At 75.0% G+C, this 57,671-nt stretch carries 46 protein-coding genes, 1 tRNA gene and 1 pseudogene (1 of these 48 cut by a window edge); 24 read left to right on the forward strand and 24 right to left on the reverse strand.

Annotation, left to right across the window (positions count from 1 at the left end):
• The first annotated feature begins 98 nt into the window (after positions 1–98).
• The 4 genes from cofG (at position 99) to yhjD (ending at position 5,156) form a co-directional block, all read left to right on the forward strand.
• A complete protein-coding gene (gene cofG, locus C8D89_RS30395; RefSeq protein ID WP_243418227.1) occupies positions 99–1,424 on the forward strand; it encodes a 7,8-didemethyl-8-hydroxy-5-deazariboflavin synthase CofG in 1,326 nt (441 codons plus the stop codon).
• 8 nt (positions 1,425–1,432) lie between these two features.
• Positions 1,433–2,554: an FO synthase gene (locus C8D89_RS30400; RefSeq protein WP_243418228.1), complete on the forward strand. Its 1,122-nt coding sequence runs from the start codon at positions 1,433–1,435 to the stop codon at positions 2,552–2,554.
• Positions 2,551–4,011 carry a flavin-containing monooxygenase gene (locus C8D89_RS18675; protein ID WP_116709629.1) on the forward strand — a complete coding sequence of 487 codons (1,461 nt, stop codon included), beginning with the start codon at positions 2,551–2,553 and terminating at the stop codon, positions 4,009–4,011. The genes C8D89_RS30400 and C8D89_RS18675 overlap by 4 nt, the downstream gene beginning before the upstream one ends.
• A gap of 83 nt (positions 4,012–4,094) precedes the next feature.
• Positions 4,095–5,156, forward strand: a complete 1,062-nt coding sequence (yhjD, locus tag C8D89_RS18680; RefSeq protein WP_116709630.1) for an inner membrane protein YhjD — start codon at positions 4,095–4,097, stop codon at positions 5,154–5,156.
• A gap of 2 nt (positions 5,157–5,158) precedes the next feature.
• Here yhjD and C8D89_RS18685 read toward each other — a convergent pair whose 3' ends face one another.
• The gene (locus tag C8D89_RS18685; RefSeq protein WP_116709631.1) at positions 5,159–6,448 is read right to left on the reverse strand and encodes a PucR family transcriptional regulator; all 1,290 of its coding nucleotides are present in this window, start codon (positions 6,446–6,448) and stop codon (positions 5,159–5,161) included.
• A gap of 207 nt (positions 6,449–6,655) precedes the next feature.
• On the opposite strand from C8D89_RS18685, the gene C8D89_RS18690 reads away from it, so the two are divergent.
• Together C8D89_RS18690 and C8D89_RS18695 are read left to right on the forward strand one after the other, a co-directional pair.
• The gene (locus tag C8D89_RS18690; protein WP_116709632.1) at positions 6,656–7,603 is read left to right on the forward strand and encodes an alpha/beta hydrolase; all 948 of its coding nucleotides are present in this window, start codon (positions 6,656–6,658) and stop codon (positions 7,601–7,603) included.
• Between the two features lie 16 nt (positions 7,604–7,619).
• Positions 7,620–9,131 (forward strand): flavin-containing monooxygenase, encoded by a 1,512-nt coding sequence (locus C8D89_RS18695; RefSeq protein WP_116709633.1) that lies wholly within the window; start codon positions 7,620–7,622, stop codon positions 9,129–9,131.
• A gap of 31 nt (positions 9,132–9,162) precedes the next feature.
• On the opposite strand, the gene C8D89_RS18700 is transcribed toward C8D89_RS18695, so the two are convergent.
• The 6 genes from C8D89_RS18700 to C8D89_RS18725 form a co-directional block, all read right to left on the reverse strand.
• The gene (locus C8D89_RS18700) at positions 9,163–10,605 is read right to left on the reverse strand and encodes an AMP-binding protein (protein WP_116709697.1); all 1,443 of its coding nucleotides are present in this window, start codon (positions 10,603–10,605) and stop codon (positions 9,163–9,165) included.
• Positions 10,606–10,631: 26 nt separating this feature from the next.
• The gene (shbA, locus tag C8D89_RS18705; RefSeq protein ID WP_116709634.1) at positions 10,632–11,324 is read right to left on the reverse strand and encodes an RNA polymerase sigma factor ShbA; all 693 of its coding nucleotides are present in this window, start codon (positions 11,322–11,324) and stop codon (positions 10,632–10,634) included.
• Positions 11,314–11,850 carry a sigma factor-like helix-turn-helix DNA-binding protein gene (locus C8D89_RS18710; protein WP_116709635.1) on the reverse strand — a complete coding sequence of 179 codons (537 nt, stop codon included), beginning with the start codon at positions 11,848–11,850 and terminating at the stop codon, positions 11,314–11,316. Before C8D89_RS18710 ends, shbA begins: the two co-directional genes overlap by 11 nt.
• 178 nt (positions 11,851–12,028) lie before the next feature.
• On the reverse strand, positions 12,029–13,249 hold the full coding sequence (locus C8D89_RS18715) for a D-alanyl-D-alanine carboxypeptidase family protein (RefSeq protein ID WP_243418229.1): 1,221 nt from the start codon (positions 13,247–13,249) through the stop codon (positions 12,029–12,031).
• A 150-nt stretch (positions 13,250–13,399) separates the two neighbouring features.
• The gene (locus C8D89_RS18720) at positions 13,400–14,452 is read right to left on the reverse strand and encodes a PA containing protein (RefSeq protein ID WP_116709636.1); all 1,053 of its coding nucleotides are present in this window, start codon (positions 14,450–14,452) and stop codon (positions 13,400–13,402) included.
• Between the two features lie 147 nt (positions 14,453–14,599).
• Entirely contained in the window at positions 14,600–15,976 is a 1,377-nt protein-coding gene (locus C8D89_RS18725) for a primosomal protein (RefSeq protein WP_116709637.1), read from the reverse strand.
• A gap of 95 nt (positions 15,977–16,071) precedes the next feature.
• Here C8D89_RS18725 and C8D89_RS18730 point away from each other — a divergent pair, with 95 nt between their 5' ends.
• From C8D89_RS18730 to C8D89_RS18765, 8 genes are all read left to right on the forward strand, one after another.
• The gene (locus C8D89_RS18730) at positions 16,072–17,016 is read left to right on the forward strand and encodes a haloalkane dehalogenase (protein ID WP_423717189.1); all 945 of its coding nucleotides are present in this window, start codon (positions 16,072–16,074) and stop codon (positions 17,014–17,016) included.
• Positions 17,017–17,050: 34 nt separating this feature from the next.
• Positions 17,051–17,680 (forward strand): uracil phosphoribosyltransferase, encoded by a 630-nt coding sequence (gene upp / locus C8D89_RS18735; protein ID WP_116709638.1) that lies wholly within the window; start codon positions 17,051–17,053, stop codon positions 17,678–17,680.
• Positions 17,681–17,803: 123 nt separating this feature from the next.
• The gene (metG, locus tag C8D89_RS18740) at positions 17,804–19,603 is read left to right on the forward strand and encodes a methionine--tRNA ligase (RefSeq protein WP_116709639.1); all 1,800 of its coding nucleotides are present in this window, start codon (positions 17,804–17,806) and stop codon (positions 19,601–19,603) included.
• Entirely contained in the window at positions 19,596–20,519 is a 924-nt protein-coding gene (locus tag C8D89_RS18745) for a TatD family hydrolase (protein WP_116709640.1), read from the forward strand. The genes metG and C8D89_RS18745 overlap by 8 nt, the downstream gene beginning before the upstream one ends.
• Before the next feature lie 297 nt (positions 20,520–20,816).
• Positions 20,817–22,346: a resuscitation-promoting factor gene (locus C8D89_RS18750; RefSeq protein ID WP_116709641.1), complete on the forward strand. Its 1,530-nt coding sequence runs from the start codon at positions 20,817–20,819 to the stop codon at positions 22,344–22,346.
• 85 nt (positions 22,347–22,431) lie between these two features.
• Entirely contained in the window at positions 22,432–23,298 is an 867-nt protein-coding gene (gene rsmA, locus C8D89_RS18755; protein ID WP_207787300.1) for a 16S rRNA (adenine(1518)-N(6)/adenine(1519)-N(6))-dimethyltransferase RsmA, read from the forward strand.
• Positions 23,299–23,347: 49 nt separating this feature from the next.
• Positions 23,348–24,346, forward strand: a complete 999-nt coding sequence (locus C8D89_RS18760) for a 4-(cytidine 5'-diphospho)-2-C-methyl-D-erythritol kinase (protein ID WP_116709643.1) — start codon at positions 23,348–23,350, stop codon at positions 24,344–24,346.
• Positions 24,347–24,431: 85 nt separating this feature from the next.
• Positions 24,432–26,243 (forward strand): ABC-F family ATP-binding cassette domain-containing protein, encoded by a 1,812-nt coding sequence (locus C8D89_RS18765; RefSeq protein ID WP_116709644.1) that lies wholly within the window; start codon positions 24,432–24,434, stop codon positions 26,241–26,243.
• 72 nt (positions 26,244–26,315) lie between these two features.
• On the opposite strand, the gene pth is transcribed toward C8D89_RS18765, so the two are convergent.
• From pth to C8D89_RS30800, 6 genes are all read right to left on the reverse strand, one after another.
• Complete coding sequence (pth, locus tag C8D89_RS18770; RefSeq protein WP_243418230.1) at positions 26,316–26,906, reverse strand: aminoacyl-tRNA hydrolase; 591 nt, start codon at positions 26,904–26,906, stop codon at positions 26,316–26,318.
• A 9-nt stretch (positions 26,907–26,915) separates the two neighbouring features.
• Positions 26,916–27,623, reverse strand: a complete 708-nt coding sequence (locus tag C8D89_RS18775; protein ID WP_116709645.1) for a 50S ribosomal protein L25/general stress protein Ctc — start codon at positions 27,621–27,623, stop codon at positions 26,916–26,918.
• A 347-nt stretch (positions 27,624–27,970) separates the two neighbouring features.
• Complete coding sequence (locus C8D89_RS18780) at positions 27,971–28,582, reverse strand: class I SAM-dependent methyltransferase (protein ID WP_116709646.1); 612 nt, start codon at positions 28,580–28,582, stop codon at positions 27,971–27,973.
• A gap of 17 nt (positions 28,583–28,599) precedes the next feature.
• A complete protein-coding gene (locus tag C8D89_RS18785) occupies positions 28,600–29,571 on the reverse strand; it encodes a ribose-phosphate diphosphokinase (protein ID WP_207787308.1) in 972 nt (323 codons plus the stop codon).
• A gap of 8 nt (positions 29,572–29,579) precedes the next feature.
• Positions 29,580–31,079 carry a bifunctional UDP-N-acetylglucosamine diphosphorylase/glucosamine-1-phosphate N-acetyltransferase GlmU gene (gene glmU, locus C8D89_RS18790; RefSeq protein ID WP_116709648.1) on the reverse strand — a complete coding sequence of 500 codons (1,500 nt, stop codon included), beginning with the start codon at positions 31,077–31,079 and terminating at the stop codon, positions 29,580–29,582.
• A gap of 62 nt (positions 31,080–31,141) precedes the next feature.
• Entirely contained in the window at positions 31,142–32,875 is a 1,734-nt protein-coding gene (locus C8D89_RS30800; RefSeq protein WP_165825793.1) for a GGDEF domain-containing protein, read from the reverse strand.
• Between the two features lie 165 nt (positions 32,876–33,040).
• On the opposite strand from C8D89_RS30800, the gene C8D89_RS18800 reads away from it, so the two are divergent.
• Positions 33,041–33,880, forward strand: coding sequence for a phosphatase PAP2 family protein (locus C8D89_RS18800; protein WP_116709650.1), 840 nt, complete (start codon positions 33,041–33,043; stop codon positions 33,878–33,880).
• On the opposite strand, the gene C8D89_RS18805 is transcribed toward C8D89_RS18800, so the two are convergent.
• The 4 genes from C8D89_RS18805 to C8D89_RS18820 all read right to left on the reverse strand — a co-directional run bounded on the left by C8D89_RS18805 (position 33,805) and on the right by C8D89_RS18820 (position 37,667).
• The gene (locus C8D89_RS18805) at positions 33,805–35,229 is read right to left on the reverse strand and encodes an MFS transporter (protein ID WP_116709651.1); all 1,425 of its coding nucleotides are present in this window, start codon (positions 35,227–35,229) and stop codon (positions 33,805–33,807) included. The genes C8D89_RS18800 and C8D89_RS18805 overlap by 76 nt on opposite strands.
• 53 nt (positions 35,230–35,282) lie before the next feature.
• Entirely contained in the window at positions 35,283–36,527 is a 1,245-nt protein-coding gene (locus C8D89_RS18810; RefSeq protein WP_116709652.1) for a carboxylate--amine ligase, read from the reverse strand.
• A gap of 79 nt (positions 36,528–36,606) precedes the next feature.
• The gene (locus tag C8D89_RS18815) at positions 36,607–37,533 is read right to left on the reverse strand and encodes a polysaccharide lyase family 20 protein (RefSeq protein WP_165825794.1); all 927 of its coding nucleotides are present in this window, start codon (positions 37,531–37,533) and stop codon (positions 36,607–36,609) included.
• Between the two features lie 63 nt (positions 37,534–37,596).
• Positions 37,597–37,667, reverse strand: a tRNA-Gln gene (locus C8D89_RS18820).
• A 436-nt stretch (positions 37,668–38,103) separates the two neighbouring features.
• Here C8D89_RS18820 and C8D89_RS18825 point away from each other — a divergent pair.
• The 5 genes from C8D89_RS18825 to C8D89_RS18845 are packed head-to-tail and all read left to right on the forward strand — an operon-like array spanning position 38,104 to position 43,575.
• Positions 38,104–39,744 (forward strand): sugar transferase, encoded by a 1,641-nt coding sequence (locus C8D89_RS18825; protein WP_243418231.1) that lies wholly within the window; start codon positions 38,104–38,106, stop codon positions 39,742–39,744.
• A 10-nt stretch (positions 39,745–39,754) separates the two neighbouring features.
• A complete protein-coding gene (locus C8D89_RS18830) occupies positions 39,755–41,014 on the forward strand; it encodes a class I SAM-dependent methyltransferase (RefSeq protein ID WP_243418232.1) in 1,260 nt (419 codons plus the stop codon).
• The gene (locus C8D89_RS18835; RefSeq protein WP_116709654.1) at positions 41,011–41,838 is read left to right on the forward strand and encodes a sugar phosphate nucleotidyltransferase; all 828 of its coding nucleotides are present in this window, start codon (positions 41,011–41,013) and stop codon (positions 41,836–41,838) included. The genes C8D89_RS18830 and C8D89_RS18835 overlap by 4 nt, the downstream gene beginning before the upstream one ends.
• A complete protein-coding gene (locus tag C8D89_RS18840) occupies positions 41,838–42,512 on the forward strand; it encodes a PIG-L deacetylase family protein (RefSeq protein ID WP_116709655.1) in 675 nt (224 codons plus the stop codon). Before C8D89_RS18835 ends, C8D89_RS18840 begins: the two co-directional genes overlap by 1 nt.
• Before the next feature lie 28 nt (positions 42,513–42,540).
• On the forward strand, positions 42,541–43,575 hold the full coding sequence (locus tag C8D89_RS18845; RefSeq protein WP_116709656.1) for an NAD-dependent epimerase/dehydratase family protein: 1,035 nt from the start codon (positions 42,541–42,543) through the stop codon (positions 43,573–43,575).
• 47 nt (positions 43,576–43,622) lie between these two features.
• Here the strand turns inward: C8D89_RS18845 and C8D89_RS30990 are convergent.
• Both C8D89_RS30990 and C8D89_RS18855 read right to left on the reverse strand, forming a co-directional pair.
• Positions 43,623–44,846, reverse strand: a pseudogene (locus C8D89_RS30990) (glycosyltransferase family 4 protein); the annotation flags it as partial.
• A gap of 103 nt (positions 44,847–44,949) precedes the next feature.
• Positions 44,950–45,492, reverse strand: coding sequence for a dTDP-4-dehydrorhamnose 3,5-epimerase family protein (locus C8D89_RS18855; RefSeq protein ID WP_116709658.1), 543 nt, complete (start codon positions 45,490–45,492; stop codon positions 44,950–44,952).
• A 50-nt stretch (positions 45,493–45,542) separates the two neighbouring features.
• Here C8D89_RS18855 and C8D89_RS18860 point away from each other — a divergent pair, with 50 nt between their 5' ends.
• The 3 genes from C8D89_RS18860 (at position 45,543) to C8D89_RS18870 (ending at position 49,046) form a co-directional block, all read left to right on the forward strand.
• Entirely contained in the window at positions 45,543–46,739 is a 1,197-nt protein-coding gene (locus tag C8D89_RS18860) for a class I SAM-dependent methyltransferase (RefSeq protein WP_243418233.1), read from the forward strand.
• Between the two features lie 72 nt (positions 46,740–46,811).
• On the forward strand, positions 46,812–47,843 hold the full coding sequence (locus tag C8D89_RS18865; protein ID WP_133251967.1) for a hypothetical protein: 1,032 nt from the start codon (positions 46,812–46,814) through the stop codon (positions 47,841–47,843).
• A 93-nt stretch (positions 47,844–47,936) separates the two neighbouring features.
• Positions 47,937–49,046 carry a hypothetical protein gene (locus C8D89_RS18870; protein WP_116709661.1) on the forward strand — a complete coding sequence of 370 codons (1,110 nt, stop codon included), beginning with the start codon at positions 47,937–47,939 and terminating at the stop codon, positions 49,044–49,046.
• Here the strand turns inward: C8D89_RS18870 and C8D89_RS18875 are convergent.
• Complete coding sequence (locus C8D89_RS18875) at positions 49,028–50,083, reverse strand: glycosyltransferase family 2 protein (RefSeq protein ID WP_133251968.1); 1,056 nt, start codon at positions 50,081–50,083, stop codon at positions 49,028–49,030. The genes C8D89_RS18870 and C8D89_RS18875 overlap by 19 nt on opposite strands.
• A 152-nt stretch (positions 50,084–50,235) precedes the next feature.
• Positions 50,236–52,452, reverse strand: a complete 2,217-nt coding sequence (locus tag C8D89_RS18880) for a lipopolysaccharide biosynthesis protein (protein WP_116709663.1) — start codon at positions 52,450–52,452, stop codon at positions 50,236–50,238.
• 249 nt (positions 52,453–52,701) lie between these two features.
• On the opposite strand from C8D89_RS18880, the gene C8D89_RS18885 reads away from it, so the two are divergent.
• Positions 52,702–53,523 (forward strand): polysaccharide lyase family 20 protein, encoded by an 822-nt coding sequence (locus tag C8D89_RS18885; protein ID WP_165825795.1) that lies wholly within the window; start codon positions 52,702–52,704, stop codon positions 53,521–53,523.
• A gap of 72 nt (positions 53,524–53,595) precedes the next feature.
• On the opposite strand, the gene C8D89_RS18890 is transcribed toward C8D89_RS18885, so the two are convergent.
• The 3 genes in view from C8D89_RS18890 to C8D89_RS18900 are tightly spaced (each overlapping or abutting the next) and all read right to left on the reverse strand, a layout consistent with a single transcriptional unit that may run on beyond the window.
• Positions 53,596–54,624: a glycosyltransferase family 2 protein gene (locus tag C8D89_RS18890; protein WP_165825796.1), complete on the reverse strand. Its 1,029-nt coding sequence runs from the start codon at positions 54,622–54,624 to the stop codon at positions 53,596–53,598.
• Positions 54,578–56,764: a heparinase II/III family protein gene (locus C8D89_RS18895; RefSeq protein WP_116709666.1), complete on the reverse strand. Its 2,187-nt coding sequence runs from the start codon at positions 56,762–56,764 to the stop codon at positions 54,578–54,580. The genes C8D89_RS18890 and C8D89_RS18895 overlap by 47 nt, the downstream gene beginning before the upstream one ends.
• On the reverse strand, positions 56,761–57,671 hold the 3' portion of the coding sequence (locus C8D89_RS18900; protein ID WP_116709667.1) for a glycosyltransferase. 262 nt of this gene lie beyond the right edge of the window; the window shows 911 of its 1,173 coding nt (coding positions 263–1,173); its start codon lies off the right edge, out of view; it ends in the stop codon at positions 56,761–56,763. The genes C8D89_RS18895 and C8D89_RS18900 overlap by 4 nt, the downstream gene beginning before the upstream one ends.

Genomic DNA, 57,671 nt, shown 5'->3' on the forward strand with positions numbered 1-57,671 from the left:
AAAGCCGCATTGCTCGCACACCCCGTGTACCGACCGACAGTCACGGGTGGGGGTCGGGACGTGGGCGGTCGGGGGCGTCGCGGCGTACGTTCGGGGCCGTGGCCGATCTCCCCGACATCGCGCGACCGCCGCGCGCGCTGGTCGAGCTGCCCGAGCCCCCGGAGCCGTCGCACACCGCGGTCCGGGAGGCACTGGAGCGTGCCGCCGGCGGTGCACTCGCGGGCGACCCCGAGCACCGGGCCGTCCTCGCCGACGCGACGGCGCTGCTCGCGGCGCGGGGCCACGAGCTCGACGCGCTGCTCGGCCTGGCCGCCGCCCGGCGCGACGCGCACCTCGCCGGTGAGGGGCGCCCGGGCGTCGTCACCTACAGCCCCAAGGTGTTCGTCCCGCTGACCCGCCTGTGCCGGGACCGCTGCCACTACTGCACCTTCGCCACCGTGCCCGGGCGGCTGCCCGCGGCCTACCTCGAGCGCGACGAGGTCCTCGCGATCGCCCGCGAGGGCGCCGCGCAGGGCTGCACCGAGGTGCTGTTCACCCTCGGTGACCGGCCCGAGGACCGCTGGGCGGCGGCCCGCGACTGGCTCGGCGCCCGCGGCCTGGGCTCGACGCTCGACCACGTGCACGACTCCGCCGCGGCGGTCCTCCACGAGACCGGCCTGTTGCCCCACCTCAACCCCGGCGTCATGGACCTCGTCGAGCTCCAGCGGCTCCGGGCGGTCGCTCCGTCGATGGGGATGATGCTCGAGACCACCGCGACGCGGCTGTGGTCGCAGCCGGGCGGGGCGCACTTCGGCTCGCCGGACAAGGAGCCGGCGCTGCGCCGCCGCGTCGTCGACGACGCGGGCCGGGCGCGTGTGCCGTTCACCACGGGCATCCTCGTCGGCATCGGCGAGCACCGCGCCGAGCGTGCGCAGTCGCTGCTCGAGCTCGCGGCGTCGGCGCGGCGCGGCGAGCACGTGCAGGAGGTCATCGTCCAGAACTTCCGCGCCAAGCCCGACACCGCCATGCGCGGTGAGCCCGACGCCGAGTTCGACGCCTTCGTCGCGGCGGTGGCCGTCGCGCGGCTGATCATGCCACTCGGTGTCAGCGTCCAGGCGCCGCCGAACCTGGCCGGCGAGCTGGACGACACCCAGAGCGCCGCCGCCGAGCAGGCCCTGCTCCTGCGCGCCGGCATCGACGACTGGGGCGGGGTCTCGCCCGTGACACCCGACCACGTCAACCCCGAGCGGCCCTGGCCCGGGCTCGACGCGCTGCGGGCCGTCACCGCGGCGGCGGGCTTCACCCTCACCCCGAGGTTGACGATCTACCCGCGCTACGTCCACGACCCGAACCGCTGGCTGCACCCCGACCTCGTCGACCCCGTGATCGCGCTGGCCGACGCGCGGGGGCTGGCGCGCGTGCGTCAGCCGGCGGGCGTGGGGTGACGGCACCGGTGCGCACCCACCTCGCCCGCGCCGAGTCCGACCCCGCGGGCCTGCCCGACGACGCCTACGCCGAGCTCCTCACCGCCGACGGGGACGACCTCGAGGCGCTGTGTGCCCTGGCCGACCACCTGCGGCGCGAGGCGGTGGGCGACCAGCTGACCTTCGTCGCCAACCGCAACCTCGACACCCCCGTCGCGGCCGACCCCGGGCGCGCCGACCCCCTCGTCGACGAGGCGTGGGCGCTGGGCGCCACCGAGGTCTGCGTGCAGGGGCCGCTGCCCGCCGACGCTCCCACGACGGCCGCGCTCGACCTCGTCGCCCGCATCACCGGCCGTGCACCGCTGCACCTGCACGCCTTCCGGCCCGCCGAGGTCGCCGACGCGGCGGCGCGCCTGGCGCTGAGCCCGCGCGAGTTCCTGACCGCCGCCCGTGACGCCGGCCTCGGGTCGGTGCCCGGCACGGCGGCGCGCATCCTCGACGACGGCATCCGCGCCTGGCTCACCGGCGGCACCGACATCCCCGCCGCGCGCTGGACCGAGCTGGTGACCACGGCGCACGAGGTGGGCCTGCGCTCGACGGCGACGATGGTCTACGGCCACGTCGAGACGCCCGCCGAGCAGGTCGCCCACCTGCGCGCGCTCGCCACGATCCAGGACCGCACGGGCGGGTTCACCGAGTTCATCCCCATGCCGATCCTGCCCGAGGCCCTGCCGACCGCACGGCGTGTCGCCGACCGAGGATGTGGCGATCCTGGCGTCGAACGCCAGCAAAGCCGCATTGCTCGCACGCGCAGCGTGCGCTCGAGCACCCGGGAGACGCGCGCGCTGTACGCGGTGGCGCGGTTGCTGCTGCACGGGCGGATCGATCACGTCCAGGCCGCGTGGCCCAAACTCGGTGCCGAGCTCACGGTCGCCGTCCTGCGCGGGGGTGCCGACGACGCGGGCGGGCTGCTGCTCGACGGCGCCCTCGACCCCGCGGCCGGGGCCGAGGCCGGGCGCCGGCTCACCCTCGGTGACGTGGAGCGCCTCGCCGCCGCGCTGGGCCGCACGCCCCGCCAGCGCACGACCGTCTACGGCGACGCGTCGCCCGAGCGGCAGGCGGTGCTGCGCGAGCTCGCGGCCCCACGATGAGCGAGCCCACCGAGGTCGACGTCGCCGTCGTCGGCGCGGGGTTCGCGGGGATCGGGCTCGGGGTCCGCCTCGCGCGGCGGCGTCGCGAGTCGTTCGTGCTGCTCGAACGCGCGCACGGGGTCGGCGGCACGTGGCGCGACAACCGCTACCCCGGCGTCGCCTGCGACGTCCCGTCGCACCTCTACTCGTTCTCGTTCCGTCCCAAGCCGGACTGGTCGCGGGTGTTCGCACCGGGCGCGGAGATCCACTCCTACCTGCGCGACTGCGCCCGCGACGAGGGCCTCGACCCCCACCTGCGCCTGGGCACCGAGATGCAGCACGCCCGGTGGGACGGGGCGCGGTGGCGGGTCGCGACGTCGGCCGGCACCTACCGGGCCCGCGTGCTCGTCGTGGCCGCCGGACGGCTCTCCGAGCCGCGGATCCCGGAGATCCCGGGCCTGTCGGGGTTCGACGGTCCGGTGTTCCACTCCGCGCGCTGGGACTCCTCCGCCGACCTCGCCGGGCGCCGGGTCGGCGTCGTCGGCACCGGGGCGTCGGCGGCCCAGATCGTGCCCGCGCTGGCCGGGACGGCCGCCGAGCTCGTCGTCTTCCAGCGCACGCCCCCGTGGGTGGTGCCGCGCGGCGACCGCGCCTACTCCGCCGAGGAGCGCCGCGGCTTCGCTCTGGACCCCGGCGCCGAGCGGGCGCTGCGCGAGGAGCTGTTCGACGACGCCGAGCGCGCCATCGACGCCCGCCGCCGCGTGCGCCCCGACATCGACCGTCTGCGCCGCCGCGCCCTGGACCACCTCGCCGCGCAGGTGCCCGACCCGCGGCTGCGGGCCCTGCTCCGGCCCGACTACGAGATCGGTTGCAAGCGCATCGTCATCTCCGACGACCTCTACCCCGCGCTGTCCCGCGACGACGTCACCCTCGAGCCCAGCGCACTCGCCCGCGTCGAGAAGTCGGCGGCGGTCGCGGCGTCGGGCGCCCACCACCCGCTCGACGCCCTCGTGCTCGCCACCGGCTTCTGGACCACCCGCCTGCCGTTCGCCCAGCGCATCGAGGGCCGCCACGGGCTGCTGGCCGAGCGGTGGGCCGGCGGCATGACCGCGCACGCCTCCACCGCGGTGCACGGCTTCCCCAACATGTTCGTGCTCAACGGGCCCAACGCGAGCCTCGGGCACAACTCCGCGGTCTACATGATCGAGACGCAGATCGACCACGTCCTCGGCGCGCTCGACCACCTCGCCGCGCGGCCCGGCGTGCCGCTGGAGGTCACCGCCGAGGCCGAGGCGGCGTACACCCGCGAGATCGACGCGATGGCCGCCGACACGGTGTGGCTCCAGGGCGGGTGCCGCAGCTGGTACGTCGACGAGGACAGCGGGCGGCTGACGCTGCTGTGGCCGGGGACGGCGCGGTCGTTCCGGGCCCGCAACGGGACGTTCGACCCCCGGCCCTACGGCGCGGCCGGCGCGTGACCCTCGGCCACGCGGGGTAGCTACGGGCCGCGCGGGCGGTCCGGTCCGCGCCCGTCGGGGACCGCGAGAGGACGCCGCCCGCCATGACCAGCGCCAGCACGACCGACACGGACCACGGAGCGGGGTCGAGCGAGCCGACCCGGATGGAGAAGCTGCGCGCCCGTTATCCGTGGCTCGACCACCTGATCCGCGCGGCGACCCGCTACACCGAGAAGCACGGCGACCACTACGCCGCGGCCATCACCTTCTTCTCCATCCTCGCCCTCGTCCCGCTGCTGATGGTCGCGTTCGCCGCCGCCGGGTTCGTGCTGGCCAACAACCAGGAGCTGCTCACCCAGCTGCAGCAGGGCATCACCGCCGCGGTGCCGCCCGGGCTCGGCGATCTGATCAACGGGGTCATCGAGCAGGCGATCGCGCAGCGCAACGCGGTCGGCGTCATCGGCCTCCTGGGCGCCCTGTTCACCGGGCTCGGGTGGATGGGGAACCTCCGGGAGGCCCTGTCCGAGCAGTGGGACCAGCGCGACGAGCCGCCGTCGATCCTCAAGCGCTACGGCGGCGACCTGCTCGCCATGATCGGCCTCGGGCTCGCCTTCGCGCTCTCCTTCGCCGTCACCGCGGTCGGGACGGGGCTCTCGAACACCGTCCTCGAGTTCCTGGGCCTCGGTGACGAGTCCTGGGCGCGGTTCCTGTTCTTCCTCGCCGGCCTCGCGATCACGCTGGCGGCGAACTGGTTGGTGTTCCTCTGGGTGATCGCCCGGCTGCCCCGCGAGCCGGTCACCCTGCGCTCGGCGGTCCGCGCCGCCCTGCTCGGTGCGGTCGGCTTCGTGATCCTCCAGCAGGTCATGACCGTCTACATCGCGAGCGTCACGAGCTCGCCCGCCGGCGCGGCGTTCGGGCCGATCATCGGTCTGCTGGTGTTCACCAACTTCGTCTCGCGCTTCATCCTCTTCGTCACCGCCTGGGCCGCCACGCTCAAGGAGAACCAGCGCGAGGAGCTGCCCGAGCCCGCGCCGGTGATCGTCCGCCCGGCGGTCACCGTGGGCCGCACCCCCGGCCCGCGGGCCACGGCCGGGCTGCTCGGGGCGGGCGCGCTGCTCGGCGTGCTCGGCCTCGGACTCGGGGGCCGGCGCCGCGACCGCGGCTGAGCTCACGGACCGGCGTCGGCCGGCGGCCCCAGCCACGCGCACGCCATCAGCGCGAGCTCGACGTCGAGGCGGTCGCCCCCGAGCGGCCGACCGCGCACCTCGTGGGCGCGGGCGACCCGGTACTTGACCGTGTTGCGGTGCACCCGCAGCCGGCGGGCCGTGGCCGCGAGGCTCCCGCCCGTCGCCAGGAACGTCCGCAGCGTCTCGCGCAGCCGGGCGACGGCGGGGTCGGGGTCGGCCAGCGGCCCGAGGACCCGGCGGGTCCAGGCCCACGCGCCGTCGCGGTCGGCGCACAGCAGGGCCACGGCGCCGACCTCGTCGAACAGCGTCACCCTCGGCGGGTCCACCTCGACGGCGAGGGCGACGTCGTGGGCGCGCCGGGCCTGGTCGTGGGTGGTGCGGAAGCCCTCGACGCCGGCCATCGGTGCCCCGGCCGCCACCCGCAGGCCCGGTGCGTGGCGGGCGAGCACGGCCTCCACGACCGCGCGGGAGGGGGTGGTGTCGTCGCGGCACGGCAGCCACGCCCAGGCGCTGTCGCCGTCCCACGGCACCACGAGCGGGCGGCCGGCGGCGTCCAGCGCGGTGCCGAGGTCCAGCGCGACCCGCTCGAGCGCGCCGAACGGGGCCTCCGCGCTCGGCGAGGACACGACGAGCCCGAGGTGGACCGCGGAGAACCGGTAGCCCAGCGTCGACTCCACGGCCAGCCGGTCGTCCGGCCCGGCCGGAGTCCGCCCGGCGAGGACGTCACGCACCCGGGCCACACGCAGCGCGTGCCGGCTGCGGCGCCCGCGGTCACGTTCGGCCTCGTAGGCCGCCACGACCTGCTGGGTCACGTGGTCGACGTACTCCATGACCACCAGCACGATGCGCTGCGACGCCGCCGCGGCCGCCGCCCCGGGGCGTCGTGCCGCCTCGGCGAACGCCCACTCCATGAGGTGCGCCTGGCCGACCCGGTAGGCCCGGATCAGCGCGTTGACGGGCACCTCGCGCTGCGCCAGCCGCCGGGCGTAGGCGACGGCCGCGGCCGGGGGCTCGACGCCGCGCGGGTCCAGGTCGTGGCGCAGCACGTGCAGGATCGTCTCGACGTTTCCCTCGACGCTCGCGCCGAGCAGGTCGCGCAGGCCGGGGTCGCCGCGCAGCTCGTCGATGCGCGTCGCGAGCACGTCGCTGATGGACGCGCTGACCTCCGTGCGCCGCGGGGCGAGCGCCGCCGCGACCTCGGCCACCGCGTCGCCGCCGGCGCCGTCGGTCCCGGCGTCGCTGCCGCGACGGTCGGGCTCGATGGTCACCACCCGCGATCACCACCCGAGCGCCCGCCGACGGCCGCCGTCGGCCCTCCGCGCGACCGTAGCTTCCGTCGCGGTCGGCGACCAGCACGCGACCCCCCGTGACGTCCTGGGGACAAGGTCGCCCCCGACGTTCGTCCCGGGGGGACGAGCGCGCACGCTGTGGTGCCGGTCACGGTGAGGGGGACCCGATCCCCGACCCCGGGAGCCCCCGTGCCCGTCCACCCCGAGGCCCAGACCCTGCTCGACGCGCTCGCCGAGCAGGGCATGCCGCCCATCGAGTGCATGACCGTGCCGCAGGCCCGCGAGGCCTGCGCGGCGTTCATCGACCTGCAGCCGCCGCCCGAGGACGTCGCCGACGTGACCGACCGGACGATCCCCGGCCCCGCGGGCGACATCCCGGTGCGGATCTACACGCCGGCGGGCGCCGGGCCCCGCGGCGTGCTCGTCTACTTCCACGGCGGCGGCTGGGTGATCGGCGACCTCGAGACCGTCGACCGGCCCTGCCGCACGTTCGCCAACGCCGCCGACGTCGTCGTGGTGTCCGTCGACTACCGGCTGGCCCCCGAGCACGTGCAGCCCGCGGCCTTCGACGACTGCTACGCCGCCACCGTGTGGGTCGCCGAGCACGCCGACGAGCTGGGCGTCGACCCGACCCGGCTGGCGGTCGGCGGGGACTCGGCCGGCGGGCACCTCGCGGCCGCGGTCAGCCTCGCCGCCCGCGACCGGCGCGGCCCGGAGATCGCGTTCCAGATGCTGCTCTACCCGGTCGTCGACTTCGACTGGACGAGCCCCTCGATCACCGACAACGGCGAGGGGTACCTGCTCGGACGGGCCACCATGCAGTGGTTCTGGGCGCACTACCTGGGTGCGACGGACCCGGGGGACGACCCGATCGCCTTCCCGCTGCGCGCCGGGGACGTCTCCGGGCTGCCCCCGGCGTTCGTCGGCACCGCCGAGTACGACCCGCTGCGTGACGAGGGCGAGGCCTACGCCCGCAAGCTCGAGGCGGCCGGCACCACCGTCACCGCGACCCGCTACGACGGCATGATCCACGGCTTCCTCTGGACGCTGGGCGCCACGCCGTCGGGCACCCGCATGGTCGACGACGCCGTCGCCGCCCTCCGCCCCGCGCTGCGCTCCACGGCCGCGGCCGCCTGAGACCCGAGGAGGGACCATGACCGTCACCGAGACCCGCCCGTCGAACGCCGGCGAGGACACCGGCGGCGTCGAGCACGTCGACGTCGTCGTCATCGGGGCCGGCGTGTCCGGCATCGACGCCGGACACCACCTGCGCGAGCGCTTCGGAGACAAGACGTTCGCCATCCTCGAGAAGATGCCCGGCCGGGGCGGCACGTGGTGGACCCACCGCTTCCCGGGCGCCCGCTCCGACTCGGATCTGTTCACCTACGGCTACGCGCACAAGCCGTGGCGCGGGCCGTCGATCGCCACCTCCGAGGAGATCACCAACTACCTCGACGAGGTGATCGAGGAGGACGACCTCAAGGCGGCGATCCGCTACCGGCACGAGGTGACCGCGGCGTCCTGGTCGTCGGCCGAGCAGCGCTGGACCCTCGACGTCCACCGCGACGACACCGGCGAGAACCTGCAGATGACCTGCGGCTTCCTCTGGATGTGCCAGGGCTACTACAACCACCAGGACCCCTACCGCCCCGACTGGCCCGGCACGGACCGCTACCGGGGTGTCATCGTCCACCCGCAGACCTGGCCCGAGGACCTCGACTGGGAGGGCAAGCGCGTCGTCGTCATCGGCAGCGGCGCGACGGCGGCGACGGTCGTCCCGGCGATGGCGGAGAAGGCCGCGCACGTGACGATGCTGCAGCGCACGCCGACGTTCGTCGCGGCCGTGCCCAAGACCCACGAGCTCGCGGTCCAGCTGCGCGCGCTCGACATCCCCGAGGAGTGGACCCACGAGATCCTCCGCCGGGCCTACATCGAGCAGTTCAACGAGCTGACCCGCATGTGCCTGGAGACCCCGGAGGAGGCGCGGACCTGGCTCCTCGACGAGATGCGGCCATACCTTCCCGAGGGCTACGACGTCGAGAAGGACTTCAACCCGGGGTACCGCCCGTGGCAGCAGCGGATCGCGGTGGTGCCCGACGGCGACATCTTCACCGCCATCAGGGAGGGCCGGGCGTCGGTGGTCACCGACACCATCGACACCTTCACCGAGACCGGGATCCGGACCTCGTCGGGCGAGGAGCTCGAGGCGGACATCGTCGTGTCCGCCACCGGGTTCAACCTCACCGCCCTCGGCGACATCCCGTTCACCGTGGACGGCGAGCCGGTCGACGTGTCGCAGCGGATCACCTGGCGCGGGATCATGATCTCGGGTATCCCGAACATGGCCTACGTCTTCGGCTACTTCCGGCACAGCTGGACGCTGCGCGCCGACCTCGTCTCCGACCTCGTGTGCCGCCTGCTGGCGCACATGGAGGCCCGGGGCGCGACGACGGTGACCCCGACGCTGCGGCCCGAGGACGCCGACATGGAGATCCGGCCGTGGTCGGACCCGGAGAACTTCAACTCCGGCTACGTCATGCGCAGCCAGCACAAGATGTTCAAGCAGGGCGACCGGGCGCCGTGGACGCACATGCACGAGTACGCCGAGGAGCGCCACACCCTGCCCGCCGCCGACCTCGACGACGGGACGCTGCAGTACGACTGACCCTCACCGACTGACCCTCACCGACTGGCCCTCACCGCAGCGACGAGCGACGCACCTTGCCCGCGTCGTCGCGCAGCGGTCCCTCCGAGCGCCGCCACGCCCGTGGCCGCTTGGCCGGGGACAGCCGCGCGGCGACGTGGGCGTCGAGCTCGGCGTCGGTGACGTCCCGGTCGGTCTGCACCACCGCGTGCGGCACCGAGCCGAGGTCGTCGTCGGGGGCGGGCACCACGACGGCCGAGACGACCGCGGGGTGCTCGAGGACCGCGGCCTCGACCTCCGCCGGGTACACGTTCTGGCCGCCGACGACGATCATGTCGGCGGCGCGGTCGGCCAGGTACAGATAGCCGTGGGCGTCGAACCAGCCCATGTCGCCGAGCGACTCCCAGCCGTCGGGTCGGCGGCGGGGCTCGGCGCCGAGGTATCGGTAGGTCACCCGGCCCGGCTCGGGGCGCAGCCACACCTCGCCGACCTCGCCGACGGCGCACACCCGGTCGTCGGCAGGGTCGACCGGGCGGACCTCGATCTCGCCGCCGGTCACGCGACCCACCGAGCCGGGGTGCTCGAGCCACTCCCGGCCCGTGATCGTCGTGCGGGCCTGCGCCTCGGTGCCCGCGTAGCCCTCGAGGACGCGGTCGGGCCCCAGCCAGTCGATGACCGCGCGCTTGACCGCCGGCGGGCAGGGCGCGCCGATGTGGAACAGCGTGCGCAGGGCGGGCAGCGCCGGACGCTCGGCGAGCATCACCATCCGGCGCATCATCGTCGGCACGGCATAGATCCAGGTCGCGGCGTGGGTGGCGGCGAGCTCGACCGCGCGCGCGGCGTCGAACCGGCCCATGAGCACGACGTGGTTGCCGGTGAGCAGCCCGAGCAGGGAGAACAGGTACGGCGCGTTGTGGCACAGCGGCGCCGTGCACAGGAACGTGCCGTCGGGCTCGATCCGGTAGACCGGCGCGCGCGCCGTGACCGTCTCGAACGTGCCCGGCTCGCCGGCGAGGATGACCTTCGGACGCCCCGTCGAGCCACCCGACGTCGGCGCCTTCCACGCGGGCGGCGGGGGGACGGGCGGCGGCGGGGTCGCGGGCCCGGTGGGCTCGTGCCCCAGCGGCAGGACGGTGGTGCCCTCGGGAGCGACCGCCGGATCCGTGCCGGGCGCCAGCCCGGCGACCACCGGCGGGCGCACGACCTCGAGGACCGCGGCCAGCTCGCCCGGCGCCAGCCGGTGCGACAGCGGCTGCGGCACCGCGCCGAGCTTCCACGCCGCGAGCGTCAGCGCGTAGTGCCCGGCGACGTTGGGCAGCGCGATCGAGACGAGATCCCCGTGCGCGACACCGTGCCCGGCGAGCTCGTGGGCCCAGCGATCGGCGTGGGCGTCGAGCCGCGCGAACGTCCACGTGCTCGTGTCGTCGGTGACGGCGGGACGGTCGGGGTGCGTCGCCGCGAGGCGCGTGGACGTCTCGCCGAGGGGCTCGGGCATGCCCGCGATCCTGCGCCCGGCGGCCGTCACCCGCCGGGTCGGCCGACACCGCCGCGTCGGCGCAGCGCGGCGTCGGCCACGCCCAGCAGCCGGTCCAGCTCCGGGTCGCCGGTCAGCGGAGCCGCTGCCCAGTCGCTGAGCTCGTCCTCCTCCTCGACGGGGGCGAGCGGCCGCAGCCGGGCCAGCGCGCGGTGCTGTGCGACGCGGACCGCGCCGGGTGTGGAGCCGACGGCCTGCGCCGTCTCCTCGGCGGAGAGCCCGTTCGCGAGCCGCAGCACGAGGATCTCCCGCTGACGCGCCGGGAGCTCGTCGAGGAGGCGGTGCACCAGTTGGCGCCGGGCTCCCCGCAGGGCGAGGTCCTCCGGGCCGGGCCCGTGGTCGGGAGTCTCCGGGTCCGGCTCGGCGACCGTGGGTGCCGCGCCCCGGGACCGGCGCCGCACGGCGTCGACGCACTTGTGGGCCGCGATGCCGTACACGAACGCGAGGAACGGCTTGCCCTCGTCGGTGTAGCCCGGCAGCGCCCGGAGGACGGCGAGGAGCACGTCCTGGGCGACGTCCTCGGCGGCATGGGGGTCGGTGCGGGCCGTGCGGGCGCGGCAGTAGCGCAGGACCAGGGGCCGCAGCAGCGCGAGGAGGCGATCCAGCGCCACTCGATCACCGTCGAGGACGGCCTCGACGAGGCGGTCGAGGTCGGCGGTGCGTGCGGGGTCAGGCGTCACCGTCGTCCTCCTTCAGCAGCCCGCGCAGGCGACGGCGGGCGCGCAGCACGCCGGCGCGCACGTCCTTCACCGCGATCCCGAGCACGGCGGCGGTCTCGGGCCAGCTGAAGTCCTGGACGATCACCATCATGATCTCGCGCTCGGCCGGGGGCAGCCGACGGATCGCGCGGTACACGGTCAGCTCCTCCTCCCGGCACACCATGGCGAAGGCGGGGTCGTCGTCCCACGGGCTGCGTCGCAGCGTGCGGTCGAGCACCTCCTGCAGGTCGTCCGCCGGGACCTCGCCGCGGGCGCGGGCCCGGCGCTCCTCCGAGCGCGCGAGGTTGACCATCGTGGTGCGGGCGAAGGCCCACCGCGTGGCCGCGATCGGCGGCCGGATGGTCGGCCAGCGCCGGTACAGGACACGCACCGTGCCCGACACCAGCTCGTGGTGGTCGGCGCCGCTCTGGATCGCGAGGGCCCACGCGAGGCGGCCGAGCCGGGGCACGTGGTCGACGAGGAACTCCTCGAAGTCGTCACGGCTCATCCGCGCTGGTCGTGGGCAGTCGTGGTCACGGCACGACGTCTGGCTGTCACGAAGGCTCCCCCCGAGAGACCGTCGATGGCGTCACCCCGGAAGGGCGCCACGAGCCCACTCGAGCACACCTCGTGACATGGATCACTCGTGCGGGTGGCCGGCGCGGCGGCGGGGTGCGCCGCCGCGCTCAGCGGCGCCCGGCGCGCAGGGCGAGGAGGCCGCCGAGCCCGGCGAAGACCGCGACCAGGAGCAGGGGGGTGCCCCACGACCCGGCGGCGCCGGAGTCCGGGGCGACGGCGCTCGGGTCCCCGGCCTCCTCGCCGTACCCGTCGGCGGACCCGTTCGCCCCGTTCTCGGGCACCCCGTCGGTGAGCGTGCCGACGCCCTGCGGGTCGGGGAGGGCGAAGCCGTGGTCGAGCAGCGCGCTCGCCTGCTGGTACATCGGCACGGGCCGTTGCTCGCCCCGCATCAGCACGACGACGAGCCGCCGGCCGTTCCGCTCGGCGGCGCCGATGAACGTGTGCCGGGCGTCGTCGGTGAAGCCGGTCTTGCCGCCGAGGTAGCCCGGATAGCCCGTGGTCAACAGGCGGTTGTCGTTGACCACCTCGAACGGCGGGTTGGGCCCGTGGCCGGGGAACGGGATGCGGCGGGTGGCGACGGCCTGGGCGAACGCGGGCTCGCGCATCGCGGCGCGGAAGATCGAGGCGAGGTCGTAGGCCGACGACTGCATCCCCGGCCCGTCGAGCCCGGACGGTGTCGCCGCGCGGGTGTCGAGCGCGCCGAGCTCGCGGGCGGTGCTGTTCATCAGGTCGACGGTGGCCGGGACGGAACCGGTCAGCCGCACGGCCAGCGCGTGGGCGGCGTCGTTGCCCGACGCCATCATCATCGCGTCGAACACCTGGCGGATCGTGTACTGCCCGCCGGGCCCCATGCCGACCCGCGTGCCCTCCTGGTCGGCGTCCTCCTGGGTCCCGGTGATCGTCTCGTCGAGCGGGAGCCGGCGCGCCACGAGCAGGCCCGTCAACGTCTTCATCAGCGACGCCGGCCGCAGCCGCGCGTGCGGGTTGCGCGCGGCGAGGACCTCGCCGCTGTCGAGGTCGGCGAGCACGTAGGACACCACGCCGACCGGTGGCGCCGCGGGCGCACCGGGCGCGACCACGTCACCGCACGACCCCATCGCGGGGCCGCCGATCGGCGGGTCGGGAACCGGCAGGGGGGTGGGCTCGGGCTGTCCGGGCTCGGGGACCTCCGAGCTGTCCACGGGCGGCCCGGGCGCGGTGCCGAAGGGGCAGGACGCGTGGCCGGGCAGGGCGGGACCCGCGGGGCTCGCTCCGGCCACGCCGGGTAGCGCGGACAGCCCGATCGCCAGGGCCGCGGTCACCGTCGCCAACCGCCGTCGGGTGCGCACCGGCGGGACAGTAGCCGCCGGAGTGTGCGGGCCGGGCACGGGTCGGGAGTGCGGCGTGGTGGGGGAGCGAGGGACGCCCTCGCTGCGTCCCACGCAGCCGGGGCGTCCCTCGCTGCGACGCCCCCGCGAGCCCGAGCCGCGGCCGCGCGCTCAGCCCTCGGCGGAGGTGTTCTCCGTCGGCAGCTCGGCGCCGTTGACCTGGCCGTCGCGGACCGCGGACTTGCGCCCCGAGCGGCGGGCGGTCGGGCGCGGGGCCGGCATCGAGCCCGCGGAGCCGCCGCCCGGGCCGAGGATGATCTCGGCGAAGGTGGCCATGGCCTCGTCGAGGTGGCCGGCGTTGCGGCGCTCGGACTCCTCGTTCGCCTGGCGGACCAGGGCGACGACGGCCTCGTGGTCGGGGCGGTTGACGAGCGTGCCGTCGAGGCGGTCCAGGCCGTTCTCCACCGATGTCGACAGGGCGCCGACGCGCTCGCCCAGCCCGTTCTCGACGCCGTCGAGGCGCGCGCCGACCTGGTCGAGCCGCGCCGTCAGGGCGTCGAGGCGGGTGGTGAGCTCGCCGAGCTGGGTCGCGGTCTCCGTGCGGGTGGAGTTCGCGTCGGTGCGGGCGGCCTCGCGGGTCCCGGTGATCTCCTCGGAGACCCCGCGGGCGAGGTCGTCCAGGCGGTCGCGCAGGCTCGCGTCGACGGCGTCGACCCGCTCGCGCATCGGGCCGGTGACCGCGGCGGGCAGCCCGTCGAGGCGCATCTCGTGGCGGTCGAGCCGGTTGTCGAGGTCGTCGAGGCGCTTGTGCAGCCCGGAGAGGCGGTCCTCGAGCCCGTCCATGCGGCCCGCGACGCCCTCGAAGCGCCCCGTGACGCCGTCGAGGCGCCCGTCGAGCTGGGCGAACGGGGTGGCGAGGCGCTCGGCGACGCGGTCGACGAGGCCCTCGACCAGCCGCGCGAGCGACGAGATCGACGACTCCTGGGCGTCGAGCTTGGCGACGGTCTCGTCGAGGCGCTCGGCCAGCACGCTCATCTCGGTGCGGTCGGGCACGTCGGAGAGGCGCTTGCGGATCGCCCCGAGACCGTCCAGCGCCGCGAGCCGGCCGTGGATCTCGTCCAGAGAGTCGAAGATCTGCTGCTGCTCGCTGTCCCGGACCTCGGCCGCCCGCACCAGCATGCTGCGCATGCGGTCGAAGGACATGGTCTGGTTGTTGTCGATCACGCGGCGCCCACTCTCTGGAACTTCCGGCTCGGGGCCGGCCGGTCTCGGCGGGGCCGAAGCGTAAACACCCCTCGGCGCGGCACCCCATCCGGGTGAGGGCCCTGCGCCGGGGGGTCCACCACAAGGGCACCAGGGGTGCTCCCGGGTTCAGTGGCGGCGCAGACGCCCCAGGAAGCGGTCCTCGAGGGCGCGCCAGGCGGCCGCCTCGCGGTCGAACGGCGGCGAGGGCGTCAGGCGCGTCGGGTCGGGCCGCACGACGAACGACACGAGCCAGCCGAGGCTCTCCGAGGGGGCGAGCGCCTCGCGGGTGCGGGTCTCGCCGGCCCAGGCGGCGGCGTCGGTGACGAGCTCGACGGCCAGCTCGAGCTGCTCGGCGTCGACGACGTCCGGGCCCTCGCCGAGGTCGTCGGCCAGCCCGGAGAGGACGTACTGGTTCTCGGGCGCGACCTCGATCTCCAGGTCCCCACCGGTCGCCGCCGACACGACCTCGTCCCAGGTGCTGACCTCGGCGAGGTCGTGGCCGGCCTCGCCCTCGCCGGCGATCCAGGTGCGCAACGCGCGCGCCGAGGAGAAGACCTCGATCGTCCCGCCCGAGCCCAGGAACACCGGCTCGTCGTCGAGGTAGCACCGCAGGGTGATCACCTCGCCGTCCGGTGTCGTGATGCCGATCGGGTCGATGCCGACCTCCTCCCAGAAGCCCTCCTCGGGCTCCTCCGCGGCGTCGACGAGGTCGGAGCGCAGCGACTCGCCCGCGGCGTCCGCGCGCAGGTCCGCCGGCGCGTCAGCCAGGGGGCCTGTCGCAGCGGCGTCCTTCGGGTCGTCGGCGACCGCCTCCGGGTCGGCGGCGTCGCCGTCGACGTTCTCGGCCGGGGCGGCGGGCTCGCCCTGCGGGTCGGGGTCCAGGTCGCCGCCGGGCGCGGGGGTGGCGGTCGCGCGCAGGCGGGCGGCACGGTCGGAGTCCACCGCGGGCGTGGTGACCATCGCGTCCAGCGCGTCGACGACCTCGTCCCAGCGCTCGTCGACCACCTCGGCGAGCTCGGCCCACAGCGCCTGCCCGTCCCGGCCCATGAACGCGGGCGGCCCCGCGGACAGCGCGGCGAACGCCGGCGTCGCGTCCAGCACCTCGTGCACGACCTCGAGGTCGCAGACGTCGGCCAGCGACCGGCACATCGCCGCCACCTCGGCGAGGTCGTCGAGGGTGAAGGTGTCGGGGTCGCCGGCCACGAGCTCGGGCACGCCGACGACGTCGTAGCGCTGCACGTCCTCGGGGGTCAGCTCGTCCACCGAGAGCTTGACGACGACGGGCCACGCGGGGTGGTCGGCGAGGTCGTGCTCCTGGCCCGACTCCTCCGCCGCCGCGATCCAGGCCGCGAGGTCGGCGGCGTCGGCGAAGGCGAACAACGCCTCGTCGTCGCCGAGGAAGGCCTCCCACTCCTCGCCGTCCTGGCGCCACCGCGGGGCCCACAGCGTGACGAGGTCGCCGCCCGTCAGGGCCAGCGTGATCGGGATGATGTCCTGCGCCATGCCGAGCGGCCTCCGCGAGCCGGGGGAGTGCGTGCGCGGCGCACCCTATGCCGACGGCCGTGACCTGCCCGTACCGGCGTGACACGCTGCGCGGCGTGGACCTGCTGCGCACCCCGGACGACCGCTTCGCCGACCTGCCCGGATTCGGCCTCGAACCGCGGTACGTGGAGGTCGAGGACCCCGACGGCGGCGGGGACGGCATCCGCGTCGCCACCTACACCGCCGGACCGGACCGCGCGCCGACCGTGCTCATGCTCCACGGCGAGCCCACGTGGTCCTTCCTCTACCGCCACGTGATCGACGCGGTGGTCGCGGCGGGCCTGCGGGCCGTGGCCGTCGACCTGGTCGGGTTCGGGCGCTCCGACAAGCCGGCCCACGTCGCCGACCACAGCTACGCCCGCCACGTCACCTGGACCCGCCAGGCGCTCGACGCGCTCGGCGAGCGCGAGCTCGTGCTGCTCGGGCAGGACTGGGGTGGGCTGATCGGCCTGCGCCTGGTCGCGCAGGACCCCGGGCGCTTCCCCGCCGTCGTCGCGGCCAACACCGGGCTGCCGACCGGCGACCGGGACATGCCCGAGGTCTGGTGGAGCTTCCGGCGGGCGGTGGAGAAGGCCGAGCTGTTGGACGTGGGGCGGCTGGTCGCGTCCGGGTGCGTCCGCGGCCTCGCCGAGGACGTCCGCGCGGCCTACGACGCGCCGTTCCCCGACGAGAGCTACAAGGCCGGTCCGCGGGCGATGCCCCTGCTCGTGCCGACGCGTCCCGACGACCCGGAGAACGGGCCGAACCGCGCGGCGTGGGAGGCGCTGGGCCGCTACGAGCAGCCGTTCCTCGTGGCCTTCGCGGACTCGGACCCGATCACCGGCGCGATGGGCCCGATCCTGCAGCGCCACGTCCCCGGCGCGGTCGGGCTCGCGCACCCGGTGGTCGCCGACGCCGGGCACTTCCTGCAGGAGGACGCGGGTCCCCGCCTCGGGCAGATCGTCGCGTCGTTCGTCCAGGCCGACCGCCGGCGCACGCCCCCGGGCGGCGAGCCGGGCTGATCCGCCGCGGGGACGACGGCTAGCGTCCGGCCGCATGCCGGAGCCCCGGGTCGTGCGCCACCCGCTCGTCGACATCCGCCTGACCACGCTGCGGGACGAGCGCACCGACCGCGCGACGTTCCGCGCCGCGGTGCGTGAGCTGACCGCGATGGTGGTCTACGAGGCGATGCGCGACGCGCCGACGACCCCGACGGAGATCACCACGCCGGTGGCCACGACCACGGGTGCCGTCCTGGCGAACCCGCCGGTGCTCGTGCCCGTGCTGCGCGCGGGGCTGGGGATGGCGGAGGCGGCGCACGCCCAGGTGCCCGGCGCGGTGATGGGCTTCGTCGGCGTGGCCCGCGACGAGGAGACGCTGCGGCCGACCCCGTACATGGCCTCGCTGCCCGCCGACCTCGCCGGTATCCCGGTGCTCGTCCTCGACCCGATGCTCGCCACCGGCGGGTCGATGGCCCACACGATCGACCTGCTCGCCGAGCGCGGCGCCGACGACGTCACCGCCGTCTGCCTCGTCGCCGCACCCGAGGGCGTCGCCCGCCTCGGCGAGGCCCACCCGTCGGTCGAGGTCGTGGCGGCCGTCGTCGACGAGCGGCTGGACGAGCGCGGCTACATCGTGCCCGGGCTCGGGGACGCGGGGGACCGGCAGTTCGGCGCGATGCCGTAGGTGCGCTCCGCGCTCGTGAGCAGAAACGCGTGCCATAGCCCCTGCCCTAGCCCCTCGAACTGCTCACGTGCGCGGAGCGCACCCGTGGCGGTCGCGGTGGCGCATCCGTGGAGGATGGACGGTATGAGCATCCCCGTGCTGACCGCCGTGGCGTGGCCCTACGCCAACGGCCCGCGGCACATCGGCCACGTCTCCGGTTTCGGTGTGCCCTCCGACGTCTTCTCGCGCTACCAGCGCATGGTCGGCAACCGGGTGCTCATGGTCTCGGGCACCGACGAGCACGGCACGCCGATCCAGGTGCAGGCCGACGCGGAGGGCACGACGCCGCGCGAGCTCGTCGACCGGTACTCGCGGGTGATCCAGGACGACCTCGTCGGGCTCGGCCTGTCCTACGACCTCTTCACGCGCACCAGCACCGACAACCACCACCGCGTCACCCAGGACCTGTTCCGCGCGCTGTGGGCCAACGGGTACGTGCGCACCGAGAAGACCCTGGGCGCGATCAGCCCGTCCACCGGCCGCACGCTGCCCGACCGCTACATCGAGGGCACGTGCCCGATCTGCGGCTACCCGAGCGCGCGCGGCGACCAGTGCGACAACTGCGGCAACCAGCTCGACCCCGCCGACCTCATCAACCCGCGGTCGCGGATCAACGGCGAGATCCCGCAGTTCGTCGAGACCGAGCACCTGGTGTTCGACCTGCCCGCGTTCTCGAAGTCGCTGGCGTCGTGGCTCGACACCCGTACCCACTGGCGCCCGAACGTCCTGAACTTCAGCCGGCGGCTCGCCGACGACCTCAAGCCGCGCGCGATCAGCCGTGACCTCGACTGGGGCGTGCGCATCCCGCTCGACGGCTGGCAGGACCAGCCGATGAAGCGCTTCTACGTCTGGTTCGACGCCGTCATCGGCTACCTGTCGGCGTCGGTCGAGTGGGCGGGACGCACCGGCGACCCGGACGCGTGGAAGCAGTGGTGGTGCGACCCCGAGGCCCTGTCGTACTACTTCATGGGCAAGGACAACATCACCTTCCACTCGGTGATGTGGCCGGCGTTCCTGCTCGGGCACAACGGCGAGGGCGACCGGGGTGGCGAGGTCGGGGCGTTCGGGCACCTCAACCTGCCCACCGAGGTCGTCAGCTCCGAGTTCCTGACGATGAGCGGCTCGAAGTTCTCCACCAGCCGCGGCACCGTCATCTACGTCGGCGACTTCCTGCGCGAGTTCGGCCCGGACGCGCTGCGCTACTTCATCTCGGTCGCCGGCCCGGAGAACCAGGACACCGACTTCACCTGGGACGAGTTCGTCCGGCGCACGAACTTCGAGCTGGCCAACGAGTGGGGCAACCTCGTCAACCGGTCGGTCTCGATGGCCGCCAAGAACGTCGGCGCCGTCCCCGAGCCGACGGTCCCGGACCCCGCCGACGAGGCCCTGCTGGCCCAGTCGCGGGCGGCGTTCGACACCGTCGGCGGCCACCTCGCGCGCTCGCGGTTCAAGCAGGCGATCTCCGAGGCGATGCGCGTCGTCGGCGAGGCCAACGCCTACCTGAGCCAGCAGGAGCCCTGGAAGCGCAAGGACGACCCGGCCCGCCGCGACACGATCCTGCACACGGCACTGCAGGTCGTGCAGGACGCGAACACGCTGCTCACCCCGTTCCTGCCGCATGCCGCGCAGAAGGTGCACGAGGCCCTCGGGGGTACCGGGGTGTGGGCCGAGCAGCCGCACCGCGAGGACGCCGGCGTGTCCGGGGAGCTGGGCACGAGCCACTCGGTGCTCACCGGGGACTACGCGCACGAGCAGGCGCGCTGGACGTCGACCCCGATCCCGGTCGGCCGGCCGCTGTCGCGCCCCACGCCGCTGTTCGCCAAGCTCGACCCGTCGCTGGGCGAGACCGGCCCGTCGTGGGCACCGATCGCGACCGATGGCTGAGGGCTCGAAGAAGAGCGACCGAGAACCGGGACGGCGCGCCGACAGGGTCCCGCCGCCCGTGCCCGAGCCGATCGGGCCGCCGGTGGTGGACGCGCACACCCACCTCGACGCGTGCGGGGCCCGGGAGCCCGGGGTCCTCGCGCAGGTGCTCGACCGCGCGACGAGCGCGGGGGTCGCGGCGATGGTCACCACCGCCGACGACCTCGCCTCGGCCCGCTGGGCGGCGTGGGCGGCGGACACCGACGAGCGGGTGTTCGCCGCGGTGGGCCTGCACCCGACGCGGTCGAACGACCTCACCGACGACGCGCGGCGCGCCATCGAGGAGCTGACGGCGCTGCCGCGGGTCGTCGCGGTGGGGGAGTCGGGGCTGGACGACTACTGGACGACGCGCCGCGAGGACTGTGCCCCCCTCGACGTCCAGCGCGAGGCGTTCGCCTGGCACATCGACCTGGCCAAGCGCACCGGGCTCCCGCTGGTCGTCCACGACCGGGACGCCCACGACGCGATCCTCGACGTGCTCACCGCCGAGGGCGCGCCGCCGATGACCGTCTTCCACTGCTTCTCCGGCGGCCCCGAGCTCGCGCGCCGCTGCGCCGAGGAGGGCTGGTACGCGTCGCTGTCGGGCACCGTGACCTTCCGGAACGCGAACGCCGCCGAGCTGCGACGAGCGGCACAGCAGGTGCCCGGCGAGCTCGTCCTCGTCGAGACCGACGCCCCGTTCCTGACTCCGCACCCGTACCGCGGTCGGCCGAACGAGCCCTACTGCATCCCCCACACGGTGCGCGGCCTCGCGGAGCTCCGTGACGAACCGGCGGAGCGGTTGGCCGAGACCAGCGCCCGGAACGCCCAGCGGGCCTTCCGACTGGCCGAACAGCCTCAACCTTCACGCTCCGTGGAACGAAGGGGCACGCAGTGACCACGTTCGTCGTCGCCGGAGGGCCGTTCGGCGCACCACGGTCGTGTCGGCTTGATGGTCGCGACACCCAACTCGTTACCGTGCTGTGACTCGCCGGGGTGGAGCCACCCCCGAGACCCGCGTGGTGGGGACTCCCCAGGTCGCCACCACGGGGAGGACGGCACGAGGTCGTGACGCTCTCCTCAAGGGTCGGCTCCTGCCCGGACGTACGGACGATGTGGACTCCCCCGTGCCTGTGCGCTCCCTGCTCGCCCTGAGGTCCTCCTCGTACACCCTGCTCGCCGTGGCGGCCGCCCGATGAGCGCCGACACCGCCACCGCGCGCGGCCGCGGCCCCGCCGACACCGGCGAGACCGACACCGCGGGCCTGCCGATCGTCGACCCCCGGCACCCCGGTGAGGGCTGGTACGGGACCGAGTACGGCACCGGCTACGGATACGGCTCGGCGTACGACGTCGAGTACGGGTCGGACTACGGGTACGACGCCGCGCACGAGTTCGGCTACGACACGGCCTACGGCACGCGTGCCGGCGAGCCGCCGAGCTGGTTCGACGACATCACCGGTCCGCTGCCGGTGGCCCGCGGCGAGGCGTCCGGGGCCATCGCGCTGCCCGACCTCGACGAGTGGAACGACCTCGAGGCCGCCGCCGCTGAGCAGGCCGAGCAGGACCTGCGCGACGCCGCGCCGGCCGGGCTCACCGGGCTGGAGGACCCGGAGCGCCTGACCACCGAGACCAGGCGCCGCTCGACCGCCGTCAAGGGCGGCGTCGCGGTGGCCCTGCTGGCCGTCGCGGCCGGCGGCAGCACGGCGGTCGCGCTGGACAAGGAGGTCACGGTCACGGTCGACGGCGTCGACCAGGTCGTGCACACCTTCTCCTCCGACGTCGCGGGCGCCCTGGAGAGCGGCGACATCGAGCTCGGCCCCGGCGACCAGCTCGCCCCGGGTCCCGACGCCGCGGTGAACGACGGCGACCACCTCGTCCTCAACCGCTCGCGCGACGTCGCCCTCATGGTCGACGGCCGCCCGCAGACGATCACGACGACGGCCCGCACCGTCGCGGACGCGCTGGCCCAGCTCGGCCTGCCCACGGACGGTGTCGTCACGTCGGCGCCGATGAGCGCCGCCATCCCGGTCAACGGGATGAACCTCGACGTGCGCGTCCCCAAGACGGTGACCCTGATCGACGGGGCCAACGCCCCCGTCCAGCTCACGACCACCGCGCTCAACGCCGCGGAACTGCTGGCCCAGAACGGGCTGGCCCTGAGCCCGACCGACACGGTCGCGGGCGGCGACACCCTGGCCGGGGGGTCGACCGTCACGGTCACCCGCAACACGGTCACCCAGGTCACCGAGACCCGCCCGATCGCGCCGCCGATGCGCACGGTCGACGACCCCGACCTCGAGGAGGGCGAGACCCGCGTCGAGGAGGCCGGCACGGCGGGCGAGGAGATCGTCACCTGGTCGGTCAACGCCACCAACGGCACCGAGACCGGTCGCACGCAGATCGGCGAGTCGCAGGTCACGCGCCAGCCCGTCGGCGGCGTCATCCATCGCGGCACCAAGCCGAAGAGCTCGGCACCGTCCGTGGGCCGCGGCAAGTGGGACCGCATCGCCCAGTGCGAGTCGACCGGCAACTGGTCGATCAACACCGGCAACGGCTACTACGGCGGCCTGCAGTTCGACCGGAGCACGTGGCGGGCCTACGACGGCGACGAGTTCGCCGCGCTGCCCCACCAGGCCAGCCGCGAGGAGCAGATCGCGGTCGCCGAGCGCGTCCGCGCCGACCGCGGCGGCTACGGCGCCTGGCCGGTCTGCGGCAAGAAGTAGGCCCTTTGCGCTCCGCGCTCGTGCGCGCTTGCCCGTGCCAGGGCACGGGCAAGCGCGCACAGGCGCGCAGCGCCAAGATGACCGCGTGACCGAGCCCGTCCGCCTGCTCGGGGCCTCCGACGTGCGCGCCCTGGCCGCCGAGCTCGACCTGCGTCCCACCAAGCGGCTGGGCCAGAACTTCGTCCACGACGCCAACACCGTGCGCCGCATCGTGCGCCGCGCGGACGTCGGGCCGGACGACGTGGTGCTCGAGGTGGGACCGGGCCTCGGTTCGCTGACCCTGCCGCTGCTCGAGGCGTCGGCGACCGTGGTCGCGGTCGAGATCGATCCGGTGCTGGCCGGGCGCCTGCCGGCCACGGCGGCCGAGCGCGCCCCGGGCCGGGACCTGCGCGTGGTCACCGGCGACGCGCTGCGGCTCGCGCCGGGCGACCTCCCCGTCGCCCCGACCGCGCTCGTCGCCAACCTCCCCTACAACGTCGCCGTGCCCGTCGTGCTGCACCTGCTCGCCGTGCTGCCCGGGCTGCACCGGGGGCTGGTCATGGTGCAGGCCGAGGTGGCGGAGCGGCTCGCCGCGCGCCCGGGCGAACGGGCCTACGGCGCGCCGTCGGCCAAGCTCGCCTGGTACGCCGACGCCCGCCGTGCCGGACCGGTCCCGCGCGCCGTGTTCTGGCCCGTGCCCGGCGTGGACTCCGGGCTGGTCGCGTTCACCCGGCATCCGGCGGGGCCGGGCACCGACGTGCCGCGCGAGGACGTGTTCGCCGTGGTCGACGCCGCCTTCGCCCAGCGCCGCAAGTCCCTGCGCGCCGCGCTCGCCGGGTGGGCGGGCTCGCCGCCGGCGGCGGAGACGGCGCTGCGGGCGGCGGGCGTCGACCCGGGCGCGCGGGGCGAGTCGCTCGACGTGGCCGCGTTCGCCGCGATCGCCCGGGCCGGCCGGCACCCGGTGACGGCGTGAGGACAGCGTGAGGGCCAGGACGTCCGGTGGCGGTCCGTACGCTGGACGGGTGCTCTCCGCCGTCGGACCGCCGGTCACCGTCCGCGTCCCGGCCAAGATCAACCTGCATCTGGCCGTGGGCGACCCGCGCCCCGACGGCTACCACGACCTCGTCACCGTCTTCCAGGCCCTCAACCTGACCGACGAGGTCACCGTGACGACGGTGGTGCCGGGCGCCATCGCGCCGGGCGTCTCCGTGACCACCGTCGACGGCGTCGCCGGTGACGACGTCCCCACCGACACCAGCAACCTCGCGTGGCGGGCCGTCGAGGCCCTCGCGCGCCACGCCGACCGTGACCCCGACGTCCGCGTCGCGCTCCGCAAGGCGATCCCGGTCGCCGGCGGCATGGCCGGCGGCAGCGCCGACGCCGCGGGCGCGCTGCTGGCGACGGCCTCGCTCTGGCGGCTGGACCTGGGGCGCGAGGCGCTGATGGGCATCGCCGCCGAGGTCGGCTCGGACGTCGCGTTCGCCCTGCACGGCGGCACGGCGCTGGGCACCGGGCGCGGCGAGCGCCTCGTCCCCGTGCTCTCGCGGCACACGTTCCACTGGGTGGTCGCCGTCGCCGACCACGGGCTGTCCACCCCGTCGGTGTTCGCCGAGCTCGACCGCCTGCGCGCCCGCCCCGAGGCGCCCCGGCGGGTGGGCGATGTCGAACCCGTCCTCGAGGCCCTCGCGTCGGGCGAGGCGCGCTCCCTGGCCCTGCTGCTCGGCAACGACCTGCAGGCCGCCGCGGTCAGCCTCGACCCCGGCCTGCGCCGGACCCTGCGCGCCGGGGTCGACGCCGGCGCGCTGGCGGGCGTGGTCTCGGGCTCCGGCCCCACGTGCGTGTTCCTGTGCGACGGCCACGACGCCGCGGTGCGCGTGGCCGCCGAGCTCGCCGGTGTCGGCGTGTGCCGCACCGTGCGCGTCGCCCACGGCCCGGTCCCCGGGGCGCGGGTGGTCGACGGCGAGGGCGGCTCCACCGGCCCTCCCCGCCCCTACGATCCCGGCCCGGGCGCCTACGCCTGACGCAACCCGCTTCCGCAGCGAACGGGTATCTCGCTGCTTCTACGCGCCGAAAGTCCCCGTTCGCGCCTTCCTGGAGACTGGATTCGTGCCCAACCTCGTCAACCTCGAGTCGGTGTCGGTCGGCTTCGGCGGCCCGAAGCCGGTCCTCGACGGCGTGTCCCTCGGCGTCGACACGGGTGACCGCGTCGGCGTCGTAGGGCGCAACGGCGGCGGCAAGTCGACGCTCGTCTCGGTGCTCGCCGGCGCGCTGACCCCGGACGCCGGACGCGTCAGCCCGGTGCGTGGGCTGCGGCTGGCGCTGGTCAGCCAGCAGAGCCGGCCCGTGGGCGCGACGGTCCGCGAGGCGGTGCTCGGCCAAGCGGGATTCAGGGCAGGCCCGGTGCCCGACCACGAGTGGGCCGCCGACCCGCGCAGCCGCGCCGTCGTCGAGGGCCTGCGCCCCGGCGGCGACCGGGGCCTCGACGCGTCGATCGACGGGCTCTCCGGCGGCGAGCGCCAGCGGATCGCCCTGTGCGCCGCCCTCGTCCGCGAGCTCGACCTGCTCGTGCTCGACGAGCCCACCAACCACCTCGACGTCGAGGGCGTGGGGTGGCTGGCAGAGCACCTGCTGGCCCGCCGGACCGCGCTGGTGGTCGTCACCCACGACCGGTGGTTCCTCGACACGGTCGCGTCGCGGACCTGGGAGGTCGTCGACGGGCGCGTCGAGCAGTACGAGGGAGGCTACGGCGATTGGATCTTCGCGCGCGCCGAACGTGCCCGGCTCGCCGACGCCGCGGAACAGCGTCGCCGCAACCTCGCGCGCAAGGAGCTGGCGTGGCTGCGCCGCGGCCCGCAGGCGCGCACGTCGAAGCCGCGCTACCGCGTCGAGGCCGCCGAGGCGCTCATCGCCGACGTGCCCGAGCCGCGTGACTCGGTCGAGCTCGTGACCATGGCCAAGCACCGCCTCGGGCGCACGGTGATCGAGCTCGAGGACGCGACGCTGCGCGTCGGTGACCGCTTGCTGGTCGACCGCCAGACGTGGCGCATCGGGCCGGGCGAGCGCGTCGGCATCGTCGGGGTCAACGGTTCGGGCAAGACGACGCTGCTGCGCGCGGTCGGCGGCGAGCGCCGGCTCGACGGCGGGCGCCGCGTGCAGGGCACGACCGTGCGGATCGCGCAGCTGTCCCAGGATCTGGCGGACCTGCCGATGCACCGCCGGGTGCTGCAGGCGGTCGAGGACGTCGCGGAGCGGGTGACGATCGGGCGCTACGAGCAGACCGCGTCCCAGCTCGCCGAGCGCTTCGGGTTCCCGGCGTCGCGGCAGTGGACGCCGGTCTCCGACCTCTCCGGCGGCGAGCGCCGGCGCCTGCAGCTCGTGCGCCTGCTGATGACCGAGCCGAACGTCCTGCTGCTCGACGAGCCCACGAACGACCTCGACGTCGACACCCTCCAGCAGCTCGAGGACCTCCTCGACGGCTGGCCGGGGACGCTGGTCGTCGTCAGCCACGACCGCTACCTCACCGAGCGCGTCTGCGACCGCGTCGTCGCGCTTCTCGGCGACGGGCGCATCACCGACCTGCCCGGGGGGATCGACGAGTACCTGCGCCGGCGGACGGCGCTCGAGGAGCGCAGCGAGGGCGCCCCTCGCTCCGCTGGGAGCAGCCAGGGCGCCCCTCGCTCCGGCACCTCGACAGAGGCCGGGCGCTCCGAAGCCGAGAAGCGGGCGGCGCGCAAGGAGGTCGCGCGCATCGAGCGGCGCCTGGAGCGGATCGCCACCGAGGAGACGAAGCTCCACGAGCAGCTGGCCGCGGCGGCCACCGAGCCCGACCGCCTCCTCGCCCTCGACGCCGAGCTGCGCGCGCTGGTGAGCGAGCGTGAGCAGCTGGAGGAGGCGTGGCTCGAGGCGAGCGTCGACTGAGACGCCGGGCGAGCGTGTGGAGTTACGGACACTGGGTGTCAGCGATGGCCCACCGCTGACACGGGAACCGGCTCAGTGGAAGCGGTTCTGCGCCGGTTCCAGGCCCTCGGCGGCGAGGGCCTCGACGGCGTCGGCGGCCAGCTCGACGGACACGTCGAGCTCCTTGCGCTCGGTCGACGACCAGCGTTTGAGCACGTAGTCGGCGGGGTCCTGGCGCCCCGGCGGGCGGCCGATGCCGAAGCGCACGCGCAGGTAGTCCTTGGTGCCCAACGACTTGGAGATCGAGCGCAGGCCGTTGTGCCCGCCCTCGCCGCCGCCGCGCTTGAGGCGCACGACGCCGAACTCCAGGTCGAGGTCGTCGTGCACCACGACGACGTCGGTGAGTGCGACGGAGAAGAAGCGGGCGGCGCCGGCGACCGGGCCGCCCGAGAGGTTCATGTAGCCGCGCGGCTTGGCCAGCACGGTCCGGCGGCCGGCGAGGCGGCCCTCGGCGATGTCGGCGCCGGAGCGCTTGTGCGCCGAGAACCGGCTGCCGAGACGTCCGGCGAGGACGTCGACGACGAGGAATCCGACGTTGTGCCGGGTGCCCTCGTAGTCGGGGCCGGGGTTGCCCAGCCCGACGACCAGCAACGGGCCGTCGGGCCGGGCACCGGGGGAGCTCACGACCCGGGGTCAGCTCTCGTCGGAGGACGCGGCGGGGCCCTCGCCGCCCTCGCCGCCCTCGCCGGCGGCGCTCGCGTCGGAGGGCGCGCCGGTCTCGACGGCCTCGGCCTCGGACGCGTCCTCCTCGACGCCGGCGCCCTCGGTGTCGATCTCCTCCTCCATGGCGTCCTCGGTCGGCGCCTCGCCGACGTTGACGACCAGGAGCTCGGGGTCGCTGACCAGCTCGGCGCCGTCCGGGAGGCGGATCTCCCCGGCGAGGAACTGGGTGTTCATCTCGGCGCCCTCGACGACGACGCTGATCTCCTCGGGGATGTTCATCGCGTCGGCCTCGACCGTGAGCGTGTCCTCGTTCTGGAACACCAGCGTGCCGGGGCCGGCCTCGCCCACGACGACGACCGGCACGTCGACCTGGACCTTCTCGCCGCGACGGACCACGAGCAGGTCGACGTGCTCGAGGAAGCCCTTGATCGGGTCGCGGGCGATGCTCTTCGTCAGCGCGAGCTGGGGCTGGCCGCCGAGCCCGGTGACGGTGAGGACCGCGTTGCGGCCGTTCTCGCGCAGCGCCGCGGCGAACTCGACGGTGTCGAACGCGAGGTGCACGGGGTCGGTGCCGTGCCCGTAGAGCACGCCCGGGATCTTGCCGGCGCGGCGGGTGCGGCGGGCGGCGCCCTTGCCGAACTCGGTGCGGGTCTCCGCCTGGATGCGGACCTCGGCCATGGTGGTTCTCCTGCGGTCGTCCTGGTCGGCGCGCCGCGCGCGGCCGGACCCGGGACATCCGGGGAGGCCGCACCGCGTCGATCACGGCCGGTCGGGTGACCCGGCCCTCGCCGAAGTGCGGGGCCCACGATACCGGCCGCCTCCCGCGTGGCCCGCGACCAGGGCCTCGTGCCCGCGCCGCTGGTGGTGCGAGGGCGTCCCTCGCTGCGTGGGAAGCAGCGGGGGCGTCCCTCGCTCCCGCAGCCGCCCGCGCCGCTGGTGGTGCGAGGGCGTCCCTCGCTGCGTGGGAGGCAGCGGGGGCGTCCCTCGCTCCCGCATCCCGCCGCCCGCCCCCCGGGGGATGGTGCTCAGGGCTTCGCGGCGCCGAGGTAGAGGTACGCCATCGCGCCAGGGGCGCGCAGCCGCTCGTGGTCGAGGTCGACGATCGTCAGCCCGGCGTCGCGGACCAGCGTGTCGATCGGGCGCGTGAGGTGGCAGCCCGCGGCCAGGCGCTGCTGGAGGCCGTCGAGGCGGTGCTGCCAGCGGGCGGTGCGCGGGTCGGGGGAGAGGCCGTGCTCGAGGAAGAGGAGCTCGCCGCCCGGTCGCAGGACGCGGCGGGCCTCGCGCAGGGCCCGGTCGACGTCGGGGATCGTGCAGAGGCTGAACGTGCTGACGACGGTGTCGGCGGTGGCGTCGGGCAGGTCGAGGTCCGCGCCATCGAGCCCGACGAACTCGACGGGCACGGGCGCCTGCTCGACGCGGCGGCGGGCCATCCGGCGCGCCACCGCCGAGGGCTCGACCGCGCGCACCGACGTCACCGCCGGGGGGTAGAGCGGCAGCGTCGGCCCGCTGCCGAAGCCCAGCTCGACCACGTCGCCCCGGGCCCGGGCCAGCACCCGCTCGCGCAGGGCGCGGATCTCCGCGGTCCCGAGCGCGACGTCCGTGATCCGCGGGACGACGTGCTCGGCCCACCACCCCATGACGCGCCCCGCGAGCCTCAGGCGTTGCCGTCGAACAGGTTGGTCACCGAGCCGTCCTCGAACACCTCGCGCACCGCGCGGGCGATCACCGGCGCGATCGAGAGCACGGTGAGCGACGGGAAGCGCTTGTTGTCCGGGATCGGCAGGGTGTTGGTGACGATGACCTCGCGGGCGCCGCAGGTCGACAGGCGCTCGACGGCCGGGCCGGAGAGCACGCCGTGGGTGGCGGCGATGACCACGTCCTTCGCGCCGTCGGCGAGCAGCGCCTCGGTGGCCTTGGCGATCGTGCCGCCGGTGTCGATCATGTCGTCGACGAGGATGCAGGTGCGGCCCGTGACCTCGCCGACGACGCGGTTGGCGGCCACCTCGTTGGGGCGCGTCTTGTCGCGGGTCTTGTGGATGAAGGCCAGCGGCACGCCGCCCAGGGTGTCGGCCCACTTCTCGGCGACGCGCACGCGACCGGAGTCCGGGGCGACGACGGCGAGCTCGTAGCCGGAGTAGGTGTCGCGCAGGTGCTCGGCGAGGACCTTGTTGGCCAGCAGGTGGTCGACGGGGCCGTCGAAGAAGCCCTGGATCTGGTCGGTGTGCAGGTCGATCGTCATGATCCGGTGCGCGCCCGCGGTCTTGAGCATGTCCGCGACGAGGCGGGCGGAGATGGGCTCGCGGCCGCGGTGCTTCTTGTCCTGGCGGGCGTACCCGTAGAACGGCACCACGGCGGTGATCCGCTTGGCCGACGCCCGCTTCAGGGCGTCGATCATGATGAGCTGCTCCATGATCCACTGGTTGATCGGCGCGGTGTGGCTCTGGATCACGAAGGCGTCGGAGCCGCGCACCGACTCCTCGAAGCGCACGAAGATCTCCCCGTTGGCGAAGTCGTACGCCGCCTGGGGAGTGATGGTGACGTCGAGCTCCTTGGCGATCTCCTCCGCGAGCTCCGGATGGGCGCGGCCGGAGAAGAGCATGAGGCTCTTCTTGGGCGTCGACGACATGCTCACGGTCACGGGTCCTCCTGCTCGGGACGCTCGGTCCTGGTTCTGTCCCGGCCGTCGCCGGCGGCCTGGACGGCGGCGGCGTCCTCGGCGGCACGCGCGGCCGCCGTGCCCGGGCGCTTGCGTGTCACCCAGCCCTCGAGGTTGCGCTGCGGGCCCGACGACACCGCGAGCGCCCCCGGCGGCACGTCCTCGCGGATGACGGTGCCGGCCCCGGTGTACGCCCCGTCGCCGACCGTGACCGGGGCGACGAAGGTGTTGTCCGAACCGGTGCGGACGTGGGACCCCACGACCGTCCGGTGCTTGGTGACGCCGTCGTAGTTGACGAACACCGACGAGGCGCCGATGTTGCTGCCCTCGCCGATGGTGGCGTCGCCGACGTAGGTGAGGTGCGGCACCTTGCTGCCCTCGCCGATGTGGCTGTTCTTGACCTCGACGAACGTGCCGATCTTGCCGCGGGCGTCGAGCTCGACGCCGGGCCGCAGGTAGGCGAAGGGCCCGACCGAGGTCTCGGGCCCGACGCGCGACGACGACCCGTGCGTGCGCACCACGGCCGCCCGGGCGCCGACGGCGACGTCGGTGAGCGTGGTGTCCGGCCCGATCGTCGCGCCCTCGGCGACGGTGGTGCGCCCGTGCAGCTGCGTGCCCGGGTGCAGCGTCACGTCGCGCTCGAGGCGCACGCCGACGTCGACCCACGTCGTGCGGGGGTCGACCACGGTGACCCCGGCGCGCATCCAGCGCTCCAGCACCCGGCGGTTGAGCTCGGCGCCGAGCTCGGACATCTGCACCCGGTCGTTGACCCCCGAGACCAGCCACGGGTCGGCGGTCTCGACCGCGCCGACGCCGCGCTGCTCGCCGGCGGCGATCGCCACGACGTCGGTGAGGTAGAGCTCGCCCTGGGCGTTGTCGGTGTTCAGCCGGCGCAGGGCCTCGCGGAGGAAGGCGAGGTCGAAGGCGTAGACCCCGGAGTTGACCTCGTTGATGGCCAGCTGCTCCAGCGACGCGTCGCGGTGCTCGACGATCGCGGTGACCTGGTTGGCGTCGTCCCGCACGATGCGGCCGTAGCCCCGCGGGTCGTCCAGCTCGGCGGTCAGCACCGTGACGGCGTAGTCGCCGCTGGCGTGCTCGGCGACCAGGGCGCGCAGGGTGGCGGCGTCGAGGAGCGGCACGTCGCCGTAGGAGACCAGCACGGTGCCCTCGAGCCCGGCGGGCAGGCGCGCGATGCCGCAGGAGACCGCGTGGCCGGTGCCGCGACGGCGGTCCTGGACGGCGGTGAGGACCTCGCGGTCGAGCTCGGCGGCGAGGCCGAGCGTGTGGGTGCCGACCTGCTCGCGCTCGTGGCCGACGACGACCACCAGGTGCTCGGGCGTCGTGCCGGCGGCGGCGTGCACGGCGTGCCCCAGCAGGCTGCGGCCGCCCACCGCGTGCAGGACCTTGGGGGTGGCCGACTGCATGCGGGTGCCCTCGCCCGCGGCGAGGACGACGACGGCGGTCGGGCTCGGCGGCATCGGTCGTTGACTCCCACTCGGGCGCGGGCCGGCCCCGGGTCCGGGGCTCGTCGGGGCCGATCCTACGACCGGCTCCCCGCCGCCCCGGCGGGGTGTGCGGCCGACGCCGGGCACTCCTGCACCCACACGGCGTCGCCGCCGGTCCGCTTGACCGCGTACATCACCGCGTCGGCGCGGGCCAGCGCCTCCTCGGCGCCCTCGCCGCGGCGGGCCCCGACGACACCCACCGACAGCGTCACCGCCCGACCGGCCGCGGTCGGCAGGGCTCCCACCGCCGCGCCCGCCCGCGCGAGCGCCGCGGCCGCGTCGGCCGGCGCGGTGTCGGGCAGGACCACGACGAACTCGTCCCCGCCGTAGCGCGCGACGAGGTCGGGCGCACGCAGCGAGGAGCGCAGGGCGGTCGCGACGCCGCGCAGCACCTCGTCGCCGCGCGCGTGGGAGACCGCGTCGTTGATCTGCTTGAACCGGTCGACGTCGACCATCGCGATCGCCGGACCGGTGCCGGTGCCGGACGTCGCCGCGAGCGCCTCGTCCAGGGCCCGGTCGAGCGCGCGCCGGTTCGGCAGGCCGGTCAGCGGGTCGGCGAGGGCCAGCGCGGCGACCTGGCCGTGCTCGCGGCGGAGGCGTTCGTGGGCGAGGTCGGTGCGCAGCGAGTGCACCCGGGCCCGCTGCAGCGCCCACAGCTCGGCCTCGAGCTGCGCGGTGTAGTCGTCGGCCGCGGCGCGGGCACGGCGGGCGGGCAGGTCCCGGGTGGGCGCGAGCAGCATCCGCAGGCGGGCGAGCTCGCGGCAGAGCGCCAGCACGAGGCCCGCCTCACCGCGCGGCGTGCACGCCCGCAGCTTCTCGAGCAGGGACACCGCGTGCGCCACCTCGCCGGCGCGCTCGAGGGCCCGGGCGCGCGCGATCTGGGTGAGCAGGCGGTCGTGCTGGGAGGGCACGGTGCGTTCGCGGGCGAGGGCGGCGGCGTCCTGGCGGGCGACGTGGCGCGCGACGGTGGTCGTGGCGGGAGCGTGGTCACGGGCCAGCACGGTCGCGGCGCGCAGCAGCGGGCGCTGCTCGGGCGCGGCGTGGGGGCGCAGCTCGGCGGCGACGGCCGCGCCCGCGCGCATCCGCTCGCCGCCGGGCCGCCCGCCCCGCTCGAGGCACAGGCCCCACGAGACCCGCAGGCGCACGCGCTCGTAGCCCGCCCCGCCGACCTGGTCGAGCAGGGTCTCGGCGATGTCGTGCACGCCCAGCGACACCAGGGTGCTCGCGGCCAGCGTCCGCGAGCAGGCCACGTTGTGGTGGTGCTCGACCGCGGACGCGGCGTGGTCGACGAGCACCGGGTCCTCGAGGTGGGCCAGGGCGGTCGACACCGCCGCCAGCGCACCCTGGTCGTCGTCGTCGAGCAGGGCCCGCCGGGCGCGCAGCATCTGGGCGTCGGCGCCGAAGAGGGACAGCCCGTGCTCGGCGACGAGGGCGAGCAGGCGGTCGAGCTGCTCGTCGATGACGGCGGTCCCCGTGACGGGGTCGGCCGGGTCGGTGCCGACGGGGTCCGCGGCGACCGCGAGCCGCGCGACGAGACCCAGGCGCAGCAGCAGGGCGCGCAGGCCCGGGTCCCGGTGGCGCACGGCGTCGCCCAGCGCGTCGAGCTCGGCCAACGCGCCCGCCGGGTCGGGCGACGGCACCCGCGAGGCGACGAGGACGGCCCGGCGGGCGCGCTGCAGGAGCTCGGCGCGCCCGGCCCGGTTCGGGGCGGGCGCGGGTGCGCTCGCGCGTGGACGTGCCGGCGCGCTCGTCGTGCGTCCCGGGAGCATCGCCACCTCCGGCCTGCCGCCGGACCCCCGAAGGGACGTCCGGGTTCGGACGATCGGGCGGTCCGCGTCGCCGTGTCGCGGCGTGCGGCCACCGTCCGTGCCCACTCTGCTACGCCCCGGGGAGGGGCCTCGACCCACCCCGCCCATCGGGCATCCTCGGGACCCATGCCGCGCTCGACCACGGACCGTCTCCGGTCGCTCGCCGACCGTCACGCTCCCCTCGTCCGGCCCGAGCGGCGCGGCGCGGCCGGGGGACTGGCCGTCCTCGCCGCGAGCGTCACCGCCGTCCTCGCCTGGCGCTACGCCGGCGACACCGGCGCCGGGCGCACCGACCGCTCGCTGGCCGGGCTGGTGGACATGCAGGACGGCCTCGCGCGCCTGGTCGGGCAGGCGTTCGCGGCGATCGGCGGGCCCGTCCCGGTGGCGCTGGCGCTGCTGCTGCTGGCCCCGCTCGCGTGGGCCCTGCGCGGCCCGCGGGGCCTGGCCCTCGTCGTCGTCGGCCCGCCCACGGCGATGGTGACGACCTCGCTGGTGCTCAAGCCGCTCGTGGTGCGCACCCGCGGCGAGACGCTGGCGTTCCCGAGTGGGCACACCACGTCGGTCGCCTCCCTCGCGACGGCGTGCGCGGTGCTGCTCCTGGGCCTGGTCGCCGTGCCGCGCGTGCTGCGGCTGCTGGCCGTGGCCGGGCTCGCCGCGGTGGTGGTCGTCGTGGGCGCGTCGCTGGTGGGCCGCGGCTACCACTACCCCACCGACACGCTCGGGGCCGTCGGGGTCGCGGTGGCCGTCGTGCTGGTGGCGGCCCTCGTCGTCGACGCCTGGGCGGACCTCGTCGCCGACCCCGGGCCCGATCCGCGCCTCCTCGATCCCGGCGCCGGCCCCGCCGACCCGCGGGAGCGGCCCACGGACGTGCTGCCGCGCGTGCCCGGGTGTCAGCCGCGCGCCCGGGCCAGCTCGCGGGCCTCCTCGTCGGAGGCGGCCGCGGGGTCGGAACCGGGCAGCGGCTGACCCGCGGTCTCGCGCAGGTACCGCACCGCGACGAGGCCGACGACGGCCGCGAGCATCAGGTAGACCGCCGGCATGACCAGCACGCCGGTCAGCGCGATGAGTCCCTCGACGATGACCGACGTGGTGCCGCCGAACACCGAGACCGCGATGTTGAAGGTGATCGCGAGCGAGCCGTAGCGCACGCCGGTGCTGAACAGCGAGGGCAGCGTCGAGGGCATGGTCGCGTTGAAGCAGACCATGGTGAGGCCGAGCAGGAACAGGCCCGCGAGGACGCCCGGGATGGACCCGGTGCGCATGAGCAGGAAGGCCGGCAGGGCGAGCAGCAGGAGCATGACGCAGCCGGTGACGATGATCGGTCTGCGGCCGACCCGGTCCGAGAGCCTGCCGAGCACGGGCACGACCGCCAGGAGCGCGGCGAGCAGGACGATCTGGAGGACGTGCGAGGTCGTCGTCGTCAGCGTCGGCGCCCCGTACTGCCCGAGGGTCTCGGTGAGGTAGGTGGGCACGACGGTGGTCAGCGTGTAGTTGGTGACGTTGAAGACGATCACCAGGCCGCCGCAGACCAGCACCGGGCGCCACCCGTGGCGGGCCGCGGCGCGGAAGAAGGCGCGGAAGCCCTGCTGGCCCTGCTCCTCCGAGGAGGAGGAGAGCTGGCTGAACGCCGGGGTCTCCTCGAGGCGGTAGCGCAGGTAGAGCCCGATCATGCCCATCGGCAGGGCGATGAGGAACGGGATGCGCCAGCCCCAGCTCAGGAGCTCGGGGGAGTCCTCGCCGAGCACGGCCTGGAGCACGGTGACGACGGCGGCCCCGAGCAGGTAGCCGGTGATCGTGCCGAACTCCAGGAAGCTCGCCAGGAATCCGCGGCGGCGGTCGGGCGCGTACTCGGCGACGAACGTCATCGCCCCGGCGTACTCGCCGCCGGTGGAGAAACCCTGCAGCAGGCGGCACACGAGCAGCAGGATCGGCGCCGCCAGCCCGATGGAGGCGTAGGTGGGCAGCACGCCGATCCCGAAGGTGGCGACCGCCATCAGCAGCATGGTGGTGGCGAGGGTCTTGGTGCGGCCGATGCGGTCGGCCAGGGGCCCGAAGAACAGCCCGCCGAAGGGCCGCGCGACGAACGACGCGGCGAACAGCGCGGCCGTGATGACGGGTCCGCCGGCGGTGCCCGGCGGCAGGAACACCATCTGGATCGTCGTCTCCAGATAGGCGTAGACGCCGAAGTCGTACCACTCGGTCACGTTGCCGATCCCCGACGCGGTCACGGCGCGCCGCACCAGGCCCGGCGGCGTGACGGTGACCCCGTCGACGGAGTGCGGCCCCTCGGAGTCGGGACCGTCGGAGCTTGCCATGGCCGTGGCTTTACCCGGACCTCACGCCGGACACTCCTGCGGCCGTCGGCGGATCAGCGCCCCCGCAGCTTCGCCCGCATGCGCGAGAGGAAGGGGACGGGGTCGGCCGCCGAGAACGTCGCGAAGACGTGGGACCCGCGGTACGGCGCCGCGCCCGTCCGCGCGGTCGTGCCTCCCTGCCGCCAGCGCGCCGCGACGGCCGCGGGGTCGCGGGCCTCGTCGATCCAGTAGACGCCCTCGGGGTAGGTGACGGGCCGCGGGAGCTCGCCGTCCACGAGGTGCCGGTAGGTCAGCAGGGGGAAGTCGACCCCGCAGTGGACCGCCAGCTGCCCCGACATGTTCGGCCGGCCGTTGACCTCCATGAGGCGGTACCGGCCGTCGCGCTGGTCCTGCTTGAACTCGACGTTGGCGAAGCCCTCGATGCCCATCCCGCGCACGATGGCGCGCCCGGGCTCGACGACCTCGGGCACGCTCGCGGTGACGACGGCGCAGGGATAGCCGAAGTCCGCCGGCGCGAGCCGCAGCTTGCGCGACGTGAACTCGACGAGCGGTTCCCCGTCGACCATGTACACGTTGTAGTTGACGCCCGCGGTCTCGGGGCCGGGCACCAGCTCCTGGATCAGCATCCCGAGGCCCAGCGCGTCCGCCTCGCGCCAGGCGGCGCGGAGCTGGTCGGCGTCGTCGGCCCGCTTCATCTTGACGCCGAAGGCGCGGTGGTAGCGGTAGCTCTCGCGCGGCTTGACCAGGCAGGGGAAGCCGATGCGCCGGATGCACTCGTCCAGCTCCGCCTCCGACGTCGGCGAGGCCGTGCCCGGCGCGTCGACGCCCGCGGCGGCCGCGACCTGGCTCGTCAGGCTCTTGTCCAGGAACGTCCGCGCGACGTCGTCGGCGGAACAGGCCACGAGGTGGTGGCGCGCGAGGTCGTCGCGGTACAGCGCCACGGCCTCGAGGGCCTCGTCGGTGGTGGGGAACACCACCCCCGGCCCGTCCGTGGCGGCGAGCCGGACGAGCACGTCGACGTAGTCGCGCGCGTGGGCCGAGGGGTCGGGCGCGGTCACCGTGCGGCTGACCGCGGTGGAGCGCCGGGCGTGCTCGGTCGGCGTGGTCGTGACGACGACCACCGGGATGCCGGCCCGGCCGAGCGAGCGGACCACGGCCAGGCCGGCCTCGTGGCCGCCGAGGACGTAGGCCGGGACCGGGGTGCCGCGCAGCCGGGCCGCGAGGACGTCCCCTGCTCCACCCCCGCCCTTCGCCGTGACGGGGACGGAGCAGCTGGCTTGACCCTGAGAGATCGCCACGTGGCAGAGAGTAGCGCCGGTGCAATCCACTGCTCCGTCAGGGTGCCGCGGGTGCGGCGGAGCGCCTAGGCGAACCGGTCTAGCGGCGGACGTGACCGTCGCGGCGGAGCCGGATCACCACCGCGACCAGGACGAGGGCGACGAGCGCCACGGCCAGCCAGACGATCGGCGTCGACGAGGTGTCGCTCGCCGGCGACGGCCCGGTCTCCAGCTCCCCGGCGGGGATGTTCGACGTGGCGCGCCCGCCCACCGAGGCGGCCGTCGGCCCGACGCGGAGGTCGTCGAGGTAGACCGTCCCCGTCTCGTCGATGGAGGTGGAGCGGTAGTAGCCGACCTTCAGGTAGTTGCCCTCGTCGAGCAGGGTCCCGCTCTCCGGGCGGAACTCCTGGAGCACGTGCTCCCCCGCGTTCCAGACGTCGACGACACCCTCGTCCGGGTCCTCGGAGAACCTGATCCGCAGGACGAGGTCGATCGGCGCGCCCGGGCGGGCCGGCCCGAGGTCCTGGTAGGCCCGGCCCTCCTCGGAGAGCACGAGGCGCCCGTCGCGCACCTCCACGGCGATCGGGGGCGAGCCCTCGTCGGAGAACTGGTGCCACTGCAGGAGGATCTGCCAGCCGTCGGCGTCCACGGGGAAGTCGGGCGCGAGGTAGCCGCTGTAGGCGTAGTACTGCAGATCGCCCTCGCGCTGGTACGGGATGCGGGGGAGGAGCTCGCTGCGCTGCTCGCCCCCCTCGAGCGTGAAGCGCAGGGCCTGCCGGCCGGGCATGTCCGGCGCGGCCACCTGCTCGGGCGCGCCGTCCTGCTCGTTGTAGTCGTTGCGCTCGAACTCGCCGAGCAGGTCGCCCTGGGCGGGGAGCGAGAAGATGGGGGCGTTCGCGTCGGCCAGCGCGGCGGGTGCGGTCAGCACCGGGAGCGCCGCGAGGAGACACGCCACCGCGGCGACGACGATCGCCGCGACGCGGGGACGTCGGCGCGATCGGTCCACGGAGGGCCGGGCAGGGAGCATGCCTCCGAGGTTACCGATCTCCGCGTCGGCTCCCCGTGGAGTCCGGCGGGACCGGTGGTCCTGCTCCGCCGCCTGGATTCGAACCAGGATCATCGGAACCAAAATCCGAGGTGTTGCCCTTACACCACGGCGGATCGCCGCTCGCGCGGTCGTCGACATCGTCCCATGCAGGGCCCGCGAGCAGCCCGGCGACCAGCAGGACCCCACCGGGGCCCCGCTCGTGCGGCCCCCGGTCCGGGCCGTGGCGCACGGTGGTCGACGGCGCGTCCTGGGCGGTGGCGGCGGCGCCGCTGCTCCCGATGGTGGGCGACGCCACCCCGCCCGGGCCCGCGACGGCGTGACTCACCGTCACCGGCACGGGCATCCCGAGGATGTCGGACGGTCCCGGGCCCCCCGTTCAGCCGCTCGGGGCGTGACCGGCACGATCGACGGTCGTTGGCGGATGTGTGCGCTGACGTGCGGACGACCACGGGTCGACGGGGGCGCGGCGGGGTCCGGGCCGAAACCGTCCCGGTCGCGGCGCAACCTCACCGTGACCGGAGCGTCCATACCTCTAGCGGGAGAATGTGCATGGCCGACGAGGTGGGACACGGGGTGGGGCTCTCCCCACCGGACACCCACGACGGGGGCGACGCGATGAACGGACAGGTCGGGACCGAGAAGCAGGTCGACGCGGCGTCGGAGGCGCTCGTGGGACCGGCCGTGCCCGAGCCCGGGTTGTTCGTCGAGCCCGCCCCCACGGCCCCGGGCTTCGTCCGCATCTGGGAGGACGAGGGCCCGGGACAGCCGGGCAGCGTGGCCGTCGCCGCGAGCTGGCAGCGCAAGTTCGCGCTCGCCGTGGCCGTCTCCGACCTCGCCACCCTCGCGGTCTGCATCCTGCTCGGCGCGCTGATCGGCTTCGGCTCGGGCACCGGCCCGCAGGCCTCCGACCCCTGGAAGCTCGCCGGCGCCGTCGCGGTGATCGTGCCGCTCGCGATCGTCGCCTGCCGGGCCTGGGACCCGCGCACGCTGGGCCAGGGCGCGGAGGAGTGGAGCCGCCTCATCCGGGCGTTCGTCTCCGCCGCCATCGTGCTCGGGCTGGCCGGGCTGGCGATGGAGCGCCTCGGCGTCCGGCCCTGGGTGTTCGGGGTGCTGCCCGTCGCCGGCCTCGGGGCCATGGCCGGGCGCTACCTGCTGCGCCGCTGGCTGCACCAGGCCCGCAAGCGCGGGCGCGGGATGCTGCCGGTCCTCGCCGTCGGCACCGAGCAGGCGGTGCGCGACCTCATCGAGCGCACCCGGCGCGTGCCGCACATGGGCTGGGTCGTCGTCGCGGTCTGCACGCCGACCGGCCTCGGCGAGGAGGGCCAGGGCCACGTGGCCGGCGTGCCCGTCATCGGCGACCTGGACGACCTGTCGACCAGCGTGGGCAGCGGGCGCTTCGGCGTCGTCGCCGTCGCCCCGACCCCGGGCTGGAGCCCGAAGCGCCTGCACCGGCTCGCCTGGGACCTCGAGGGGACGGGCTCCGAGCTGGTCGTCGACCCGGGTCTCATGGAGGTCGCGGGCCCCCGCCTGCACGTGGCGCCGGTCGACGGCCTGCCGCTGCTGCGCCTCACCGAGCCGCGCCTCTCGGGCGTCCCCCGGGTGTTCAAGCTGATGTTCGACCGCGTGACGACGGCCGCGATCCTGCTCCTGCTGCTGCCGGTGTTCGCCGTGATCGCGATCGTGGTCAAGCTCGACGGCGGGCCGGTGTTCTACCGCCAGACCCGCGTCGGACAGCGCGGCAAGACGTTCAAGATGATCAAGTTCCGGTCGATGGTGCCGGACGCGGACAAGCTGCGCGACGACCTCGTGGCCGGCGGCAACGACGGCTCCGGGCCCCTGTTCAAGCTGCGCCGCGACCCGCGCGTCACCCGGATCGGGCAGCTGCTGCGGCGCTACTCGCTCGACGAGCTGCCCCAGCTGCTCAACGTCCTCGGCGGCTCGATGTCGCTGGTGGGGCCCCGCCCGCCGCTGCCCAGCGAGATCGACGCCTACACCGACGCCGCCAAGCGCAAGTTCCTCGTGCGCCCGGGCATGACCGGGCTGTGGCAGGTCAGCGGGCGCTCCGACCTCTCGTGGGAGGAGTCGGTGCGACTCGACCTGCGCTACGTCGAGAACTGGTCGCCGGCGATGGACCTCGTGATCATGTGGAAGACCGTCTCCGCGGTGTTCCGCGGCGACGGCGCCTACTGAGACGGACACCTTGGACGCGATCCTCTGCCGCCTCTGCGGCTCGGTCGACCTCGCGAGCTTCGTCGACCTCGGCGCCACGCCGCCGTGCGAGCTCTTCCTCACCGCGGAGGGGCTCGAGGCCCCGGAGCCGACGTTCCCCCTGCACCCGCGGGTGTGCCGGTCGTGCCTGCTGGTCCAGCTGCCGCCGCTGATCGCCCCCGACGAGACGTTCACCGAGTACGCCTACTTCTCGTCGTTCTCGACGTCGTGGGTCGAGCACGCGCGCCGGTTCGTCACCGACGCCACCGCCCGCGTCGGGCTGGGGCCGGACTCGCTGGTCGTCGAGGCGGCGAGCAACGACGGCTACCTGCTCCAGCACGTGGTCGCCGACGGGATGCGCGCGCTGGGCGTCGAGCCCAGCGTCAACGTCGGGCAGGCCGCGCGCGACAAGGGCGTGCCCACGACGACGGCGTTCCTGTCCCCGGAGACGGGCGCCGCCGTGCGCGCGGGGCACGGGCCGGCCGCGCTCGTCGTCGCCAACAACGTCTACGCGCACATCCCCGACGTCGTGGGCTTCACCCGGGGCCTGCGCGCGATGGTGGCCGACGACGGCTGGGTGTCGATCGAGGTGCAGCACCTGCTGACGCTCGTGCGCCACCGCCAGTTCGACACGATCTACCACGAGCACTTCCAGTACTACACCGTCGGCACGGCGCAGAAGGCGCTGCGCAGCGGCGGGCTGGAGCTCGTCGACGTCGAGCTGCTGGGCACCCACGGCGGGTCGATCCGGCTGTGGGCCCGGCCCACGGAGCTCGGGCTGCGGCCCTCGCCGGCGGTGGCCGAGGTGCTCGCCGAGGAGGCCGCGGCGGGCCTGGACACCGTCGAGGGCCACGCCGGGTTCGCCGCCGAGGTCTCGCGCATCCGCAACGACCTCGTGCGCTTCCTGATCGACGCCGCGGACGCGGGGCGCACGGTCGTGGGGTACGGCGCGCCGGGCAAGGGCAACACGCTGCTGAACTACTGCGGCATCCGCCCCGACCTGCTCGCCTACACCGTCGACCGCAACCCCTACAAGCACGGCCGCTACACGCCGGGCACGCGCATCCCCATCCACGCGCCCGAGCGGATCGACGCCGACCGCCCCGACCACGTGCTCGTCCTGCCGTGGAACCTGCGCGAGGAGATCACCGCGCAGCTCGCCCACGTCGCCGACTGGGGCGGCACGCTGGTCTTCGGAATCCCCTCGCTGCAGGTGGTCGAGCCCGGGTCTGGCAAGGTGGTCGACCCGTGAAGGTCGTCCTCTTCTGCGGTGGCTACGGCATGCGGATGCGCAACGGGGAGTCCGATGCGCCCAAGCCGATGCAGATGGTCGGGCCACGCCCGCTCATCTGGCACGTGATGCGCTACTACGCCCATTTCGGGCACAAGGAGTTCATCCTGTGCCTGGGCTACGGCGCCCACCACGTCAAGGACTACTTCCTCGACTACCGCGAGACCGAGTCGAACGACTTCGTGATGCGCCGCGGCGAGGTCGAGCTGCAGGGCTCGGACATCGCCGACTGGACGATCCACTTCGTCCACACCGGGCTCGAGTCGCCGATCGGTGAGCGCCTGCGCCGCGTACGGCACCTCGTGGAGGACGAGGAGATCTTCCTCGCCAACTACGCCGACGTGCTCACCGACGCCCCGCTCGACGACATGGTCGAGCGCTTCCGCGCCTCGGACGCGACGGCGTCGCTGCTCGCGGTGCCGCCGCAGGCCGTGTTCCACATCGTCGACGTCGACGCGAGCGACCACGTGAACTCGATCTACCCGGTCACCGACATGCGGATCCGGGAGAACGGTGGCTACTTCGCGCTGCGGCCCGAGGCCATCGACCACATCCCCGAGAACGGCGACCTCGTCGGCGACGCCTGCACGCGCCTGGCCAAGGAGGGCAAGCTGCTCTCCTACACCTACGACGGCTTCTGGCAGCCCGCCGACACCCTCAAGGAACGCAACGCGCTCGAGGCCTCCTACCGCGCGGGCACCCGCCCGTGGATGGTGTGGGAGCGCGAGGCCGAGCGCACCCCGCTCGAGGGGCTGGTCGACGAGGCCCTGAGCCGCGCCCGTTGATGCGCGCCCTGCTGCCCGAGGCCCTCGACGAGCTGGTCCTGCTCGCGGCGCACTGCGACGACCTCCCGATCGGGGCGGGCGGGACGCTGCTGACCTTGTGCCGTGCCCGTCTCCTCCGGGGCGCCGCCCGGCCCTTGCGGGTGCGCGCCCTCGTCCTCTCCGGCGGCGGCACCCCCCGCGAGGACGAGGAGCGCGGCGCGCTGGCCGCGTTCTGCCCGGGCGCGGACCTCGAGGTCACCGTGCACGCGATGCCCGACGGGCGCCTGCCGACCCACTGGGAGTGGGCCAAGGAGACCCTCGAGGCGTTCCGCCGCACCTGCGAGCCCGACCTCGTCCTCGTCGGGCACCGCGGCGACGACCACCAGGACCACCGCGAGCTCGCCCGGCTCGTGCCCACCGTGTTCCGCGACCACCTGGCGCTGGGCTACGAGATCCTCAAGGCCGAGCCCGACCTCGCGCAGCCGCCGCTGCTCATGCCCCTCGAGGCCGACGTCGTCGCCGAGAAGTGCCGCCTGCTGGGGGAGCACTACCCCTCCCAGCACGCCCGCGCGTGGTTCGACGAGGAGACGTTCACCGGGCTCGCGCGGGTGCGCGGGGTGCAGGCCGGGGTGCGCTACGCCGAGGGGTTCCACCTGACGCGGGCCCTGCTCGGCGCCCCCGTACCGTCACGCTGACCGTCACACCCGAAGGAGGGACCGCGCGATGCGCGTCCTGCTCACCGGCCACCAGGGCTACCTCGGCACGCTGATGGCGCCGCTGCTCACCGAGGCCGGCCACGAGGTCACCGGCCTCGACTCCGGCCTCTACGCCGACTGCGTGCTGGGCGCCCTGCCCGCCCCGGAGCCGCCCGCGCTCGCGGTCGACCTGCGCGACGTGTCGGTCGACCAGCTCACCGGGTTCGACGCCGTCGTGCACCTCGCGGCGCTGTCGAACGACCCGCTGGGCTCGCTCGCCCCCGAGCACACCTACGACATCAACCACCACGCCTCCACGCGCCTGGCGCGCCTGGCGAAGGAGGCCGGCGTCGGCCGCTTCGTCTACGCGTCCACGTGCTCGGTGTACGGCGCGTCGGGCGCCGAGGACGTCCTCGACGAGGAGGCGCCGATGAAGCCGGTGACCCCCTACGCCGAGTCGAAGGTGCGCGTCGAGGCCGACCTGGTCGACATGGCCGACGCCGACTTCGTGCCGGTCTCGATGCGCAACGCCACGGCCTTCGGCTTCTCGCCGCGGCTGCGCGCGGACATCGTGCTCAACAACCTCGTCGGGCACGCGCTGCTGTCGAACCGCATCCTCGTGATGAGCGACGGCACGCCCTGGCGCCCGCTGGTGCACGCCCGCGACATCGCCGGCGCCGTCATCGCGGCGCTGGCCGCGCCCGCGGACACCGTGCGCGCCCAGGCGTTCAACGTGGGCTCGACCGGGAACAACGTGCAGGTGCGCGACATCGCCGAGCAGGTGAAGGTCGCGGTGCCCGAGGCGGAGCTCGTGATCACCGGGGAGACGGGCGGGGACCCGAGGTCCTACCGGGTCGACTTCACCAAGATCGGGAAGTACCTGCCCGACTTCCGGTGCGCGTGGTCGGTGGCCGACGGCGCGGCGGAGCTGGTGCGCGAGTACCGCGACCGCGGGCTGACCCAGGAGGCCTTCGACCGGCGGTTCACGCGCCTCGCCGTCCTCCACGACCGCCAGGCCGCCGGGACGCTGGACGCGACGCTGCGGCCGGCCCGCGCGGACTGACCCGCGCCGCGGAGCAGCTCCTGCCAGGACCGTCCCACGGTCTCCCAGCGGTACCGGCTCTCCACGAGCGCGTGGGCCGCGGCGCGGAGGCCCTGGCGGCGCTCCGGGTCGTCCAGCAGCGCCAGGATCGCGGTGCCGAACTCGGCGGCGGTGTCGGCGCACACGAGGTGCTCGCCGTCGCGCGCGGCCGGGAGGGCCTCCACCCCGAGCCGCGTCGACACGACCACGAGGCCCAGACCGAAGGCCTCGAGGACCTTGTTCTTCAGCCCGCTGCCGGTGCGCATCGGGTTGATCATGATCGGGTAGCGCGTCACGGCCGCCCGGAGGTCGTCGACGTACCCCGGCAGGATGATCGACGGGTCGTCGGCGGCCAGCTCGACCAGCCAGGCCGGTGGCTCGGCGCCGATGACGCACAGCTCGACGCCCCGCTCGCGCAGCCGCGGGAAGACGTCCCGGACGAAGAAGCGCAGCGCCTCCTGGTTGGGGCCGAACGTCTGGTTGCCCCAGAACACGACGCCGCGGCGCGCTCCGGCCTCCGGCAGCGGCCCGACGTAGGCGTCGTCGAGGCCGTTGGGGACCGTGCGGACCGTGCCCGGGAGCCCGCGCGGCCCCTCGACGGCACGCGAGTCGGCGTCGCTGATCGTGGTGACGAGGTCGAACCGGCGGGGGAGCCCGGCCTCGGTGCGGCGCTTGCGGTGGACGTCGAGGAGGTCCTTGACGCGGTACAGGCGGCGCGCCGGTCCGGTGCGGGTCGCGGCGGCGCGGATCGCGGTGAGCGCGGCGCTGTCGCACACGTCGACGGCGGTGCGCGTCCCCGTCAGCGTCCCGGTCAGTGTGACTGCGAGCTCGGCGACGTCGCCGCCGAACACGACGACGTCGGTGATGCGCCGCTCTCGGACGATCTCGGCGAGCCGGGCGCGGGCGGCCGCCACCGCGCCGGGGCGGGTGAGCTCGAGGAAGCGGGTGTTGGACAGCCGGAGGTGGCGGCGCGGGCCCGTGCGCTCGGGGCGCAGCGGGGCGAGCTCCTCGACCGTGTCGAACACGCCGTCGAGGGCCAGCCCGGGACGCACGTCGCCGCAGGGGTGCTGGAACGGCGCGACGACGAGGTGCACCTCGCCCGGCAGGTGGGCGCACAGGTTCGCGACCCGCAGGTCGTAGCCGCTCTGCCGCGACTCGATGCGGCGCGAGGTCAGGACGAGGAACCTGGCGGCGTCGCGGGCCGCCCGCCCGTCCGCCGGGGAGGCACCGGGCCGGTCCAGGAGGGTCGTCACGCAGGGGACGTTATCGGGGACGCCGCCTCGTGACGCGGCCGAGGCATCGTTCGATAGGTGGAGAAGGTCTCGATTTTACATCGATCGGGCGTCTCAAGATCGCTCAGGACGCGCCGACGAGCGCCCGCCACGAGCCCGCTGCGCGGTCGCGCGGTGAGATCGGACCCACCGGCAGGGGCCACGGGATCGCGAGGTCGGGGTCGTCGTGGGCGACCGCGAGGTCCTCGCCGGGCGCGTGCGGACGGTCGATCCGGTAGCAGACGTCGGCGGAGTCCGTGAGGGCCTGGAAGCCGTGGAGCAGGCCGGCAGGCACGTAGAGGTGGTGGAAGGCCTCGTCGTCGAGCCGGAACGTCGCCACCGTGCCGAAGGTGGGCGACCCGGGGCGGGCGTCGACGAGGACGTCGAACACCGCACCGTGGGCGGCCCGCACGAGCTTGGCCTCGCCCGCCCCGCCGCGGCCGTGCATCCCGCGCACGGTCCCCCGCACCGAGCGCGACTGGCTGTCCTGCGCCAGCGCGCCCATGTCGACGCCGTGCGCGACGCCGATCGCGGTGTCGAACGTCCGGGTGAACAGCCCGCGGTCGTCGCGGTGCGGGGTCGGGACGAAGACCAGGACACCGTCGATCTCGCTCGTGTGGACCTCCATGCGGCCACCTTGGCAAAGGGCCCGCGGGGCCCCGCGAGAGGATGACGCGCGTGAGCGCCGCCGAGCCGCAGCCCGTGACGTGCCGCTGGTGCGGCGCCCCCGACGGAGAGGTGGTCCTGGACCTCGGCGACCAGCCCGCCGCCGACCACTTCCCGGCCGTCGACGACCCGGGCCCCGATCCGGTCCACCCGTTGCGGATGTGGCTGTGCGCGGCCTGCGGCCTCGCCCAGCTCGCCGAGGACCCCACCACGCCGGAGGAGCCGCGCGGGGCGGAACCGGAGGCGCTGGTGGCGCAGGCGCGCGACGCCGTGGCCCGCGCCCACTCGGCGGGCCTGCTCCCCGCGGGGGGCACGGTGACCGAGTTCGGCAGCCCCCACGGCGGCACCTGGCTCGAGCTGCTCGCGGCGGTCGGGCTCACCGGAGCGGCCCCGGGCGAGCCCGCCGACGTCGTGGTCGACTGCTTCGGCCTCATGCACGCCGCCGACCAGGCCGCCGGCCTCGCCGAGCGCGCCGCGGCGACCGCGCCCGGGGGCACCCTGCTGCTGCAGTTCCACAGCCTCGCCGCCATCGTCGCCGACGGGCAGTGGAACGCGCTGCGCCACGGTCACTTCGCCTACTACGCGACGCCGGTGCTGGCCCGCATGCTCGAGGCGATCGGCTTCGAGGTCACCCACGGCTTCCTGTTCGACCTCTACGGCGGCACCGTGCTGCTGGCCGCGCGCCGCCGCGAGGTGGACGGGCCGCGCGACATCCCGTCGGTCACGCACCTCCTCGAGCGCGAGGCGGCGCTGGGCGTCACCGACACCGGCGGGGTGGGGACGCTCGGGAAGGCGGCGCAGCGCAGTGCCGAGGCGCTGCGCGAGCACCTGGTCGCCGCCCGGGAGGCGGGCCGGCTGGTGCTCGGCTACGCCGCCGCCTCCCGGGCGGTCCCCCTGCTCAACCGCGCGCAGGTGGGACCCGAGCTGCTGCCGGCCGTGGCCGACGCCGCCCCCGGCAAGCGCGGACGCCGCGTGCCCGGGGTGGGCGTCCCGATCATCGTGCCCGACGAGCTCGTCGCGCGGCGCCCCGACGAGGTCGTGCTGTTCGTGGCCGACATGCTCGCCGAGATGCGACGCCGCCTGCCCGACGTCGAGGCCGCCGGCGGGCGCTGGGTCGTCGCCGACCCCACACTGGCGGTACCCGCTGCGGGCCCTGTCCACGAGGCGGCTGGGCCGGACGGCGGGGGTGGGGGAAGGCCGACCGGATGAGGATGCCATTCTGGCGCCGCTGTACGTCCAGTTCGTCCGATTCCGCGGGGCCCCATGACTGAACCTCGAGTGATGCCGCGCCGTCGTCCCGCGACCTCCCGGACGCCCCGCTGGGTCGCCGGCCTCGTCGTGCTCCTCGTCACGGCCGCCGGCTGCTCGTCGGACGGCGCGTCCGGTGGTGGCACCCGCGACGTGTACGCCTGGCCGTTCTCCTGGGACTCGGTGTGGAACCTGCCGCTGTCCACCGAGGCGCAGTACCGGCCGTTCGACACGCGGGCCGAGGACCTGGAGCTGGACTGGAACAACATCACCGTGGATCCCCGCGCGCCGGTCCGGACGCTGCGCGGCGACGACGAGGGCGTGCCCGTCCACGTGGACCCGGGCCTGTCGGCCGACGGTGAGTGGAACAACTGCTCGGCCCTGCTCGTCGAGTCCCCCGACCGGAAGACCGTGATCCAGGGCCAGCCGATGGAGCTCGAGCCGGGCGGTGACCCGAGCTGGGAGTACGGCTGGTCGCCCCTGTCGCTGACCGGGCCGGGCACCGAGGGGTGCCACGGCGGGTCCGGGCTCTCGGGCCTCGGCGGCACCATCCGCCGCGGCGAGCTGACCGCGCCCGGACCCATCCGGCACGCGCTCAAGCTGGGGCTGAACTGCACGGAGAGCTGCAGCCGGGAGGGCGACGGGTACCGTTGGCCGGCGGTGAAGGCCGACCGCGGCTACGAGGACAAGTACGGGGGCAGCGACCCCGACGTCCACATGGGCACCCTGTTCGCCGTCGCCCCCGACACCGACCTGTCCTGGATCACCCAGCCCGACGTGCGCAAGGTCGCGGAGGCGCTGCGGGACTACGGCGGCTACGTCGTCGACGAGACCGCGAACGACAAGAACTTCGTCGTCGTCGAGCGCGGCGCCGAGCCGGAGATGCCGAACATCCACTCCGGCGAGATGCGGCGCCTGTTCGCCTCGCTGAGCATCGTGACCAACAGCGCCCGGGAGACCCCGGGCGGCGGGCCGCTCGACGGGCCGCGCCGCGTCGCGTGCGCGCCGCCGTTCGCCGACGGCACCGGCGGTGCGCCGCCGACGTGCGGGCCCTCGGACGCCTGACACCCGGGCGGCGACTACCCGATCGGGCACGATCCGGGCGGATCGCCGCCGTCGGACCGACCCTCCAGCCCCACATGGGTGAGCATGCGGGTCATGCGATCACCGCGAAGCGCCCGCGCCCCCCGCCGCCGCCGCGCCGCCGTGGCCGCGAGCCGCTGCGCCGCGGCGGCCGGGCTCGTCGTGGGGCTCGTGGTCGGGCTCGGAGCCGCCGCGGACCCCCCGGTCCGCGCGCCGGAGGGCACCCCGGGTGGCGTCGCCGGCGGACGTGACGTCTACGCGTGGCCGTTCGCCTGGGACTCGATCTGGAACCTGCCGCTCGCGGCGAGCGCGGTCTACCGGCCCTTCGACCCGCAGGCCCAGGCCCTCGAGCTGGACTGGAACAACATCAGCGTCGACCCCGCCGACCCCGTGCGGCAACTGCGGGCGGACGACGAGGAGGTGCCCGTCCACGTGGACCCGGAGCTGTCCGCCGACGGCGGGTGGAACAACTGCTCGGCCCTGCTCGTGGACACGCCCGACCGCTTGACGGTGATCCAGGGCCAGCCGATGGAGCTCGAGCCGGGCGGTGACCCGAGCTGGGAGTACGGCTGGCCGCCGATGTCGCTGACCGACCGGGGCACGGAGGGGTGCCACGGCGGGTCGGGGCTCTCGGGGATCGGCGGCGCCATCCGCATCGGGGAGCTGACCGGGCCCACGCCGATCCGGCACGCGCTGAAGATCGGGCTGAACTGCACGGAGAGCTGCAGCCGGGAGGGCGGCGGCTTCCGCTGGCCGGCGGTGAAGGCCGACTCGGGCTACGAGGACAAGTACGGGGGCAGCGACCCGGACGTGAAGATGGGGTCCCTGCTCGCGGTCGCGCCCGACACCGACCTGTCGTGGATCACCCAGCCCGACGTGCGCAAGGTCGCGGAGGCGCTGCGGGACTACGGCGGCTACGTCGTGGACGAGACCGCGAACGACAAGAACTTCGTCGTCGTCGAGACCGGCGCGCAGGACGAGATCCCCAACATCGACTCCGAGGAGATGCGGCGGCTGTTCGGTCAGCTCAGCGTCGTCACCAACAGCACGGAGCTCACCCCGGGCGGCGGGCCCGTCGGCGCCCCGCGGCGTGCCCCGTGCGCCCCGCCGTTCCTCGACGGCAGCGGCGCGGCACCGGTGACGTGCAGCCCGTCGGCGACGGTGGGTCAGCTCGTGGGCGCCTGACGGCGGGCACGCCGGCGGTCGACGATCCGCTCGGCGAGCGCGCGCACCTCACCGCGGGCCGACCGCACGCCCCGCGCGAGGCCGGGCGCGACGGTGAGGAGCGCGAGGGCGACGGCGACGCGCGCCCGCCGCTGGTGGGACAGGGCGGCGCGCGCGTGGCGGCGCGCCGCCTCCCGGTCGCCGACCTGGATGCTCCAGCGCATGCGGCGCAGGGCGGCCTCGTACCGCAGGCGGCGCAGGGCGACGTCGAGCGCCGCGAGGTCCTCGGGGCGGCCCGAGTGCTGCGCCGCGCGCGTGAACGCCTCCTCCGCCTCCGTGTCGAAGGCGTCGACGCTCTCGGGAGCGTGCGACAGGGACTCGGCACGCAGGCGGAACCGCCCCAGCACGTCGGGGATCGCGCGCACCGCGTAGCCGTCGGACACGAGGCGCAGCCAGAGGTCGAGGTCCTCGACGAGCCTCGACCCGGCGTTGTGCCCCCCGAGGGCCGCCCACGCCTCGCGCCGGAAGGCGGCGCCGTAGTACAGGAACTGCTGGCGCATGATGTCGGACAGCCGCAGGTCCCCGCGCGGGACGCTCCGTCGCGCGACACCGGAGTGCTCGACGAAGGTCTCGGACATGACGTGGCCGTCCTCGTCGCGGAAGATCTGCGCGTCGGGACTGATGGCGTCGGCGTGCGGCTGGCGCTCGAAGGCGTCGAGCATCCGCTCGCAGTACTCGGGGGCCACGAGGTCGTCGCTGCACAGCGGGACGAGGAACCGGCCGCGCGAGGCCGCGGCGGCCGCGTTCACGCCGCCGGCGTACCCGCGGTTCTCCTGGCGCACGAGCCGGACGCGGGGATCGCGTTCGGTGTACGGGCGGACGATGTCGGCCATGCGATCGGAATTGCCGTTGTCCACCACGACGAGTTCCCAGTCCGGGATCGTCTGGGCCAGCACGGAATCGATCGTCTCCTCGATGAACTCCTCGGTGCGATAAGCCGGGACGAGGAAGCTGAACGACGGTCTATCCGACGACGTCTCGACCTCGACGGACGGCACCGGTGAACTGGTGGGCGTCGACACGACGGCCCTTCCCCCCTCCTGGACGATCGCGGCCTACCCCGACGGGTGGCGATGCTAACCCATCGAACGGGCAGGTCGGGACGGTGTCGACCCCTCGCGTACCCGGTCGACGCACCGCCGCACACCGGTCACGGACCGTCGTGACGACCGTCCGCGCGCTTCTCCGGGGCCTCATCGTCCCGATTGTCGTCCTCGCTCCCGGACGGCCCCGGGCGATTCCTCGCGATCAGCGGGACCATTTTCCGCGGATTGTCCGATTCGTTCTCGTGGTCGGAGTGCGAGGGCGCGAGGGACTGGGTGGGCGGGTCGATCCCGACACCGACGGTGCGCCGGCCCGGTGGTGGCGGCGGGCCCGGCGCCGGGGGTGCCGGCGGGCGCAGGGGAGCGCCGGGCAGGGGTCCGGGCAGGGGTCCGGGCGGGGGTCCGGGGGGCCTCGGCGGGGGAGCGGGCCGTCCCGCCCCGGCCGGGGCGGCGGCCGCCATCGCGGGCACCCGGGGACGCGACGAGGTGAGCACCCGCTCGGTCGGGTCGTCGATGCGGTACACCGGGATCCACTCGGTGGGGGCGTCGAGCAGCGCGCGGTCGTCGTCGGGGCCCTCGTCGGACTCCTCGTCGTCGCCGCCGCGGCGCAGCCGGCTCACCACGGCGGTGCGCAGCTCGCGCACCATCGCCGGCGCGAGCACCGACAGGACGCCGACGTAGATGAGCAGCAGCAGCAGGCCCTCGCCGGCGAGCAGGACGATCCCGAGGGCGATCGGGCGTGTGGCGCTCTGGGCGAAGGTCAGCTCGAGGAACCCGACCGGCACGGCGGCGACCGCCGCGGCCACCACCGGCGGGAACAGCACCCGGACGAGGTCGCCGACACCGACCCCGGCGAGGCTGCGGGCGAGGGCCAGGCTGAGCAGCCCGGTGGTCAGGCCCTCGATCGACACCGCGAGCCCGACCCCGAGCAGGCCGAAGGGCAGCAGCGCGAGCAGGCCGCCGATCCCCACGACGAGCGTGGTCGCGGTGAGCCAGTTGATGCGCTTGCTGTGCCCGGCCCCCTTGATGGACTCGACGCCGATGGCCGCCATCGCGGTGCCCGGCCCGAACCCGGCCATGCCGGCGACGAGCAGCCCGGCCGGTGCCCACTGGCTGCCCAGCAGCACCACGATGGCGGCCGGCCCCAGGACCACGAGGGAGGCGGCCAGGGGGACCACGGCGGTCCACAGCGCCCGCAGCGAGCGCAGGAAACCGTCGCGGAAGCGCCGGCCGTCGGCGGCGATGCGGGCGAACGCGGGGAACAGCACGTAGGACGCGACCTGGATGATCGCCTGGCCGGGGAGGATCCCGATGCGCCGGCCGTAGCGGTACTGCCCGGCGGAGGCGTCGCCGAGCCAGCGCCCGATGAGCGAGCTCTGCGTGACGTCGCGGAGGTCGTCGACGACCCGGGACGCGATGAGCGGCGCGGCGTAGCCGGCCATCTCCCGCCAGATGCGGAACACGAAGCGGCCCTTGCCGGGACGCCACTTCGCGAGCCACCAGCAGGCGACGAGGGTGGCGAGCTGGGACGCGTAGAGGCCGATGACCATGCCCCACACGCCGAAGCCCAGCGACACCATGACCACCGTGACCAGGGCGAAGGTGCCTGCGGTGGTGGGGTCGACGATGAGGCGCCGCTTGAAGTTGAACCGTCGCTGCAGCAGCGCCTCGGGCACGTTGAGCAGGCAGTGGATCAACAGCGTTCCGGACGTGACCGCGCAGACGAGCGCGACCATGTCGTTGTCGTTGAAGAACATCCCGACCAGCGGCGACGCGGCGAGGGCGCCGAGTGCCAGGAGGATGCCGGTCCCCAGGCTCACCCAGAAGGCCGTGTCGGCGGCGTCGGTGACCTCCCGCTCGCGCTGGATGAGCGCGGAGCGCATGCCGCCGTCGGCGAAACCGACGAGGAAGTTCGCGAAGATCGTGCCGAGCGTGAACACGCCGATCTCGGCCGGGCTGAGCAGGCGCGCGACCACGATCGTCTGGGCCAGCGAGATGATCTGCGTGAGCACCAGCGCGACCGCGGCGAACTTCGCGCCCTGACGCAGCTTCGACCCCAGCCCGTGCAGTGACGGGTTGTGCTCGTCGTCCTCGTGGGCCTCGTGGGCCTCGGAGGGCTTGACGGCACCGTCCCCCGGCGGTCGGACCGTGGCGGTGGCCGTGGTCGGGGCGTCGGTGGTGTCCGAGGAGACGGCCTCGGTCGGCACGTCGGTGGGACCGGACGCGGCGGCCGGCGTGGGGGTGCCGTGCGGGGTCACGCCGTTCGGGCCGGCGGGCTCGTGCGGCCCGTTCCGTCCCGGCGTCCCGTCTCCGCTGCCCTGCACGGACCTCCGATCGGACGTCCCCCGTGATCCGGGGCGCGACCCGGCCACTGTACCCAGCGCCGCCGGACCCCTCGGGGACGGCCGGTCGCGGACCACCTCCACGGACGGGTGACACCCACACACGCATCACCGATACGGTGACTTGTCGTCCGACTGCGACGAGTGGTCGTATTCCCGCGCCGAAAGGTTCTCCACCATCACACGAGCGCGACGAGCGGTCGTGGACGTTGCGCCGAAAGGTCGTCTCTCGTGCTCACTCCCGTCCTGGCCCACAGCCGCCGTCGCGCCGCAACGCTGTTCGCCGCCGTGACGACCTGCGCCGTCCTGACCTCGGGCCAGGCCGCGGGGGCGGAGGGCCACGGGACGCGGGGAGGCCCGAGCGCCGCCCCCGTCCCGGTCGGCAGCCGGGTGGTGTTCACCGGCGACTACGAGACCGGGGACTTCGGGCAGTGGCAGGTCTGCCAGTCCGCGGTGCGCAACTCCAGCTGCGACGGCGTGGGCCAGGGCGACCGGGCGATGCAGATCCTCCCCGAGGAGAAGGCGCGCCAGGGTCGGCACGCGGCGCGATTCGTGATCAGGCCCGGCGACGTGCCCGACTTCGGCGGCGGCGAGCGGTCCGAGGTGCAGTCCTCCGCCGAGGGAGCCGTGGTCCGCGAGGGCGACGAGCGGTGGTACGAGTGGTCGATGCGGTTCCCGGAGAACTGGGAGAACCCGACAGGAGGGTGGTTCATCGTCCTGCAGTGGCACAGCTCGAAGGGCTCGCCGCCGCTCGCGATCGACATCAACCGCCGCAGCGAGATCTACATCGGCGGTGACGGGGTGCCGCACGAGACCAAGACGATCGGGCGGGTGCGCCCCGGGGAGTGGGTGGACTACGTCCTGCACGTCAAGTTCTCGAAGAGCGCGGAGACGGGCTTCGTCGAGGCGTGGGAGAACGGGCGCCAGACCGTGTCCCGGACCTCGCGGGCGACGATGAACGACGGCCGGAACTACCTCAAGCAGGGCATCTACCGCGACGAGGGGCCGGCGACCGAGCTGTGGCACGACGGGCTGCGGGTCACGGCCCCCTGAGCGGGTCGTGGCTGGGCGGGTCGTGGCTGGGCGGGTCGTGGCTGGGCGGGTCGTGGCTGGGCGGGGTCGCGGCTACGCGACGTCGTGGGACGGCGCCGGCGACCCGCCGGAGGCGTCCGGCGGAGCGTCGACGGGCGGCAGCCCCCGCCACCGGCGCCGCGCCGCGTAGAGGCGGCGCATCACGCCCGGCGACAGCTGCGCGGTGACCCACATGCCGGCGTGGCGCACCGAGGGCCGCCGGCGCAGCAGCCGCAGCGCCTGCCGCCGGGCCGCGGTCCGGTCCCCGGTACGCACCGCGCGGCGGTAGCGCCCGAGCGCGATACCCGTCCGCACGCGGTCGACGTACTCCCGCAGCGCGGCGCGGCGGGCGGGCGAGGGCGGCAGCTGGCGCGCGATCCGCGCCAGCGCCGCGTGGGCACCCTCCCCGAGCTCCACGGTCCGGTCGTCCTGCCGGGTGATCGAGCCCTGCCGCTGCCGCAGGAGGTAGACCTGCTCGTCGAGCACCCGCACCGGCACACCGGTCAGCGCCACGCGCACCCAGAACTCGAGGTCCTCGCCGACCCACAGGGCCTCGTCGAACCCGCCCACCGACGTGGCGAGCTCGCGGGGCACCGTGGTGCCGCGGTAGGAGAAGGGCTCGCGCAGCAGGTGCAGGAGGAACTCCTCGCCGTCGGTGGCCGGCGGGTCGGTCGACAGGCGGAAGTCCGGGTCGGTGGGCGCCCCGTCCTCGTCGACGGTCAGGGGCACCGCGCCCACGAGCCCCGGACCCGGGACGGTCTCGAGGCAGGCGCGGACCTGCGCGAGGAAGTCGGCGCGCAGCAGGTCGTCGCTGTCGAGGAACACCACGTACTCCCCGCGGGCGGCGCCGATCCCGACGTTGCGCGCCGCGGAGACGCCGCGGTTGTCCGGCAGCCGGACGAGCTCGATCCGCGGGTCGGAGAGGAAGGGGGCCACGCGCTCGGCGAGGTCGTCGGGCGAGGCGTCGTCGACCACGACGAGCTGCCAGTCCGGGTCGGTCTGCGCCAGCACCGAACCGATCGCCTCACCGACGACGTCAGCCGTGCCGTGGGCCGGGACGACGATGCTGAAGGTGGGTGTCACGGGGCCGATCTCCTGCCTGGTCGGTCCCGGCCACGGGGGCCGGGCGGTCGAGCCGCACCTCGCGGGTGCGCCGTCCCTCCGACCAGCCCACGACGACGGCGTCGTCGGTGAGCTGCACCGAGGCGCCCGTGGCGCGCTCGGACCCAGGGGTCAGCAGGGTGGCCACGGCGAGGGGCACGCGGCCCCGCTCGCACAGGCCTCCGACCAGCCAGGACGGCTCGCGCGCCTCCAGGCGGTCGGACCACCACCCGAGGTGGGTCTCCTCGTCCCCCCGGACGTGGTGGTGGATCCATGGTGTCGTCGCCGCGTGGGTGAGGCCCAGCACCGGCGCGCCCGTCCCGTCGGTGGCCAGGTGGCCGTCCTCGTCGGGCGCGGCCCGCAGGCCGGGGTGCAGCGGCCACGACGTCCGGACGCGGTGCTGGCCGCGCCCCTCGAGCAGGTCGACGACGAGGACCGTCGCCTCGTCGGGCGGGGCGACGACCCAGCGGTGGTGCCGCACCGGCGCCTCCAGCGCCTCGTAGCCGTCGTGGTGCGCGTGGACGAGGCCGCGCGTGAGGTCGACCTCCTCCACGGTGGTGCGGGCGTGGCGGCTCCAGAGGAACTCCCCGCCCATGACCGACTGGTCGCGGTCGTCGACGGCGACCGTGGGGTGGGCGCGGGTGCCGCGGTGGGCGGTGCGCCAGTCGGGGTGGGCGAAGTAGCTGCCCGTCCCCGGGTCGCCGACGAGCTCGCGGCCGCCCCGGCTCAGCGTGACGGCCAGCGCGTCGGCGTGTCCGTGCGCGGCGATCGAGAGGTAGCCCAGCGGCCCGACGTCCACCGTGACGCGCCGGTCGCCGGCGCGGAGCACCACCAGCCCGCCCTGCTCCGCGTGGAACGAGCCGGGCTCGAGCGCCGGCGCGGGCTCGGGACGCGGGACCCCGCGGGCCTTGCCGAACCACCCGGCCGTGAGGTCGGGCACCGAGCACGCCGCGGCCGCCCGGTGGCCGGTGAGGGCCGCGACGGCGGCCAGGTGCGGGCGGACCTCGCGCAGCGGCTCGGGTCCCAGGCGCAGCGCGAAGCCCTCGTCGTCGTCGCCGTAGCGGGGCGTCGGGTCGTCGGGCCCGACCAGCGAGGCCAGGTAGGTCGCGCTGCGGTCGACGGCCGCGCGCAGCGCCGGCGGCGCCGGACGGCCCGCCAGCTCGAGCAGCAGGACGACCACGCCGAGGAGCTCGGCGGTGAACACCTGGTACCCGACGGCCTGCTCGGCGCCGGCGCCGTCGGCGAGGATCTGCAGGTCGGCCTGGGTGGCCAGCTCGGCGACGGCCAGGGCGGTCCACCGCTCGGCGCGGGCCAGCTCGGGGAAGCACAGCCCCACGACGGCGAGGCCCGCCATCTCGCCCACGAGGTGGTTGTTGGCGGAGCTGAACCGCGAGCGGTCCCGCCGGCACGCCGTCGCGCTCGCGGCGAGCACGCGCACCACCCGCCGGTACCGCTCGGGGGTGAGCCCGGGCGCGTCGGCCAGACCCTGCAGGGCGACGGTCACGGCGATCGCGCGGACGCCGGCCTCGAAGGCGCCGCGCCAGGCGATGCCCGTGCCCGGCGGGTTGGCGAGGATCCAGTCGTCGAGCTGGTCGAGGGCCTCGTCGGCGAAGCGGCGGTCGCCGGTGACGAGCCAGGCCTGCGCGAGCCACGGCAGGTGCTGCAGCCGGTTGAGCTCCCAGATCCACTTGGGGTCCCCGGTGCCGACCCGGTGGTCGATCCGCCGGGACGGCATCCGGGGCCAGCGCACGTCGGCGAGGGGGTCGTACGACCAGTCGATCGGACCGTCGTAGCGGGCCTCGGGGTGGCCGAAGAACGTGAAGCGGTGCTCGAGCACGCGTTCGGCGGCCGCCACCACGGCCTCGGTGTCCTCGGGGTACTCGGCGGCGAGCTTCTCGGCGGTCGCGCGGTCGAGCAGCACGGGCCGGCCGGTGCCGGCGCGGAAGTCCGCGAGCCGCGCGTCCCACGTCCGGTGCGGGTCGGCGAGCAGGCGCTCGTCGGGCACCTCGCGCCGCTCGAGGGCCTCGCGGGCCAGCCCGGCGGCCATCCGCCCGGCCCGGCCCGCCACCTCCTGCGGTCCCATGGCCCGCAGCCGGTTGACGTACCAGCCGACGCGCCTCACCGGCGGGCCACCGCGGCGACCATGTCCTCGAAGGCACGCGCCGTCGCCTCGATGGTGAACTCGTGCTCGGCGCGCCGGCGGGCGTTCTTGCCGAGCGCGGTACGCAGGTCGGGATCGGCCACCAGGCGCGCCAGCCGGTCGGCGAGCGCCGCGTCGTCGCCGGGAGCCACGACGAAGCCCTCGCTGCCGTCGCCGACGACGTCGGGCAGGCCGCCCACGCCCGGGGCCACCACCGGCAGCTCGGCGGCCATCGCCTCGATGACGGCGATCGGCACGCCCTCGTGCTTCGAGGACAGGGCGAACACGTCGAACCCGGCGAGCAGCCGCGGCACGTCGCGGCGCTCGCCGAGGAAGCGGACCACGTCGGGGAGGCCCTCGCGCTCGACGATCGCGGCGAGCTCCTCGCGGCGCGGGCCGTCGCCCGCGAGCACCACGCGCACGTTCGGGTGCTGCGCGCGGAGGCGGGCCACGGCGCGGAAGAGCACCTCGTGGGCCTTCTGCGGGGTCAGCCGGGCGACCACACCGAGGACGACGTCGTCGGGGCCCGCGCCCCACTCGGCGCGCACCTCGGCCCGGGTCGCCTCGTGCTGCTCGACGGCCGGACGCTCGGGCAGCGCCACGCCGTTGGGCACGATGAACTCGCGGGCGCGCCGCCACGGGTAGCGTCCGACACCCTCCTCGGCGTGCAGGTACTCCCGCTGGCTCGGCCCGAGCAGGGCGAGCGCGTCGGTGAGGAAGAGCGTCTCGACGACGTGGCGGGGCAGGCAGCGCAGGCCGACGCTGGTCAGGCCCATGTCGTGCACCGCGACGATCTGGGTCGGCACGCCGGCGAGACGGGCCACGAGCCGCCCGAGGGTCAGCGACGCGCGCTGGAAGTGGGCGACGAGCACGACGTCGGGCCGGTGGG

The sequence above is a fragment of the Actinomycetospora cinnamomea genome, from assembly GCF_003096675.1.
Lineage (GTDB): Bacteria > Actinomycetota > Actinomycetes > Mycobacteriales > Pseudonocardiaceae > Actinomycetospora > Actinomycetospora cinnamomea.

Bases quoted from the DNA above. Each gene is read 5' to 3' on its own strand.
- metG (WP_116709639.1), top strand. From the start codon at position 17,804: ATGAGCATCCCCGTGCTGACCGCCGTGGCGTGGCCCTACGCCAACGGC.
- C8D89_RS18840 (WP_116709655.1), top strand. From the start codon at position 41,838: ATGCGCGCCCTGCTGCCCGAGGCCCTCGACGAGCTGGTCCTGCTCGCG.
- C8D89_RS18800 (WP_116709650.1), top strand. From the start codon at position 33,041: ATGCCGCGCTCGACCACGGACCGTCTCCGGTCGCTCGCCGACCGTCAC.
- C8D89_RS18775 (WP_116709645.1), bottom strand. From the start codon at position 27,623: ATGGCCGAGGTCCGCATCCAGGCGGAGACCCGCACCGAGTTCGGCAAG.
- C8D89_RS18785 (WP_207787308.1), bottom strand. From the start codon at position 29,571: ATGTCGTCGACGCCCAAGAAGAGCCTCATGCTCTTCTCCGGCCGCGCC.
- C8D89_RS30800 (WP_165825793.1), bottom strand. From the start codon at position 32,875: ATGCTCCCGGGACGCACGACGAGCGCGCCGGCACGTCCACGCGCGAGC.
- upp (WP_116709638.1), top strand. From the start codon at position 17,051: ATGCCGGAGCCCCGGGTCGTGCGCCACCCGCTCGTCGACATCCGCCTG.
- C8D89_RS18845 (WP_116709656.1), top strand. From the start codon at position 42,541: ATGCGCGTCCTGCTCACCGGCCACCAGGGCTACCTCGGCACGCTGATG.
- yhjD (WP_116709630.1), top strand. From the start codon at position 4,095: ATGACCAGCGCCAGCACGACCGACACGGACCACGGAGCGGGGTCGAGC.
- C8D89_RS18805 (WP_116709651.1), bottom strand. From the start codon at position 35,229: ATGGCAAGCTCCGACGGTCCCGACTCCGAGGGGCCGCACTCCGTCGAC.
- C8D89_RS18825 (WP_243418231.1), top strand. From the start codon at position 38,104: ATGGCCGACGAGGTGGGACACGGGGTGGGGCTCTCCCCACCGGACACC.
- C8D89_RS18700 (WP_116709697.1), bottom strand. From the start codon at position 10,605: ATGCCCGAGCCCCTCGGCGAGACGTCCACGCGCCTCGCGGCGACGCAC.
- C8D89_RS18695 (WP_116709633.1), top strand. From the start codon at position 7,620: ATGACCGTCACCGAGACCCGCCCGTCGAACGCCGGCGAGGACACCGGC.
- C8D89_RS18815 (WP_165825794.1), bottom strand. From the start codon at position 37,533: ATGCTCCCTGCCCGGCCCTCCGTGGACCGATCGCGCCGACGTCCCCGC.
- C8D89_RS18675 (WP_116709629.1), top strand. From the start codon at position 2,551: ATGAGCGAGCCCACCGAGGTCGACGTCGCCGTCGTCGGCGCGGGGTTC.
- C8D89_RS18780 (WP_116709646.1), bottom strand. From the start codon at position 28,582: ATGGGGTGGTGGGCCGAGCACGTCGTCCCGCGGATCACGGACGTCGCG.
- C8D89_RS18870 (WP_116709661.1), top strand. From the start codon at position 47,937: ATGCGATCACCGCGAAGCGCCCGCGCCCCCCGCCGCCGCCGCGCCGCC.
- C8D89_RS18745 (WP_116709640.1), top strand. From the start codon at position 19,596: ATGGCTGAGGGCTCGAAGAAGAGCGACCGAGAACCGGGACGGCGCGCC.
- C8D89_RS18865 (WP_133251967.1), top strand. From the start codon at position 46,812: ATGCCGCGCCGTCGTCCCGCGACCTCCCGGACGCCCCGCTGGGTCGCC.
- glmU (WP_116709648.1), bottom strand. From the start codon at position 31,079: ATGCCGCCGAGCCCGACCGCCGTCGTCGTCCTCGCCGCGGGCGAGGGC.
- C8D89_RS18855 (WP_116709658.1), bottom strand. From the start codon at position 45,492: ATGGAGGTCCACACGAGCGAGATCGACGGTGTCCTGGTCTTCGTCCCG.
- C8D89_RS18710 (WP_116709635.1), bottom strand. From the start codon at position 11,850: ATGAGCCGTGACGACTTCGAGGAGTTCCTCGTCGACCACGTGCCCCGG.
- C8D89_RS18750 (WP_116709641.1), top strand. From the start codon at position 20,817: ATGAGCGCCGACACCGCCACCGCGCGCGGCCGCGGCCCCGCCGACACC.
- C8D89_RS18725 (WP_116709637.1), bottom strand. From the start codon at position 15,976: ATGGCGCAGGACATCATCCCGATCACGCTGGCCCTGACGGGCGGCGAC.